Source organism: Pseudomonas sp. PDM04, assembly GCF_014851765.1.
Classification (GTDB): domain Bacteria; phylum Pseudomonadota; class Gammaproteobacteria; order Pseudomonadales; family Pseudomonadaceae; genus Aquipseudomonas.
Genome location: NZ_JACVAI010000005.1, coordinates 1 through 57,349, shown reverse-complemented (window position 1 = coordinate 57,349; position 57,349 = coordinate 1). Strand labels below are relative to the sequence as shown.

The window sequence follows — 57,349 nt, the reverse complement described above, 5'->3', positions numbered from 1 at the left end:
TGGTTGGTGGTCTGGCGCGACAGCGACAGCATCGACGCCAGTTGTTCCTGCGGCAGTTGCAGCACCCGTCGGGGCGGGTCGAGCTCACCGTAGCCGGCGGCGATCATCAGCAGACGATGGGCCAGGCGGGCCGGTGCCGGCATCAGGCTCAGCTGTTCGAGACTGATGAAAGTCAGGCGCAGTTTCTGGCTCATCAACAGCGCCAGTTGCCGCCAGTACAGCGGTTGCTCGTCGAGCAAGGCCAGCAGCGCCGACTGCGGGATGTGCAACAGGGTGCATTGGCCCAGAGCGAATGCGTCATGGGTGCGCGGCTGGCCGTCGAACAGGCAGATTTCGCCGAACCAGTGCGGCGGCTCCACCAGGCTCAACAAGGCCTCCTTGCCCTGCTCGTTCACCGTGCCGATGCGCACCGCGCCTTCGAGCACGGCGTACAGGCCACAGGGTGGGTCGCCGCGCTTGAACAGACGCTGGCCCGACGACAGGCGCCGCACCTTGGCGGCGGCCAGCAAGCTATCCTGTAAGCGTGTCGGCAGATGGCTGAACCAGTGGCCCGTCATCAGGCGCGAACGCCAAACCTGCATGTCCATCGAAACTCCTGGAGATTGTCGCCTGGCTGACAGAGCCAACACTGAACCCGGGGCATGATCGATCACCCTACAGGAGGAATAACAATGAAAAAAAGCCTCGTTGACCATCTCGGCCAATACGCTGCCTATCACCGTGACCCACGCAACATCGCCAGCCACTTCATCGGCATCCCGCTGATCGTCGTCGCGGTGGCGGTGCTGCTGGCCCGCCCGCAATGGGGCGGTGGCTGGCTTTCACCGGCGGCCCTGGTGGCCGTGGCGTCGATCTGGTTCTACCTGCGCCTGGAATTGCGCCTCGGGCTGGTGATGAGCGTGTTGATGGCGCTGTCCGTCTGGGCCGGGCATGTACTGGCGCAACAAAGCACCCTGGTGTGGCTGGCCAGTGGCATCGGGCTGTTCGTGGTGGGCTGGGCGATCCAGTTCGTCGGCCATTACTACGAGGGACGCAAACCGGCGTTTGTCGATGACGTGACCGGTTTGATTGTCGGGCCGTTGTTCGTGGTAGCGGAGCTGGCGTTTCTGCTGGGGATGCGACGTGAGTTGAAAGAGCAGATCGAGGCGCGGGTGGGTGGGGTACGGGTCAATCCGAATCGCGCTGCGGCTTAGTACGCCATCGCGAGCAGGCTCGCTCCCACACGGGATCGGGGTCGTACACAAACTCTGTGACCGACCGCGCCCTGGTGGGAGCGAGCCTGCTCGCGATGCTTTTAGCCCTTAAAGGTTGGCGACTTTCTGCCACACCTTCGGCTTGAAGAACAGGGTTTCGCCCTTGGCCAGCCCGATCAGGCTGTCGTGGTCCTTCACCACTTCGGCCTCGATCAGATCGCTCTGCCCTTCGACCTTCAAGGTCACCCGAGTGGTCGCGCCCAGCGGACGGATATCCCGCACTTCGGCCGCGTGGTGATCGTCCAGTTCGTGCCGCGACAACGACACTTCGTGCGGCCGGAACAGCACGTGATTGTCCTCGCCCAGGTGCAGGCGGTTGGAGTCACCGAGGAAGTGGTAGACGAAATCGCTGGCCGGGTTTTCGTAAACGTCACCCGGTGAGCCGATCTGCTCGATCACACCCTTGTTCATCACCACGATGCGATCGGCCACTTCCATCGCCTCTTCCTGGTCGTGGGTCACGAACACCGAGGTCAGGTTGATGTCCTCGTGCAGGCGCGCCAGCCAGCGCCGCAGCTCCTTGCGGACCTTGGCGTCGAGGGCGCCGAACGGTTCGTCGAGCAGCAGCACTTTCGGCTCCACCGCCAGGGCACGGGCCAGCGCGATACGCTGGCGCTGACCGCCGGACAGCTGCTCCGGGTACCGGTCCGACAGCCAGTCCAGTTGCACCATGTTCAGCAGCTCATGGACCTTGGTCGCGATCTGGCTTTCGTTCGGGCGCTGGTTCTTCGGCTTCATGCGCAGGCCGAACGCAACGTTGTCGAACACCGTCATGTGACGGAACAGGGCGTAGTGCTGGAACACGAAACCGACGTTGCGATCACGCACATCGTGGCCGGAGACGTCTTCGCCGTGGAACACGATATTGCCCTGATCCGGTGTTTCCAGACCGGCAATGATCCGCAGCAGCGTGGTCTTGCCGCAACCCGACGGGCCCAGCAGCGCCACCAGCTCGCCGCTGTGAATGTCCAGGCTGATGTTATCCAGCGCCTTGAACGCATTGAAATTCTTGCTGACGTTACGCACTTCGATCGACATGAATTATTCCTCCGCGGCGCTGGCGCGCAGGCGGTTAATACGGTTTTCGCTCCACTGCTTGAGCAGCAGGATGAAGAGCGCCATGATCAGCAACAGGCTCGCGACCGCGAACGCGGCCACGTGGTTGTATTCGTTGTAGAGGATCTCGACGTGCAGCGGCAAGGTGTTGGTCACCCCGCGAATGTGCCCGGAGACCACCGACACCGCACCGAACTCACCCATCGCCCGGGCGGTACACAGCACCACGCCATAGATCAGGCCCCATTTGATATTGGGGACGGTGACGTGCCAGAACATCTGCCAACCATTGGCACCCAGCAGGCGTGCGGCCTCCTCTTCCTGAGTGCCCTGTTCCTGCATCAACGGGATCAGCTCGCGCGCCACGAACGGAACGGTGACGAAAATCGTCGCCAGCACGATGCCCGGCAAGGCGAAAACGATCTGGATGTCGTGATCTTGCAACCATGGCCCGAACAGGCCCTGGGCACCGAACATCAGCACGTAGACCAGACCCGCGATCACCGGCGACACCGAGAATGGCAGGTCGATCAGCGTCACCAGAATGCTCTTGCCACGGAACGAGTACTTGCTCACGCACCACGCGGCACTGACGCCGAACACCACGTTCAACGGCACCGAAATCAACACGGCGATCACCGTGAGCTTCAGCGCCGACAGCGCGTCCGGTTCAAAGATCGCGGTGAAGAAAGCGCCCAGGCCATTCTTCAAACCCTGGGACACCACGATAAACAGCGGCAACAGCAGGAACAGGGCGAAAATCAGCCAGCCGAGGCCGATCAGGATACGCCGCGAGGTGGCACTGCCACGGCGGGCAGCGTTGGCCGAAGAGGCGGCCGCAATAGACGATTGGGACATGGTTCGCGCCTCCTTATGGGGTTTCGATGCGGCGTTGCAGCAGGTTGATCAGCAGCAACAGGACGAAGGAAACCACCAGCATCAGCACGCCGATGGCGGTCGCACCGGTGTAATCGTACTGGTCGAGCTTGACCATGATCAGCAACGGCAGGATCTCGGTTTTCATCGGCATGTTACCGGCGATGAAGATCACCGAGCCGTACTCGCCGACACCCCGGGCAAAGGCCAGGGCGAAACCGGTCAACCAGGCGGGCAGCAGCGCGGGCATCAGGATATGCCGGAACACCTGCAGCGGCCTTGCGCCCAGGCAGGCTGCCGCCTCCTCCACCTCACGGGGAATATCGGCCAGTACCGGCTGCACCGTGCGGACCACGAAAGGCAGCGTGACAAACGTCAGCGCCAGCGTGATGCCCAGCGGGGTATAGGCGATCTTGAAGCCCAGGTCCGCCGCGAACTGCCCCACCAGACCGGCTGGCGTATACAACGCGGTCAGCGCGATACCGGCGACGGCGGTGGGCAAGGCGAACGGCAGGTCGATCATCGCATCGATGATCTTGCGGCCGGGGAAGGTGTAGCGCACCAGCACCCAGGCGAGCAGCGTGCCGATGATGCCGTTGATGATCGCGGCGTACAGTGCGGTGCCGAAGCTCAGTTTCAGCGCCGCCAGGACGCGAGGCGCCGAAACGATAGCCCAGAACTGATCCCAGGTGAGTTGAGCGGCGTGAACGAACATCGCCGCCAGTGGAATGAGCACAATCAGGCTGAGGTACACCAAGGTGTAGCCCAGCGTCAGCCCGAAGCCGGGTATGACGGGGGAGATACGACGCGACATAAAAGTCCTTGGTTGGAAAGCGTCAATGTGGGAGCGAGCCTGCTCGCGAAAGCGGAGTATCAGGCGACATGCGCATTGACTGATAGTCCCTCTTCGCGAGCAGGCTCGCTCCCACAGATCGGTGCCTGGGCATCAGGCTCTTGTTCAATCAGATTATTGCGCCTGATAGATCTGGTCGAACACGCCGCCGTCATTGAAGAATTTAGGCTGTGCAGTTTTCCAGCCGCCGAAATCCTTGTCGATGGTCACCAGTTCCAGTTTCGGGAACTGTTGGACGTACTTGGCTGCCACGTCCTTGTCCCGTGGACGGTAGAAGTTCTTCGCGGCGATTTCCTGGCCGGCCGGGCTGTACAGGTGCTTGAGGTAGGCTTCGGCGATTTGCTCGTTGCCTTTTTTCTCGGCGTTCTTGTCGACGACCGCGACAGGAGGCTCGGCCAGGATCGACAACGAAGGCACGACGATTTCGAACTTGTCGGCGCCACCGTCTTCCTTCAGGGCCAGGAAGGCTTCGTTTTCCCAGGCCAGCAACACGTCGCCCTGACCGTTGTTGACGAAGGTGATGGTCGAACCGCGAGCACCGGTGTCCAGCACGGGCACGTGCTTGAACAGGGTCTCTACGTATTGCTTGGCCTTGGCCTCGTCACCGCCGTTGGCCTTGAGGCCATAGGCCCAGGCCGCGAGGAAATTCCAGCGGGCGCCGCCGGAGGTTTTCGGGTTAGGGGTGATGACCGACACATCGTTCTTGACCAGGTCGGCCCAATCCTTGATGCCTTTCGGGTTGCCTTTGCGCACCAGGAACACGATGGTCGAGGTGTACGGGGTGCTGGCATCCGGCAGGCGTTTCTGCCAGTCGGCCGGCAGGGTCTTGCCCAGCTTGGCGATTTCGTCGATGTCACCGGCCAGGGCCAGGGTCACCACGTCGGCACGCAGGCCGTCGATCACCGCACGGCCCTGTTTGCCCGAGCCACCGTGGGACTGCTGGATTTTCACGGTGTCGCCTGGATTGCTTTTCTTCCAGAAATTGACGAACTCAGCGTTGTAATCCTGATACAGCTCGCGGGTCGGGTCGTACGACACGTTGAGCAGCTCATAATCCTTGGCAACCGCGGAACCCGCAAAAAGGGCACTGGCCAGGGCGGCCAAAGCGAAATGACGAATCGACGACATGGTGAAAGCTCCTGGAATTCTAAGTGTGTTGGCTTTTTTTATGTTGGCGGGAATCGGGTTGCCGGCTGTTCAGCTCGGTTTGTTACTGGGGTTCTGCAAACGGAATTTTTCCTTGCGCTCGATCTGGACGACCTGGGCGTTGTGCACAGTGATTTCCACCGCACCGAAACGCAGGTCGCGCAGGGCGCTCTGGATCTCACGCAAAATCGTGGCTTCGTCTTGACCGTCAACGCTACGCAGGGATGCGCTCATGGTGCTGCTCCTTCGACTGTGGGGTTGCCCGGCAGTCTCCGGGACTGCTTGCGGCGTGAGTCCAATATTAGAGAGGTGCGGATATTCTTAAAAAGACTATTTAAGAATGTTTATATAACCAGAATTAAGAGGCTGGCAGGATGGGGACGCAGAGCGTCCCGAGGGACGCCCCCAGGCAGGTGCTATCGATAGGAAGGTGAGAACGATCAGGGGCGGGTGACCGGGATGGTCGGCACTCGCGTCCAGTCCAGTTCCCCGGCCGGCACCGGGCGGCCAAACCAGTAGCCCTGTCCGAGGTCACCGCCCTGTTCAAGGATGAACGCCGCCTGCTCGGCCTGCTCGATCCCCTCGGCATGCACCTGCATGCCCATGCTCTGCGCCAGGGCGATGATGACCCGCACGATGGCGCCATCGTCCTCGTCCCAGGGCAAGCCGGCGACGAAGCCCTGGTCGATCTTGAGTTTCTGCACCGGCAAGCGCTTGAGGCGCAACAACGAGGAATAGCCGGTGCCGAAATCATCGATGGCCAGCCGCACGCCGAGTTCGCGCAGGCGGTACATCTGCTCCAGCGCCACTTCAGGGTCGTCCATGACTGCGCTCTCGGTCACTTCCAGCTCCAGATACGCCGGATCCAGGCCGGTATCGTGCAGCGCCTGCGCCACTTGCTGATACAGCTCGTGGCGAGCGAACAAGCGTGACGAAACGTTCACCGCCACGAACGACAACGCCAACCCCGCCCGTTGCCACTGGCACATCTGCTCGCAGGCATGGCGCATGACCCAGGCATCGATCTCGGCGATCAACCCGGTCCGCTCGGCGATGGGAATGAACTCCGCAGGGGAAACCAGCCCCCGTTGTGGATGCTCCCAGCGCACCAGCGCCTCGACGCCCACCAGGCGACAGCTCTTGAGGTCGTGCACCGGCTGGTAGTACACCCGAAGTTCATGCTGCTCCAGCGCCCGACGCAGTTCGAACGCCGTCTCGACGCGCTGCTGCGCATGCGCGGTCAACTCTTCGGTGTAGAGGGCATAGCCGTCACGGCCGGCGCTTTTGGTCTTGAACAAGGCCGAGTCGGCGTTGCGCAGCAGTTGTTCGGCGCTCAGCGCATCGCCGGGAAACAGGCTGATGCCGATGCTCGCATTGATGAACAATTGATGCCCATCGATCGGGAACTGCTCCTTCAGGCCATCGAGGATGCGCTGGGCCAACGCAGCCGCCTGCACCAGCTGAGGACAGTTTTCCGCCAGCACGGCGAATTCGTCACCGCCAAGCCGCGCCAGGGTGATCCCCGGCCCGAACATCGCCTTCAGGCGCCTGGCCACCGCCTTGAGCAGCTTGTCCCCTATGGTGTGGCCGAGGCTGTCGTTGATCATCTTGAAGTGGTCCAGATCGATCAGCAGCAACGCGCAGCCGCGTTTGTTGATCTGCGCCGACGCCAGGGCCTGCTGGGCACGGTCGGTGAACAGCAGACGATTGGGCAGGTCGGTCAGCGGATCATGGTGAGCCAGGTACTTGAGCTCGTGCTCGGAGTCCTTGATCTTGCTGATGTCGGAGAACACGGCGACGTAGTGGCTGAGCTCGCCGTGGTCATCGCGGATCAGGCGGATGGTCTGCCACTGCGGATAGATTTCCCCGCTTTTGCGGCGGTTCCAGATTTCGCCGCTCCATTCGCCACTGCGCTGCAAGGCTTCGAACATGGTCTGGTAGAACGCCGCCGGGTGGTGGCCGGACTTGAACATCCGGGGTTCCTGCCCCAGGACCTCTTCACCCTGGTAACCGGTGATTTGCATGAACGCGCGGTTCACATGGACGATCACGCCCTTGCGGTCGGTGACCAGCACCCCTTCGCGGGTGCAGTCGAACACGGCGGCCGCCTGACGCAAACGCTCGCGGTCCGCGTGGTGCTCGCGCAATGTCGCGCCAAAGCCCAGGCAACGGAGCAATTGCGTACGGGCAAGGAATATCAACCCGGCGCTGAACAGCACCCAGACGTAGCCGTTGATCAGTTGCCAGCGCAACTGCTCATCGGAGTTATCGAAGAAACTGTTCAATAAATAGCCACTAAACTGCAGCCAGATCACTGACAGCAACAGATAAAGCAGTGCCGCACGCAATGCGACGCGATAGGTGGCAGACATTTCGTGCTGTCCCTGTCTACAAAAAGGCTCGAATTATAGGTCAAGTAACATCCAGAGACTCTTATCTGAAAGGGCGACTGGTTTTATCTGTGTGCTCAGTGATAATGCAACGGCTGTCTTTTTCTTTTTCGAGGGCCCTATAGCCTATGTGGTACCAAGGTTTTCTCGGCTTGTCGCCCTGGTCGCTGGTGGCAGTCACCCTGCTGATGACCCACGTTACGATCATTGGTGTCACGGTCTATCTGCATCGTTATTCAGCCCATCGCTCCCTCGAGCTCAATGCCGGCCTGAAACATTTCTTCCGCTTCTGGCTGTGGCTGACCACCGCGCAGAACACCCGCGAGTGGACCGCCATCCACCGCAAGCATCACGCCAAATGCGAAACCGTCGATGACCCGCACAGCCCGGTCATCAAGGGCTTGTCCACGGTGCTGCGCAAAGGTGCCGAGCTTTATCGCGCCGAGGCGGAGAACCCCGAGACCCTGCGCATCTACGGCAAGAACTGCCCCGAGGACTGGATCGAGCGCAACCTCTACAGCCGTTTCCCGCGCCTGGGCGTGGCGCTCATGGCCGTCATCGACCTGCTGCTGTTCGGCACCCTCGGCATCACGATCTGGGCCATCCAGATGATGTGGATTCCGATCTGGGCCGCCGGCGTGGTCAATGGCCTGGGCCATGCCGTTGGCTACCGCAATTTCGAATGCCGCGATGCCGCGACCAACCTGGTGCCCTGGGGCATCCTGATTGGCGGCGAAGAACTGCATAACAACCATCACACCTACCCCAACTCGGCAAAACTGTCGGTGAAAAAGTGGGAATTCGACCTGGGTTGGGCCTGGATCCAGGTGTTCTGCTTCCTGAGGCTGGCCAAGGTTCAGCGGGTGGCGCCAATTGCCCACCGGGTCGAAGGCAAGGGCATCCTGGACATGGACACCGCCATGGCCATTCTCAACAACCGCTTCCAGATCATGGCCCAGTACCGCAAGCTGGTGATCGCGCCGCTGGTCAAGCAGGAGCTGGAAAAGGTCGATCATTCGGTCCGCCACCAGTTTCACCGGGCCAAACGCCTGCTTTCGCGAGAAACCAGCCTGCTCGATGACAAACACCACCTGCGCATCCAGACCATGCTCGAGCACAGCCACGCGCTGAAGGTAATTTACGAGAAACGACTGGCCCTGCAGCAGATCTGGGTCAAGACCAGCGCAAATGGTCACGACATGCTGGCCGCGATCAAGGATTGGGTGCACGAGGCCGAAGCCAGTGGCATCCAGTCCCTGCGCGACTTTGCCGACCAGTTGAAAACCTACTCCCTGCGCCCTGGCTCAATCGCCTGACACCGTTGATCGGTGCGCCCGGTTTTGCGGGCGCACCCTTCGGAACTTCGTTGCAATTCCCCTATCTCAAAGACACTTCGCCACTACGGCGGGCCTGGCTGTGGTCGCGGCCAACACGCAGCATGCCCTTTGAGATTTGTGTCGATGGTCAACAAGAACCTGCAAGACTCACCCCTGCCCCAATGGCCCGAGGCCGCGCAGACCCTGATGGCATTGATGCATGCCCAGGGTGAAGTCGCACGCCTGAGCGAACGCGAACAGTTGTTCAGCTCCCTGCTGGTGACCGTCAACGCCGTACTGTGGGCTTTCAACTGGGAAACCCGTGAGGTGCTCTACGTCAGCCCCGCCTACGAACGGATTTTCGGCCGTTCCGCAGGCCTGCTGCTGGCCGACTACAACCAGTGGCGAGACAGCATTTACCCTGACGATCTGGAGTACGCCGAGCGCAGCCTCGCCGAGGTGCTGGACAAAGGCGCCGTCGAAGACCGCGAGTACCGCATCATCGCCGCCGACGGCCAGGTGCGCTGGCTCAGCGACAAGTGCTTCATCAACCGCCAGGCCGAACCGGGCCAGCCGGTGATCATCGTCGGTTTTGCCGAAGACATCACCGACAAGAAAAACATGGAAAGCGAGTTGCATCGCCTGGCCACCATCGACGTCCTGACCCAGAGCAGCAATCGCCGGCACTTCTTCGACTGCGCCCACCGTGAGTTCGAACTGGCACGCCAACAAGGCGGGCCGCTGGCGTTTCTGTTGCTGGACATCGATGATTTCAAGTTGATCAACGACACCTATGGCCACCCGGTCGGCGACAGGGTGCTGCAACAGATTGCCGAGACCGGGCGCGGAGCACTGCGTCGTGGCGACGTGTTTGGACGCATCGGCGGTGAGGAGTTCGCGGCGGTGTTTCCCGGCTGTGCCCCCGACATGGCCATGCAAGTGGCCGAACGCCTGCAGCGCGAAATCCAGCGGCTGAGTTTCAGCCATGAGCACCAGACATTCGGCATCACCGTCAGCCAGGGCCTGACCAACCTGACCGCTGAGGATGCAAACATCGAAAGCCTGTTTGCCCGGGCGGATGCGGCGATGTACGAAGCCAAGCGCCAGGGCAAGAACCGGATCATCTCCGGCTGACAGCTTGCCTGAGCACCACCGATCTTTTGCGCGACAAGCCATTGTGGGAGCGAGCCTGCTCGCTCCCACGGGTGAGATCCCTCATCCCGACTTCTTGCGCATCCGCGTCAACTCCGGCAAACCGATCTTGAGCAGGCGCGCCGTGCGGCTTTTCGCCAGTTCCTCGAGGCCCTCATGCTCGTTCAGGCGTGCCAGCTGCGCCGCCATGTTCATCACCAGCGCTTCGCGCGAATACACCCCGCCACCGAGCTGGTAGACCGCCGCAATCAGCTCGCGCAGCTCCAGCGGCAGGCGCCAGCGGGTGCGCAGCGCCGAACCGTAGGCGGCGCCGAACTCGACCAGCGCCTCACCGATTTCTTCCTGTTCATCCAGCACTCCGCCGGCCTGCCGCCACTCCTGCAAACAGCGCAGCAACGCCAGGTCGCCCAAACGGTGCAGCATGCCGGCGCAATAGCAGCGCTCCTGATCCAGATCCAGCAGGCGTGCCAACGTGCGGGCGTACTCGGCGGTGTGCAGCGAGAGGCCCCAGTAACGCTCGGCATAGTCCGCCAGGATCGGATCACTCAGTTGCGCGCTGCGCTTCAACGCCAGGCCGAGAATCAGGTTCATGCTCTGCCCGGTGCCGAGGCGCTGCAGCGCCTGGGGCAGGGTTTGCACGGCAGCGCCATGATGCTGGGCCGCACTGTTGGCGGCGGCGATCAGCACCGCCGTGATCTGTGGATCATTACGGATTTCATCCTCCAGCAGCGTCAGATCGAGGCCATTGGGGTTGAGGCTGCGCTTGACCGCCAATTGCACGTCGGTCATCAGCGGCGCGCCGTCGGTGAGTTCGCGTCGACGCTCAAGAAACACCGACAGCGTCATGCCCGGCGCCAGCGCCGGGACCTCGCAGAACACCTCTTCGCCGGCGTCGAGCAGCAAACCCTGCAAGCGTTGGGTCAGGCTGTCCATGTTCAGCGGCTTGGTCAGGTACGCCGTGGGCGCCAGCGGCAAGGCTTCGCGCACGCTGGCGCTGTCGCTGCGGTTGCTCATCAGGATAAACGGCAAGGGTGGATTGCGTTTGCGCTGACGCACACCGCGCAGGACATTCAAGCCATCCACGCCCGGCAGCTCCCAGTCGGCAATCACCAGGTCGTAAGCGTTCTCCGCCAGGCGCGCCAGCGCCTCCTTGCCGTCGGCACACAGGTCCAGGCGCGCATCGCAGCGCACCTTCAGCAAGACTTGCTTGAGCAGATCACGCGACCAGGGATCGGCCTCGGCAATCAGCACCCGGGGTACAGCAGGTAGATCAACAGCAGTCATGCACAAAGCTCCCTCTCAATACGTGCACCTTAGTCAATGCGGGCGATTCGAAACAGGCCAGTGTGTTTCGCAGGCAAAAAAAACCCGCCGAAGCGGGTTTTTTGTCGATCAGGTCACACATTCATCGCAGCGCTGCACTCACAGCTCGGAGAAGCACTCTTCGATGATTGCCAGGCCTTTGTCCAATTGCTCGTCCGGCGAAGTCAGCGGTACCAGCACGCGCAATACGTTGCCGTAGGTGCCGCAGGACAGCAGGATCAGGCCCTTGTCGCGCGCCTTGGCCACAACCGATGCCACGGCGGCAGCGTTTGGCTTGTGGCTGTCGCCGTTTTCGAACAGCTCGACGGCGATCATCGCACCCAGGGCACGGACTTCACCGATCACCGGGTACTTGGCCTGGATGGCCTTCAGGCCGGTGACCAGACGCTCGCCCACTGCCTTGCAGCGATCGAGCAGGTGTTCTTCTTCGAACACTTCCATCACGGCCAGGGCCGCCGCGCAAGCGATCGGGCTACCGGCATAGGTGCCGCCCAGGCCGCCTGGAGCGATGGCGTCCATGTACTCGGCCTTGCCGCAGACACCGGCCAGCGGGAAGCCGCCAGCGATGGATTTGGCGAAGGTGGTCAGGTCGGCCACGACACCCATCTGCTCCATGGCAAAGAAGGTGCCGGTACGGCCAGCACCGGTTTGCACTTCGTCAGCGATCAGCAGGATGCCGTGCTGGTCGCACAGGGCACGCAGGCGCTTCATGAACTCTTTCGGCGCGACGTAGAAACCACCTTCGCCCTGAACCGGCTCGATGATGATCGCAGCGATGTCCTTCGGCTCGGCGTCGTTCTTGAAGATGCGCTCGATGCTGGCGATCGAATCATCGATGCTCACACCATGCAGTTCGTTCGGGTACAGGGCGCGGAAGATACCGCCTGGCATCAAGCCCATGCCGGCCGAGTAAGGCACGACTTTACCGGTCAGGCCCAGGGTCATCATGGTACGGCCGTGGTAAGCGCCGGTGAACGCGATCACGCCGGCACGACCCGTGGCGGCACGGGCGATTTTCACGGCGTTTTCCACCGCTTCCGAGCCGGTGGTGACCAGCAGGGTTTTCTTGGCGAAATCACCCGGCACCTTGGCGTTGATTTTTTCGCACAGTTCCACGTACGGCTCGTAGGCCAGTACCTGGAAGCAGGTGTGGGTCAGCTTGTTCAGTTGCTCGGTCACGGCAGCGATGATTTTCGGGTGCACGTGGCCGGTGTTCAGCACGGCGATGCCGCCGGCGAAGTCGATGAACTCGCGACCTTCGACGTCGGTCACGGTGGCGTTCTTCGCCGACTCGGCGAAGATCGGGTGAATCTGGCCAACGCCACGTGGAACAGCGGCGACACGGCGGGCCATCAAATCTGCGTTAGTCTTGCTCATTACAGTCCTCATTCACCGCTCATCGGGCGGCGTGGTTCAAGGATGACGCGGCGGGGAGTCAACGGTGGCAGCATGCGATGATCGACTGCCACAGCGTTCCCGGCCGCAAAGAAATTGCCGTTTGAAGCGGCGCAAAGGGACAGCGCTCTCGTGCCCTTTGCGCTTGAAGCCATGCCTTGCCAGGACGTTTAGATGCCCAGGCAGAGGTATTTGATTTCCAGGTAATCTTCGATGCCGTACTTGGAGCCTTCGCGGCCCAGGCCCGAGGCCTTGATGCCGCCGAACGGCGCGACTTCGTTGGAGATCAGCCCGGTGTTGACGCCGACCATGCCGTATTCCAGGGCTTCAGCCACACGGAATACACGGCCCAGGTCGCGAGCGTAGAAGTACGAAGCGAGGCCGAATTCGGTGTCGTTGGACATCGCGATCACTTCCGCTTCATCTTTGAAGCGGAACAGCGGCGCCAATGGACCGAAGGTTTCTTCCTTGGCCACGGCCGCATTTTTCGGCACGTTGGTCAGGATGGTCGGCTCGAAGAAGTTGCCTTCGATGGACTTGCCGCCGGACAGCACGGTCGCGCCTTTGGACACGGCGTCGGCAATGTGCTCCTGCACCTTGGCCACGGCTTTCTCGTCGATCAGCGGACCGGTGGTGGTGCCTTCTTCCAGACCGTTGCCGATCTTCAGCTTGGCGACCGCCGCTTTCAGCTTCTCGGCGAACGCGTCGTAGACCGAGTCCTGGATGTACAGGCGGTTGGCGCAGACGCAGGTCTGGCCGTTGTTGCGGTATTTGGAAATGATTGCGCCTTCGACGGCCTTATCCAGGTCCGCGTCGTCGAACACGATGAACGGCGCGTTGCCGCCCAGTTCCAGGGACACTTTCTTGATGTCCTTGGCGCATTCGGACATCAGTTGACGACCGATCTCGGTCGAACCGGTGAACGACAACTTGCGCACGGTCGGGTTGCCGGTCAGCTCGCTGCCGATGTCGCCGGCGCTGCCCGTCACCACGCTGAACACACCGGCCGGGATGCCGGCGCGCTGGGCCAGTTCGGCCAGGGCGAAAGCGGAGAACGGGGTTTGCGAAGCAGGCTTGAGCACCATGGTGCAACCGGCGGCCAGGGCCGGGCCGGCTTTACGGGTGATCATCGCGGCCGGGAAGTTCCACGGGGTGATCGCGGCGGTCACGCCGATCGGCTGCTTGATCACGATCAGGCGCTTGTCGGGCTGGTGGCCCGGAATCACATCACCGTAGATGCGCTTGGATTCTTCGGCGAACCACTCGATGAAAGACGCGGCATAAACGATTTCGCCCTTGGCTTCAGCCAATGGCTTGCCCTGCTCGAGGGTCATCAGGCGCGCCAGGTCGTCCTGGTTCTCGATGATCAGTTCGAACCAGCGACGCAGCTTGTTCGCGCGGTCCTTGGCGGTCAGTGCACGCCAGGCCGGCAGGGCCTTGTCGGCCGCTTCGATCGCGCGGCGTGTTTCGGCAGCGCCCATTTTCGGCACGGTGCCCAGGATTTCGCCCGTTGCCGGGTTGTTGACCTTGATCGTCTGACCGCTGTCCGCGTCGACCCAAGCGCCATCAATGAAGGCTTGCTGGCGGAACAACAGGGTGTCTTTAAGCTGCATGTCGGCTTTCCTTAACAGCGCCGCGCGCGCGCGGAGCAAATTATGATTGTAGAAAGGCGCCAAAAAGGCTGCCGTCAGGGAAATCATTCACCGGGTGCAGGCACACAAAAAGCGCACGCAAAGGGTTCGTGCGGTTCAGCACCCAGACAAGAGCGTTTGAAATCTCAAACGAATCCTAGGATCAAAGGGGGTAAAGGACAATAGCCTGTTCGAAAAAAAGAACGAAAACGCCGCCTTTGCCGCTTTTTTCGGATCAGCGTAGCAAACCCGGGTTACGCTTTGAAAAAGCACCGTCGAATCAGCAGCATGGACGCCTGCCATGCATATGAGTATCATGGCGCCCGCGTTGCACCAGTAGCTCAGCTGGATAGAGTACTGCCCTCCGAAGGCAGGGGTCGTGGGTTCGAATCCCGCCTGGTGCACCATAGTCAAAACGAGAAAGCCTCAGGCCGCAAGGTCTGGGGCTTTTTTGTGGGCGCCATACCGTATCGTCGTCATTGTGGGCACGAGACCTGTCGGCGCTTGCCAACGATTACTTGGGCCGCCGGATGCCGGGTGGCTGCGTTGTGCACCACCCTCGCCGACAAGGCGGTCTCGCTCCACCCCACATGAGCCGGTACCCATTCCTGACGGCCGATGCCTACGCGTCAGCGACGCGGTTTTGTTGTCTGGCGAAAATGGCGGCCATTGCCGGGTCGTCCAGATGATCCAGGGCTCGCTCGACCAGCAGGTGCACACCGTCGGCCATACGGTTGATGGCCAGGGCTATTGAGCGGCGCGAGCTGTCCACCTCGTCGGCGAGGTCGGCGGCGAGCGCGCGGATCGACAGCAGGTCTTCCGAGGCGTTGGCGAGCAGGGTTTCGGTGTTGATGTGGGGGCTCACGGTGAAGAGCGAACCTTGGCTTTCAGGTTGCTCCGGTTCGGAGATGGGTGGGTCGGGGACTGTCTTGGACATTTGACTAACTCCAGAAGTGGAGCCGTTCACGCGTCGCTGCTAAACGATGGTGGCGGCTGTGCGCGGGTTAGCAGACCGGGGAGTTAGCAAACCGGCGCGCCCGAGGGCGCCCCACGCACAGCCGCCATTGAAGTACAGGTGCGTCACCTGACTGAAGAGGATGCCATGCACTTCACTAACCGCTGCGAGCTGCTAAACCCGATCACTGACAACCAGTGATGCGAATCAAACTACCGACCGGTCCCAAAGCGCACAAGCCGGCGGATTCTGGCGTGGCCGTAGGCAACGACGCAAGCCTTTGTAGCTTGCAGGAAGTAACGCCCTGCCCGGTTAAACATCCCCCCACTACCATTGGCCGGAACGCCATTTCTGTAGGAGCGAGCCTGCTAGCGATGCAGGTCCGGGCAGCGCGGGCAGTCAGGTCCGGAACACGCTCAGCCCGCCCTTGAGCGCCCGGGCCGTGCTGCCCAGTGCGGTGGCCGAATCATGGATTTCGGCAATTCCCTGGTGGGTATGTTCGAAGGTTTCATGCATGCCGCCCAGACGGCCGGCGATGTCGGTGACCGCGTGCTGGATTTCTTCACTGCTGGTCAGCGCACGATCCATCGTATCGCTGACCCGGCCCATCTGCTGCACCAACCCATCGATGACACCCAGGGTGCTGTCGGAGGTCACGGCCAGGGTGCGCGACTGTTCGGCGGTACTGCCCATGCGTTCGGCGATCTGGCGAATACCGCTGGTGACGCTGTTGATTACCTGGTTGGCATCGCCCAGCACTCCCTGGGTTTGTGCGGCCAGCTTGCGCACTTCGTCAGCGACCACCGCAAAACCGCGCCCGGCTTCACCGGCACGCGCGGCTTCGATGGCGGCGTTGAGGGCCAGCAGGTTGGTCTGGTCGGAAATCCCGGCAACCATCTGCAACACCTGGCCAATCTGTTCGGCCTCGCGGCTCAGGTGTTGCAGGTCGCCCGCCAGCTCGATACTGGCCGAGGTGCTCTGGTGCACGTCGCCGATCAGCCGCTGCAACTCCTGATGGGTTCGGCTCAACTCGCCGACCGCGGATTGCAGGTCGCCGCGCACGGTGTCGGCCAGGCTCGAGGAATCCTCGGCAGCCTGACGAATCGATTGGCCGTGCTGATTGATATCGGCCAACTGCCCGCCCGCCTGCTGGATGCGCTGGGTAATCTCGTCGGAGAGCTGCAGGAATATTTCCGCCAGCCGCTGATTGCTGTCGGCCATGCCGGAAGCGCTGCCCAGGGTCTGGCGCAGGTCCTGAAGCAAGCTCGACAGGTGCGTGCCCATCTGCCCCATTTCATCGCCATTGAGGACGGTGACGGTCGTGGACAAATCCCGCCGCTCGGCGATGTGGTTCAACTGGCCGGTGAGGTGATGAATCCCACGCACCAGCATGCGCGCGGCCAGCCAGGACAGCAGCAGCCCGACCATGAAGGTCGCAGCGCCGATCAACAACAAGCGGTGGAGGCTGGCCTGGATGGCCTGTGCAAGGGCGTCGAGCGTGACGTCGACACCGACGACAAAGGGCTGCCCGGTGGCGCTGCGCAGCGGCAGGAAAATGGAGCGGAAACTGCCATAGCTGTCGGTGTATTCATCGAATTGCGCCTGACCGCTTCGGGCCGCCTCGACCACTGCGGGGCTGGCGTCGACATAGTGCTCCAGGTGTTTGGAGTAGGTGCCACTGGCGATGTCCTTGGCGCTGGCACTGTCGGCCAGGTAGAACACTTGCCCCTGGCCATCGACCATCAGGCCGTAGGCGTACTTGAGATCGACCTGCGCCGCGTACTCGCCAAGATTCTGTACCTGCGCCTCGTACTCTCCCGCTTTCAGGCCGCTGACCTGGCGTGTGCGTTCAAGATAGTCCTCACCGAGCAGGCGCGGCACCGCGTACGCGACGGTCCGCAGGCGGTTATCGATCTGCTGACGAATATCTTCGGATTTGGAGTACTGGGCGTAACTGATGAAGGACGCAATACTGATCAAGTTGACAACCGTCAGTGCCAACAACAGCTTGGTTTGCAGGCGCAGATTACGCAGGAACATGGCGGAGAATCCAATGAATGCCCGGCAATCCAAGCTGGGCGAGTATCATTTTTATCGGACCTGACATCGAAAACATTAGTGGCAGTTCGCCTGCACTTACACTTTCGATAACCGGCGTTCGATATTCCAACCTCTCCAAGTTCTGCGAGATACAACCCGGTGTAAAAAGGAATTTGACAGTTTCGCCAGCGCCCCAAGCTCCGGAATCCTGGGGCACCGGGCGAATCCGCGCCTGATCTACAGATGAGCTTATCGCTGGCCGCTCCATTGACCGGCATTGTTACAACGACGACCCTGGATAAAACCCGGCTGCCAATAACTGCCACAGGACGAAATGTTAATTATATTGTTCGGTTAACCGGAAAAACTTCCATCCTTATAAAACCGCCGAAGTGGTTTATTTCATTCAGTGGTCCAGTCAAACTCGTCGTAATCATCCTCGTCGTCCTGGAAATCCTCTTCTTCAACGACGTGGTCGTCGAGGGCTTCTTCGGCCTGCTTCGCCAGCAGAAACTCCTTACGACTCTCGGTAATGGCTCGTCGCAGTTCCTCGCCCTTGTCCGGGCAATTGAGCATTTGCGCGATGCGATCGATTTTTTTTGCCACGGCATCCTCCAACGCATCGGCTATGCGTCGATAGTGCGCGTTTTCGTCGGACGATGCCAAATGACTGGCACTTCATGCCTCAGTTTTCCTTCAGTTGCTTGAGCCGCGCAGTGAGATCTTGCTGGGGAAAGCGTTTGTGCAACGCCGCCATCAAGTCATCTGCCGCCTTGACCTGGCCGGCCTTGCGCAGGCGCAGCACTTCACGCAATTGCTCATCCAGGGTTTTCACCGGGACGGCGGCGCGCTTGCTGACTGTTGCTTCGTCGGCCCTTTCGGCGCTGATCGACTCGCTCGGCGCAGGGGCGGCGAAATCGGCCATCGGTGCAGCCGGGGCCGGCGCGGACAATGAGCGCGCGACTGACGCTGGCGCCTGCATGGACTCCTTTTTGGTGATCGGTGCGGACGCTTTGGGGGCGAAGTCGCCAGCGGATTCCCGCTCCGGCGCGGGTTGCACCAGCGCCAGCATCAGGGCGACGCCGACCAGGCTGGCGAAAGCGACCTGCCATCGGGGTCTCTGGCAAGCCCGGACCCAGCGTTGCCACAGGTTCGGTTTTGGCGCGGGGACTTCACGGTGCGCGGCCGCGAGGATGAACGCATCCAGATGGGCCGGCGGTTCGCCTGGCGCCTGTTCACGGTAATGCTCAAGCACTTGTTCTTCGGGTGCAGGACGGGCGTCAGTCATGTCAGTACCTCCTCGGCCAGCAGCCGACGCAGTTTTTGCTGGGCGTAACGCAAGCGGCTCTTGACCGTTTCCAGCGGTGTTTCGGTGAGGGTGGCGATCTGCGGCAAGTCGAGTTCGCCGTGGGCACGCAGCAGGAACACTTCGCGCTGGTCGGTGGGCAAGGTGTGCAAAGCGGTTGCGAGGCGCTGATGGTCGCGGCTCAGGTTCAGCAACTGTTCGGGGTTGGGCGCTTCGTCGCCCACGGCGTGGAGCTGTTCGTCATAGCTGTCGTGCAAAGGGTTGTGGATTCCGTGTTTGCGCCACTGATCGATCAGGCGATTGCGGGCGATCTGGTAGAGCCAGGTCCGAAAATTCGCCCGACCTTGTGGCTGGCTGGTGCTGCGGATCAGACTCAGCCAGGTGTCCTGGTAAACCTCTTCGGCCAGTTCGGTTTTGCCGCTGAGGCCAAGCAGAAACCGATAGAGGCCTTGCCGGTGGCGAGCGTACAAAATCTCGAACGCCGGCCCGTCGCCGGCACGATACCGGGCCAGCAGGGCTTCGTCGCTCAGCGCCGACATGTCAGTTGTCATTGCTTGCAACCGGATCACTGTTGGACGCGGTCGTGGGGGTGCGCAGACTTTGCGCTAACTCCACCAACTGCACGAACTCGGCGCGCAAACCGAATCGATCCTCACCCCGGGCACCACGCGCCAGGGCCTCGGTGTCCTTCAGGCTGAACCCGCCGGTGTAACGCCCGTCCTTGAGTTGCTGGGAAAACGCCGCCACCGCCGCCGCGAATCGCAGGTCGTCGCTGGCCTTGCCTGATGCAGCGCCTGCAATCGGCCGCTCGATCAAGCGACTGTCGCCACCCTCCGGCAACTGATAACGCACCCGCAGCATCGCCATTTCCCCCTGACGGTCGGATATCACGACGTCCGGCTTGCCGTAGCGCAACGGCTCCAGCCAACCCTTCTCGCCCCTGGGCACAATTTCGTACAACGCCGTCACCGTATGCCCTGCGCCGATTTCACCGGCATCGACTTTGTCATTGGTAAAGTCCTCACGTTTCAGGGCGCGGTTTTCATAACCCAGCAAGCGGTATTCGCTGACCTGCGCCGGGTTGAACTCCACTTGCAGCTTGACGTTTTTCGCCACCACCGTGAGCGTCGAACCCAATTGATCCACCAGCACCTTGCGCGCTTCACGCAGGTTGTCGATGTAGGCGTAGTTGCCATCGCCGGCATCGGCCAGTTGTTCCATCAGCTGTTCATTGTAGTTATCCACACCAAAACCCAGGGTGGTCAGGGAAACGCCGGTCTTGCGCTTATCCACAGCCATTTGCCTGAGGCTGTCGAAGTCGCTGACGCCGACGTTGAAGTCCCCGTCGGTGGCCAGCAGCACACGGTTGATGCCCTTGGGAATATAAGCCTGTTGCGCCTGTTGATAAGCCAGCTCGATGCCCGAGGCCCCGGCGGTGGAACCTCCCGCCGTCAATTGATCGATGGCGGTGCGAATTTTCGCTTTTTCCCGTCCGGAAGTTGGCTCCAGGACCACCCGCGAATCCCCGGCGTAGACCACCAGTGACACTCGATCCTGCTCGCGCAGTTGATCGACCAGCAGTTTCAGCGTGCTCTTGACCAGCGGCAGGCCTTCGCGGCGGTCCATCGAACCGGACACGTCCACCAGAAACACCAGGTTCGCCGGGGCCAGTTCAGCCACCGCGCGGTCCGAGGCCTTGATGCCGATGCGCAGCAGGCGGGTGTGCGGGTTCCACGGCGACGGGGCCAGCTCGGTGGTCACGCCAAACGGCGAGCCATCGGCCGGCAACGCATAGTCGTAGGGGAAGTAATTGACCATTTCCTCCAGACGTACCGCGCCCTCGGGTGGCAAACGGCCCTGGTTGAGCAAGCGGCGCACGTTGGCGTAGGCGCCGGTGTCGACGTCGGCGCCGAAGGTGGAAACCGGTGCCTCGGCCACGCTGTGAATCGGGTTGTCCGCCAGCGCCTGATACTGCTCGCGCGGCTCGTCTCGATAGCCCGATGGCGCTGACTCCGCAGCGAATCCGGCCATCGGCGCCGCACGCACGCTGCGCTTGCTCAGCGCCGCATCGGCCATGATCGCTTCCTGCATCACGGGCGCAGGCGCCACTGCAGCGGACACGACGGTCTTGTCAGGCGTGGACGAAACACCACAACCGGCGACGGCCAGCAACCACCCGGCGGCGAAACCCTGGGCGACCGGGCGGAGGAAATACGAAGGGAGGGACATGGGGGCTGACCTCAGGAGGAAATTGATCCATTCATCCTCTGAGACGCGCCGCCGAACCGGTTCGGGTTAAACCCGCTGAAAAAATTTCAGCGGTGATAACGCCGCACCACGCTGCTGTTTCTCAGGACGTGGCCTTTGATTTTTTCCAGCAGTTGCGCGCGGGTCAGGCCAGCCGGCAAAGCGTCGGGGGCCAGATCCAGGGCGTAGAGCTGGACGATGTAGTGATGGGAGCTGTCGCCCACTGGCGGGCATGGCCCGATGTAGCCGACGGTGCCCTTGCTGTTGGTGCCCGCCGCACCTTCGAAGGTGGATTTGGTGCCCGCGCCGGGCGGGATCTGCCGGGTGCTGGCCTTGATGCCGTAGTGAATCCAGTGATCGACGCCCTGACCTTTCGCGCCGTCTGGGTCGTGCATGACCACGGCGTAGCTCAGGGTGCCCGAGGGGCCGGCACTCCAGCTCAGGGCCGGCGACTGGTTCTTGCCGCCGCAGCCACTGGCATCGCTGGCCGCCACCGAAGTGAACAGCCGGTTGTCGGTCACGCCAGGCATGCTGACGGTGAAGCGTTCTGCGGCCTGTGCCGGAAACTGCACGCAAAGGGTAACGGCAAAAGCCGCCAGCCAAGGGTTCAGAGAGGTCAATCGAGTCATACCGGAGCACCTTGTGCGGGTGGGGCCGTGGTCGGCGTGCAAACTATAGCCGGACCGCTCGTGCGGTGGCAGCCGGATTTGGCTGAACCTCGGAATAAAGCCCGAACTCTTAAGTGAAACGCCTGCCTGGAGAACGATCATGGCACTGCACCGTGTTGCCCGTTTCGCGGATATCCCCGAGCACCGAGGCCTGGAAGTGCGCGCTGGCGACAACAAGATCCTCCTGTTGCGGGTGGGCGATCAACTGCGCGCCTATCAGGGCGAGTGCCCGCATGCCGGCGCGCCGCTGGCCGAGGGCGCGCTGTGTCACGGCCGCCTGATTTGCCCGTGGCACAAGGCCGCGTTTCGGATCGAAGACGGTGCCTTGTGCGAACCGCCCTCGCTGGACAGCCTCAAGCGCTACCCCCTGGAAATGCGCGGCGACGAAGTCTGGGTCGATGAGCAGCCGCTGCCCGATCCGCACACCCCACCGGCCGACGATCCCCGCACTTTCTTGATTATCGGCGCCGGTGCGGAGGGCACGGCGGCGGCAGCGGCGTTGCGGGAAAAAGGCTTCGGCGGTCGCGTGGTGTTGATCGACCGCGAAGCGCAGGCCGGCTACGACCGCACCGTCCTGAGCAAATTCGTGATCGCCGGCCAAATGCCCCCCGAGGAAATACCCGCTCTGCGCGAAGACAGTTTTTATCGCGAGCAACGTATCGAGCGCTTGAATGGGCACGTCGCGAGCCTGGATGCGCAGCACCGCAGCGTGCGCCTGACGGATGGCCAGACCCTGACCTACGACGCCGCGTTAATCGCCACGGGCGGCACCCCCAAACCACTCGACCTGCCCGGCGCCGAGCTGCCGCAGGTGTTTGTGTTGCGTTCGAAAGACCAGGCACGGGCGATTCTGGACGCCACCCGCCCCGGCCAGCGGGCGGTGATCATCGGCGACAGTTTCATTGCCCTGGAATCCGCTGCGGCCCTGCGCGAACACGGGCTCGACGTGACAGTACTGGCCCGCCATGCAGTGCCCTTCGCCAAACAGTTCGGCGAAACCGTTGGCAAGGCGATCCTTGCGCGCCATGTCGCCCACGGTGTGGTGTTTCATACCGACAGTGAAGCCGCGCAGATCGAGGGCAACGACAGGGTTGAGGCGATAACGCTGAAAAACGGCCAGCGTCTGCCAGCGGACCTGGTATTGGTCGGTATCGGCGTCAGCCCCGCAACCGAGCCGTTTGCCGGACTGCCCATGGAACAGGACCTGTCACTGCGAGTCGACAGCGGCATGCAAGTGAGCGAAGGGCTGTGGGCGGTGGGCGACATCGCCACCTTTCCCCTCAACGGCCAACTGCAACGAATCGAGCACTGGCGCCTGGCGCAACAACAGGCGCGAATCGCCGCGGCCAACATGCTGGGGGGCGACGAGCATTATCTGGATGTGCCGTACTTCTGGACCTGGCACTTCGGCAAGAACTACGACTACCTCGGACACGCCGACGCCTGGGACGAGGTCGAGTTCAAGGGCGATCCTTACCATCCGCCGTTCATTGGCCTGTTCGGCAGGAACGGCGTGGTCGCCGCCGCCATCGCCTGCGATGAAGAGCGGGCGATGGCGATGCTGGCCGAACGGATGAAACAGCCGCTGCCGGTCGATGAGGCCTGGCGGCTGATCCGTGACGTCTAGCCGTTACTCGGCGACTTCGACGCCACCCAGTTTGCTCATGACGAAGCCGACAAACTGCTCGACGGTCATCTTCTGGCCGTTGAACTCCACTTCATTGTTGGCGTAGTGCAGCTTGCTGACGATGTTGGTGCCGTCCAGGGTGGCGAACTGCGTGCCCACCGCCATGGCGCCGAACATGTCGGCGGTGGCCTTGGCCTGGTCAACGATGAGCTTGGCGTCGGTCTGCCCGTCGAGCTGCCCCTGGACGCTGAACACGTCGACCAGCATCGGTTTGGACACCTGGATATTGACGTCCAGCAAGGCGATCAACTGCTTGATCAACTGGTCTGGCGGCAGGTCCATGGATTTCGGCTTGGTCAGGTCGAGCACCAGGTTGGCGCGGCTTTCCCCGTTGGCGGTGGTGAACGCAAACTTCTCCAGCGCCACCTGCGGACCGGCCGCCAGGAGTTTTTCCAGGTCGGCCTTGACCTGGGTCTCTTCGGCGGGCGTCAGCACCAGCTCGGGCGCGGGCTCACCGGCGGCGGCCGCTTCGGCAGCGGCTTTTTCGTAGGGTTGCAGTTTGGTCTGATACACCTGCATCAACGACAGGGTTGCCGGGATGTCGAGGTTCTTCAGGCTCATGGCCAACTGGGCGGAACCCACTTTCTTGCCGTTCAGCGACACTTCGCCCATCTTGTAATCGGCGCGCCCGGCCGCGTTGGTGCCCGACTCTTCGGTCTGGTTCTTCATTTCGAATTTCTTGATGCCCAACACCGACTGTTGCGCGCCGAACGTGGTCTGGCTGTCGGTCAGCTCCAGCGTGTTCTCGCCGACGTAGAAACCGTACGTGCTTTTCACCAGGTTGCTGGCCACTGTCAGCCCGCTGAGCACGATTTTGACCGGGGCCTGGGTTTCGTCGACGGTGGTCAGCGTGAAGTTGTCCATGTAGCCGTTGGCTTTGACTTTCTGCGCCTGGGCGCTGGCCGACACCTCAAGGTTCAGGCCGGAGAATTTCAGGTTGGACTTGTCGTCCAGGGCCACGTCCAGCGGCAACAACTCAAACGTGCCATTGGTGGCGTTGTCGTAACCGATGTTGACCACGCCGGTGAGCGGCGACTTGTCCTTGGCGGCGGCGAACCACTTCTCGGTGATGGGGGTCTTTTCCAGCGCGTAGTGACTGGTGGCCATGACCGGCAGCCATTTCAGCGAGACCAGTCGCGAAAACGGCAACGGGCCGTGTTCGATGTTGTCGACGAACAGCAATTCGACCGGCGCCTCGCCGAACACTTCGCCCTCGCCCTTGAGGCGGTAGTGCGCGGTGCTGCTGAACAGGTGGCGCTCCAGCGACACCAGTTCCAGCGAGGCCGTCCCGTTGGAACCCACCAGCGCGGCTTTCAGTTCCTTGTTGGCATCGGCGATCGAGCTGTTCAGAACCCCTTCGAGCCGGGTGCCGGTGTACCAGGCACCGCCCGCGCTGATGACGCCAATGGCCACAACAATTCCCAGAAGCACGCCTGCTGATTTATTCATGAATGATCCGTCAATGTCCGTGTTTGAGGTGTGGTCGTCTTCCCTGAACCCTTGACGGGTGATGAACACGACTGCGATGAAAGTGCGAAGCAGGTTAGCATCAGGCGCACCGGCTGGCCCAATGTTTAAAGGTTAAAGAGTGTCTTTCGGGCGTGGGGGTGGCTGGAGCGTTGTGGCAGTTGTTGAATCGCCATCGCGGGCAGGCTCGCTCCCACAGCCTGAATTGCATTCCCCTGTGGGGGGAGCCTGCTCGAGATAGCGATATCACGTCAGGAATACTGGACTTCCATCTCATCGAGCTGGTGATCGAAACTTTTCAGCCGCGCCGTCCACGTGTACACCAGCACTTCGAAATCCCGATTGATCACCGCCCCACCCGTCACATCCGCGCGCGGGTCGCAGAAGTCCAGCTGATAGCGTTCGCGGGCCATGGCCGAGGCGACGTCCGAGAGCTCGCGGGCATTGTTCAGCCAGTGCCGTCCGTCTTCGGACACCTGTTGGTCCAGGGCGAGGCACTGCTTTTTCAGGGTTTCGAGGCTTTTTTCCAGAGGGGTGCCGGTGAGTTCGCCCATGACTTCCTGGAACGTGCGCCCCGGTTGCCAATAGCTGCCCCAGAAATACCGGTCGAACACCGTTTCCACCCGACGCAAGGCGACCTTGGTGTCCCAGATCAGCACCAGGGTCTTGCCTTGTTCGAGGTGTCTTTTCTTGATGCGCTGGCCCTGGAGCGAAGACCAGGCCACGACCACGATGGCCATGACCGCGATCAGCGCGGCTGCGCTGTCGAGAAACACCATCGCCTTGTCGAGCTGATGCGCCAGCATGACGCCGTAGAAATAGGTGGCTGACAGCAGAACCAATGCCGCAATAGCGCACCAGAAGCCGGGAGCATAAGGGTTTTTCATTATTAGAGTCCCCATGACCAACGCGAGCCTTGACTGATGAGATCGACGCGCGACCTCATCAAGTCAAAGCATAGCAACGGCCTCAGGGTTTGCTGGCGTTCGAGCCTTGCGTTCGTCCGCTTTCCCAACCGCCGCCGAGGGCCAGGAACAAATCGATCTGGCTCAACGCAACCTGGGTGTTGGCGGCGGCCAGTTGCGCCGTGACGTCGGTGTAGGTGCGGGTCGCCTGCAGGTCGGCCAGGAACGACTCGCGCCCGGCCTGGAAGAACCGGTGAGTCTGGTCGGCGGCCAGCTTCGCCGATTGCTCGGCGTCCGCCAGGGCCTCGCGACGTTGCAGCAACGCTGCGTACTGCGCCAGGCTGGTCTGGGTCTCACGGATGGCGTTGAGCACCACGCCATCAAAGTGCGCCAGGCTTGCCTGGGTCACGGCTTCGGCTTCTCGGATTCGTGCCCGGGCGCCGTTGGTCGGCACGCTCCAGCTCAGCGACGGGCCAAAGCCCCAACGATTGGTGGAAGGCTCGCCGAGGTTTTCCAGGATACCGACAGTGCCGATGGTCGCGCCGATGCGGATGTCCGGGTACAGCTCACCAGTGGCGACGCCGATACCGGCGGTCGCGGCGGCCAGTCGACGCTCGGCCTGGCGGATATCGGGGCGGCGCTTGAGCAGCGAGGCGCCATCGCCCACCGGCACCAACTGCGCGATTTTCGGCAGCTGCGCGCAATTGGCGGTGCCGGCCGGCAATTGATCGACCGGCCGGGCCAGCAACATCGACAGGCGGAACAGCCCGGCCTGACGCGAAGCCTCGTAGCGGGGCATCTCGGCACGCAGGGACTTGAATTGGGTCTGCGAACGGGTGACCTGGGTTTCGTCACCACGACCGGCATCGCGCAGGCGCTGGATCAGCGTGGTGCTTTGCGATTGCAGGTCGAGGGAATGCTGGGCAATTTCCCGCTCTTCGTTGGCCGCACACACCTGGGTGTAGGCCCGCACCACATCGGCCACCAAGGTGATGCGGGCGGTATCGGCAGCGGCCTGCGTCGCGTCGGCATTGGCCTTGGCGGCCTCGATCCCGCGCTTGAGCGTGCCGAACAGATCGAATTGGTAGGACGCGCTGATGCCGATATCACCGATGTTGGCCACCGGCACTTTCTCGGGCAACAGGAACGCTTCGCCGGACTCCTGCAAACGCTGGGCGCCCATTTTTATGCCGCCGCTCCAGCCACCGGCGGCCTCGGCTTCGTCAACCTGCGCTCGCGCCCGCAGCAGGCTGGCAGCCGCCACACGCAGGTCGGTGTTGGAGGCCAACGCCTGCTGGACCAATTGATTGAGCCGTGGGTCCCGATACAGACGCCACCAATCGGCTGGCACCGGTGCCGAGACCACCGGCTTGCCGTTCACGGCCAACTCGCCCTGAAAATCTTCGCGCTGAACAGCCGCATCTTGCGGGACCTGATAATCCGGCCCGACCATCTGGCACGCCGACAGCAGCAAGCCCAATCCGGCGACCGCCAACCCCGAGGCCCTGCTCATTTGCCCGGCTCCTGCGGCTGGTCGTCGATAATCGACACGGTCGCCGTCCGCCCGGCAATCATGCGGAAGTCCGCCGGCACATCGTCGAAGGCAATCCGCACCGGAATCCGCTGGGCCAGCCGTACCCAGCTGAACGCCGGGTTGACGTTGGGCAGCAGGTTGCTGCCACTGCTGCGGTCGCGGTCCTCGATGCCGGCGACGATGCTTTCCACATGCCCGCGCAGGCGGGCGCGGTCGCCGATCACGCGGATATCCACCGACTGACCGACATGGATGCCGTCGAGTTTGGTTTCTTCGAAATAGCCGTCGATGTGAAACGAATTGCTGTCCACCACCGACAACACCGGTCGCCCGGCCGTGACGAACTCCTGAACGCGCGGGGCGCGGTCGTTGACGTAGCCGTCCACCGGGCTGCGCACGGTCGAACGGTCGAGGTTGAGCTGGGCGCTGTCGACCGCCACCTGCGCTTCCATCAGCGCCACTTCGGCACGGGCCACTCGCGACTGGCTTTCTTCCAGTTGCTCGCCCGGCACCAGGTTGCCCAGGCCACGGTTGCGCTTGGCTTCACGCTGGGCCTGCGCCAGGGTTTCCTGACGGTCGGCGACCGCCGCCTTGGCCTGGCGCAAGGCCAGTTTGAAACGGTCCTGGTCGATGCTGAACAGCACCTGGCCACGCTTGACCAACTGGTTGTCGCGCACTTCCACTTGCTGGATCAACCCGGATACGTCCGGCGCGATCTGCACGATGTCGGCGCGGATGTGCCCGTCACGGGTCCAGGGCGCGAACATGTAGTACATGACCATGCGCCAGACCACCACGACCGCGAAGCTCACGATCAACAGCGTCAGGACCACACGGCCAAGGGTCAAAAAAGGTTTTTTCATGTCATCAGGTATCGACTGAGTGAGTCCACCGCGCCAAGCAGCAAGGCGTAGAGAGCCACGTTGAACAATGCCCGGTGCCAGACCAGGCGGTAAAAATGCAGGCGCGTCAGCAGGCCGTGCACCAGCAGGTAAATCACATAGGTAATGCCCATCAGCACCAGCAGCGTGGGCAGGAATACCCCGCTGATATCCAGATCACCGATCATAAAGGCGCTCCATCGATGCCATGGGGAAGCGGTTCTTCGACTTCGCCGCTGCCGACGAATTCGACACCGGGCAACAGGGCCAGGCGCAAGCCGCTGAGGGCGTGCAGCAGTTGAAAACGGGCGTCTTCATCGCATTCCTGATTGAGGGCGCGACGCGTGCGGTCCATCGACATCAACAAGGCGCTGGGCGCCGGCAGGCGCTCGCCAGCCTTGAGGCAGGCCTTGAAGTACTCGCCGACCTCGGCCACCACCTGATGCAGCAGCACCTGCGGGTAGCCAAGCACCCGCGGGGTGTAGGCCAGCAGGTCGAGCAGGTTCAGCGCAACGCGCACTTCACGCAGGGCGATGCCGGTGTCCTGTCCGGTAATAGCCAGGCGCGGCAGGTGCTGCATCAGACGGTCGAGCACCTGCACGCCCAGTTGCCGGTGTTCGGCCAGTGTCGCCGGCTCGGTCAGGCTGACGATGTCGCGCCAGCTGAAACGGGTCAGGCGCTTGGCCGCCAGCTCTGCGCCAAACGGTCGGGCGATCAGGGTCCAGACAAAGGCGAAGAGCAAACCGACCGGCCCGGCCAGGTTGGAGTTGACGAAGCTGAGGAAGTCCGCGTCGTAAGCGCCCTGAATGCTGATGAACGACGACGTGTTGACCAGGGTCAGCAGCATGCCCAGGTAGAACTGCGGCTTGACCGTCAGGGTGCCGATGCAAATGAACGGCACGGAAAACGCCAGCACCAGCATCGGGAAATCATGCAGGTTGGGCAGCACCAGAAACAGGTAGAGACTGGCGAACAGCACCGACATCGCGGTCCAGAAAAAGAACCGGTAGATTTGCGGCGCCGGGTCGTCCATCGAGGCGAAGAAGCTGCAGGCCACCGCGGCCAGAATCACCGCAGCACCGCCGTCGGTCCAGCCGAGCAGAATCCACAGGAGCGAGGCGACGATGATCGCGGTGACGGTGGACGCCGCCGAGTAGAGCATCAGCCCACGATCCAGAAACGGTGACAGCCGCCCCAGGCGCCAGTGCCGATACACCGCGTGCCAGCTGTCCTGGCTCTCGCACTGGATGGCGTATTGCAGGCTGCGGCAGTCTTGCCACAGGTCTATCCATTCGCCGAGTCGATACAGGGCGTTGGAGAACAGCAGTTGCTTGCGATCGTCCAGTGCTTCGGCGGACGGCTGCAGCGCCTCGAGCTGATCCTTCAGCGCTTGCCAGCGCCCGAGGTCGGCGTCCTTGTGCTCGAGCCATTGCGTGGTGGCCGCCAGCAGCGGCGCGAATCGGTCCACCAGTTCCGGCGTGCGCCGTTCGAGGGCGTAGAGTGCGTCGTCGAGGGCATCGATCACCGGCAGCAGGTGAATCATCCGTCCGCGCAGTTCCTTGGTGTTGCGCACGGTTTGCGGACGAGCGCCCTCGTGAGGCAACTGGCCGATCATCAGTTCCAGGGTGTTGAAGGTGGCCACCATCGATGAGCGCAACGCACCGATTTCTTCGGGCTGCACATTGCGGCTGAGGAAGCGCAGGCTGTAGGTCGAGGCATCGGCGAACCATTTGCTCACCGAATCGTTGAACACCGGCGCCAGCCGCCGGGGCCAGAACATCGCGCCAACCACCGCCGCCACGGCGATGCCGAGGAAGATCTCTTCGGTGCGCGCCTCGGCCACGTCCCACACCGCCAACGGGTTGTCCACCACGGGCAGGGCGATCAACGGCAAGGTGTAGCCGGCCAGCATCAGCGCATAGTTGTTGGCGGTGCGCAGGTGCATGGACAGGAACAGCAGGATCCCGGTCCACAGCGCAATGACCAGCACCAGCACATAGGGGCTCTGCACGAACATCGGCACGAACAGCACCGCTGCGGCGGCGCCGAGCAATGTACCGACCGCGCGGTACAGCGCCTTGGAACTGGTCGGGCCGACGAAGGGGCTGGAAACGATGTAGACCGTGGCCATCGCCCAATACGGGCGCGGCATCTGCATGAGCAGGGCGATGTACAACGCGATCATCGAGGCGGCGAACGTGCGCACACCGTAGAACCAGTCCCGTGCCGGGGGAACGCCGGTAAAGAATCCGCTCAAGGGTTCACCACCGCGGGAGCGTTGGCCGCTTCGAAAGCTCTCAGTACCCGCAAGGCCGCTTCCAGATCACTGGTGGCGATGCCTTCCAGCACTTCGTGACGCAAGCGCACCAGCTCGATTTCAACCGCCTGCACCAGCTCGCGACCGGTGTCGGTCAGGCTCAGGCATTTGGCCCGGCGGTCCTGCGCATCGGCGGTGCGACACACGTAGCCGGCGTGACACAACTGGTCGAGCAGACGCACCAGCGACGGGCTTTCCATCCCGGCGGCCTGCGCCACCGTCACCTGCCGCACACCCTCGCCCAGCCGCCCGATCATCAACAACGGGACGGCGCAGGCTTCGGAGATGCCATAGTTGACCAGTGTGGTCTGGCAGATTTTGCGCCAATGCCGCGCGGCCACCACCATGGAGCTGCTGATATTCATCTGGAGAGCGTCGAGGTTTTTTGGCACAGGAAAAACACACTGTTAGTTTGCTAACTATCAATATGACATTGGCCGGGAATCTCGGTCAAGTTTTGAAACAATTCTCCGACCAGCACCCTACAGCCCCCGCCCCTTCCTCAGCAGCACATTCAACTGATCCACCACCTCCGCCCAATCCGCATCATCCAGGATTTCATCGCGCAAAAACGCCGCCTGGCTCTGGCTCCAGAAAAAGGCGTCGGCCAGGTGTAGCTCGGGCTTCAACGGCGAATGGGTGGCGATGAATTGATCGATGCTGACGGGGTCGCTGGGCAGGCCCAGTTGCTTGAACAGGGACGGTAGGCTGTGGGTGGGGGATTGCATGGTGTGTTCCTTAGTGGGTGGTTGAAATATCGCGGGAAGGCTCGCTCCCACAGGTACGCGGTGAGCGCTGTGGGAGCGAGCCTGCCCGCGATCGGATAACACTCAGTGACTCAACTCCCGCACCTCGGCATGCGGCACCATTTTCAGGTACTCCGGCATGCTCATGTGCAGCAGGTTGTTGTGGTTGCCGGCCTCCAGGTAGATGTCTTTCTGCCGGGTCAGCATCGGGTCGATGACCATGTCCAGGCCGTAGGATTCGCCCAGTGCCGGCACAGCGCCCCGTTCACAGTCTTCGAACAGATGCGCCAGGTTGCTTTCCCGGGTGATCTGCCATTCGCCACTGCTGCGCACTTTGGACAGGTCCAGATGACGACTGGCCGGCAGCACGGCCATCAGGTAATGACCATGGTGGTCGTCGAGGACCACCGACTTGGCCACCCGCTCGGCAGGAATGCCCGCGACCCGCGCCGTTTCAAGGCTGCTGGCCGAGTGAGGGTGGGCAACGATGTCAAATTCGCAGCGAGCCTTTTCCAGGCTGCTCTGCACGGTTCTTGCCATGCGCATGATGCACCTCGGTGTCCGCAGCGACGCTGGCAGACGGTGGATAAAAGCGTTGCTCGTCATTCAAAAGTCTAGGCGCGATGCCGGCATCGCGCGGGAAATCCGCTCACTGGAGCGGCGTCGGCTGATCAAATTTCGAGCAACCCATGGCTCGACTAGACTGTATTTAGCGCAGGGCGCTGAAGATGACGCGCATCGACTGCATCGGCGGCTCCCTCGCCCATCTCATCGCAAGCAAGCACGCTCCCGCAGGGAGGGTCACGTGAACACTCGTTGCTGTGCCATGGCATTGTTGCTGGCCTTGAGCGGATCGGCGCTGGCGGCGGACACCCTCGTGCTCGCGCCCAACCCGGTCGGGATCTGGTTGATCGTCTTCGGCATTGCGTTTCTGATCGCCGAAGCGGCGCTGCCCAACTACGGGGTCATCGGCCTGGGCGGCATCGTGATGTTCGTCATCGGCGCGGTGATCCTGACCCGTACCGAGCTGCCTGAACCCTTGATGATCGGCCTGGGATTGCTCAGTGCGCTGCTGCTAGTTGCCCTGCTGATCCACGCCCTGAAAACCCGACCGCGTCACACCGTCAGTGGCGATGCCGGGCTCGTGGGCAGCGTGACGCCGGTGACGTCGCTGCAACCCGGCAATGCCTGCAACGGCTGGGTGCATCTGCAAGGTGAACAGTGGCAAATACTCAGCGCCACGCCACTGCAACCCGGACAGCGGGTTCGCGTGGTGGCGCGCCAGGGGTTATTGCTGCAAGTGGCCGCGGCTGACGCGGCGCCCGGTGGAGAATGATCATGGGCCTGCAACTGGGGTTTGCCGCGCTGCTGCTGTTGCTGATTGCGCTGGCGGGATCGACCTTTCGCATCCTGCGCGAATACGAGCGCGGGGTGGTGTTCCAGCTCGGGCGTTTCTGGCAGGTCAAAGGTCCCGGGCTGATCCTGTTGATTCCGGTGGTGCAGCAAATGGTCCGCGTCGACCTGCGCACCGTCGTGCTCGATGTACCGCCGCAGGACGTGATCACCCGCGACAACGTGTCGGTGAAGGTCAACGCGGTGCTGTACTTCCGCGTGCTCGACCCGCAGAAAGCGATCATCCAGGTCGAGGACTTCCTTGCGGCCACCAGCCAACTGGCGCAGACAACGCTGCGCGCGGTCCTGGGCAAGCACGAACTCGATGAGCTGCTGGCCGAACGCGAACGCTTGAACATCGATATCCAACAGGTGCTCGATGCCCAGACCGATGCCTGGGGCATCAAGGTCGCCAACGTCGAGATCAAGCACGTGGACCTCAACGAATCGATGGTCCGCGCCATCGCCAAACAGGCCGAGGCCGAACGGGAGCGCCGGGCCAAGGTGATCCACGCCGAGGGAGAATTGCAGGCCTCGGAAAAACTCATGCAGGCCGCCGAAATGCTCGGCCGCCAGCCCGGCGCGATGCAGTTGCGGTACATGCAGACTCTGAGTTCGATTGCCGGGGACAAGAGTTCGACCATTGTCTTCCCGTTGCCGATCGAATTGCTCAAGGGCATGGCGGACCTGTCATCGAAACCCTAGGCGTCGAGGGAAGGCTCATTCCCCCGACGTCCACCCTTGTTCCGCCGATGAATTACCAGTCGTAGCTCAGGCTCGAGACCACCGTGCGGCCATCGCCGTAGTAGCAATCCCACTCGCTTACGCAACTGGCGACGTATTCCTTGTCGGCGAGGTTTTTCACGTTCAGTGCGAGCTTCACGCCCTTGAGGCGGAAGGCCGACATGCCCAGGTCATACGTCAGGCTCGCGTCGTACACGGTGTAGGACGGAATCTGGAAGGCACCTTCGTAGTCGTCGCCATAGTTGCTGCGGGCATAACGCGCGCCCACCCCGGCGCCGATCCCGGCCAGCGGCGTGTCGCCCCGCACGAAGTAATTGACCCACAAGGCGGCGGTCAGCGGTGGATTGCCCGCCGGGTGGCGGCCTTTACGACCGTCGTTGTCCTTGGTGTACTTGATGTCGTTGCGCGACGCCGAAGCGATCACGTCCCAGGATTCGCTCAACTCTGCCTTGGCCTCGAACTCGATGCCCTTGGAGCGAATGGCACCGCTCTGGTTGTTGAAGCCAGGGTTGCCCAGGTCAGTGGTCAGGATGTTTTCCTGCTCCAGTTCATACGCGGAAATCTGCACAAAACTGTTCTGCCCCGGCGGCTGATACTTCACGCCGGCCTCGTACTGCTTGCCGGTGGAGGGATCGAACGCACTGCCCTGCACGTTGGTGCCTGTGAGTGGCAGGAACGACTCCGAATAGCTGACAAAAGGCGCCACCCCATTATCGAACAGATAGACGATCCCGGCACGGCCGGTGAATTTCTCGTCCTTGCTGCTGGTATGAGCGTCGGTGAGTGGCTGCTTGTTATCGGTTTTCGCCCAATCGTAACGACCGCCCAGCACGAAGACCCATTGATCGAGCTTGATCTGGTCCTGCGCGTACAAGCCGGTCTGGGTGATCGTGTTGTCCCAACGATAGTTATTGCCGAAATTCAGCGATTGGCCATAGACCGGCGTGAACAGGTCGATGATCGGTGGGTTGAAGTCGTACAGGCCGTCGAATTTCGAATTGAAGTGGTAGTAATCCACACCGACGATGGCCGTATGACTGAGCGGGCCGGTGTCGAATTCGGCCTGGGCGATGTTATCCACACCGAAGACCTTGTTGTCCTGTTGCCAGTCCACGCCGTAGCGGGTCTGGTAACGCTGGTCGTTCTGCCCGGTGATCGGGTTGGTGACAAAGCGGTAGCCATGCAGGGGCGCGGTGTAGTGGTCGTTGACCCGCGCATAACGTGCGTTCTGCTTCAGGGTCCAGACGTCATTCAGGCGATGGGAAAATTCGTAGCCGAAGGCGTACTGCTCGCGGTGGTAGTCATTGACACCCGGTTCACCGAGGAACAGGTCGCGGTCGATCTTGCCATTGGGGTTATCGAACAGCGTGCCGACGGCCGGAAGGCCTTGGGCTTCGGGCACCCCCTCGTCCTTCTGGTACTGGGCGAACAGGGTCAGGCTGGTGTCTTCACTGGGACGCCAGGTGAAACTCGGGGCAATGAACTGGCGCTTGTCTTTGACATAGTCGATTTCATCCTGGCTGTCGTTGGCCAACGCGGTCAGGCGGTAAAGGAACTTGCCTTCATCGTCGAGCGGGCCACCGAGGTCGATGGCGGCGCTCTTGTGATCGTAGCTGCCGGCCTCGAACTTGACCTGATGCAAGGCTTCTTCGGTCGGACGCTTGCTGACCAGATTGACGATCCCACCCGGCTGGTTCTGCCCGTACAGCACCGACGCCGGGCCCTTGAGCACTTCGATGCGCTCCAGCGAGTACGGCTCGATCTGTAGCGCGCCCCCGGTGCTGCCGCCGCCATAGGGCAGGTGCAAACCATCGAGGTACAGCGGCGTGGGCGAGAACCCGCGCGAGGTCGGCTCGTCGAAAATCTTCACCCGGTCGGAGAATCCGCCACCGGTGATGCCCGGCGTGTAGCGCAGGGCTTCGGTCACGCTTTGTGCGTTGCGCGAGCTGATTTCGGCGGCGGTGACGACGTTGATGGTCTGCGGGATTTCCACCAGCGCCGCATCGGTCTTGGTCCCGGTGGCACTGCGCTTGGCGACGATGCCGTCGACCGGGCCCCAGGCGTTTTCCCGGGCTTCGGGCGCACTGACGCGCGTCGCCCCCAATTGCAGCGGACCGCTTTGTGCGACCGGCTGCAACGACCATCCGCCCTGGGCATAGACGGCCTGCAATCCACTGCCCGCCAACACCCGTTCAAGCCCCTGGTTCACGTCGAAACGACCCTGGAGCCCGGCACTGCGCTTGCCTTCGGTGAGCTGCGCATCCACCGACAACAGAATGCCCGCCTCGCTGGCAAAACGATTCAGAACCTGATCGAGGTTGCCGGCGGCAATGCTGTACTGCCGCGCCTGACTCACGCTGGCCTCGTCGGCCAACGCCAGGTTCGGCAACAGCGGCGTGGTGGCCAGCAAGGTGGCGAATACACCACGGCGCAGGACGCCATTGAGCGGGAAAATCTTCTGTGTCGGACGATGTGGCATTCTGGAACTCCCCATGAGAATGCTTCTTGATTTGCTTTCAAGAGCTATCCCGAACGGGGCATGAAAACCGACAAGCGCTGCTGAAATTTTTTATAAGTTCAGACGCGGCGCTTCACCGTCACCCAGTAACGGGTCACGGACTCCACCTTCACCGGCAACGTGCGTTCGAGTGCAGCGAGCACTGCCTGGGTGTCGTCGAGGGGAAATACGCCGGTCAGCAACAGTTGCGAAGCCGCCTCATCGCAACGAATCCAACCTGGTCGATAACGCGCCAGCTCGGCAAGGAAGCGCCCCAGCGGCTGACGCTCGGCCACCAGTCGACCCTGGCTCCAACTGCTGGCGTTGACGTTCGCCGGTTGCATCGACCCCGCACCGCCCGCGTTGAACCACAGGCTGTGGCCGGCTTCCATGAGCACCGAGGCGCCCTGTCGGGGGCTGATCCGCAGCTGTCCTTCATAGAGTTCGACACGTGCGCCGTCATCCATTTCACGCACGGAAAACCGCGTGCCCAGCGCCTGGACATCGCCACTGGCGGTTTCCACGATCAACGGCCGGACCGGGTCGTGCCCGCTGGTGAGCAGCACCTCGCCCCTGATCAGTTTGATCCGGCGCTCCTGCGCGGTAAATCGCAGGTCGACCGCACTGTCGCTGTTGAGGTCCAGCCGCGTGCCATCGCTCAAGGTCATGTGGCGAATTTCACCGGTGGCGGTGCGATGCTCGGCGAAGGTGGCGCGCCAGGACACCTGGCTTTGCATTAGGTAACCACTGCCGCCCGCGACCAGCAACAAACCCAGCATCTTCAGCGCGGCGCGACGCTGTGGTTCGGGACTGTCCCGCAACACCGCCCGTGCGCACTCGGACGGCACCGAGCCGAAGGTCTGCTGCAGTTGCTGCAATCGCTGCCAGGCGCGTTGATGCTCTGGATGGGCCTGCTGCCACAACGCGAATGCCTGACGCTTCCCGGCGTCCAGATCACCGCCCCAGTGCAGCATCAGCCATTCGCTGGCCTGCTCGACGATTGCCGGATCGATGGGCGCATCGTGGGCGCGACTCATGATTCGTAGACCAGTTGATAACAGGCCAGGATCGCGCGCGTCATGTACTTCTGCACCGAGCTGACCGTCACTCCGAGCCGTTCGGCGATTTGCGCATAGCTCAAGCCTTCGAACTGCGAGAGCAAAAAGGCTTGGCGCACGTTGTCCGGCATGCGATCGAGCATCGCATCGATTTGCGTCAGGGTTTCAAGGATCAGCGCCCGGGTTTCCAGGGAGGGCGACTCCGGTTCCGCCAGGTGCGAGATGCTCTCCAGGTAGGCACGCTCGATGCGCAGGCGGCGCCACTGGTCGATCACCAGGTTGCGGGCGATCTGCGTCAGGTAGCTGCGGCTTTCCAGCGGACCGGGCATGCGCCCCGAAACCAGCAGGCGCACAAAGGTGTCCTGGGCCACGTCCGCCGCGTGCTCCCGGTCGCCCAGGCGCTTGCGCAGCCAGCCTTGCAGCCAGCCATGGTTCTCGCGGTAAAGACGATGAAGGGAGTCGTTGGCGCCAGTTGCTGCGTCCATGGGAGGTCTACGTGCGTGATTGATAGCAATTATCATTACACTTTACGCAGCTGCTGGCAAAACGATTCACAGCGATGGCGTTACCCGGCGATCAATTGCTCTCAGCGTTGCGCCGCCAACGGGTACACCGACTCCCATCCACCGCCCAGCGCCTTATACAGCCCGATCATCGCCAGCGACACCCCGGTCGAACTCTCGACCCATTGCTGCTGGGTCGCGAGCAAATCGGCCTGCACGGTGAGGACGTTGACGAAATCCACCACCCCTTCGACGTACTGCTGTTTCGCGGTTTGCAGGGCGATCTGGTTCTGGCGCACCGCTTCGGCGAGGCTGTCGCGGCGCAATTGGCTGGCGTTGTACGCCGTCAGTTGATCGTCGATTTCATGCCAGGCCTGCAGCACGGTTTGCTGGTAAGCAATCGCGGCCTCCTGCTGCTGGGCCTCGCGCAGATCGAGAACGCCGCGCAGGCGGCCGCCGTCGAACAACGGCAAGCTCAGTTGCGGGCCGATGCTGAAGGCCCGCGATCCCCAGGAGCCGAAATCGCTCAGTTGCATCGCTTGTGAGCCGATATTGCCCGACAGGGTAATGCGCGGATAGAAATCGCCCTTGGCCACGCCGATGTTCGCCGTGGTGGCATGCAGTCGAGCTTCGGCCTGGCGAATGTCCGGCCGGCGCTCAGCCAATTGCGACGGCAAGCCGATGGCGACCTGGCGCGGGGTCTGCGGGATCGGCGCATCAGCCGACAACTCGGCCTGCAGTGCCTGCGGCGGCTCGCCCATCAACAGGCTCAGGGCGTTGATCAATTGCGCCTGGCGCTGCTCCAGCGCCGGCAGGCGCGACTCGATGGCCGCCACCTGCGCGGCGGCTTCAGCGACGTCCAGGTCGGTGGCAACACCCTCCGCCAGGCGCAACCGTGACAGCTTCAGGCTGTGGCGCGCAACGTCGAGGTTCTGCTCGGTGACGGCCCGGGTGCTTTGCACGCCACGCAGCTGAATGTAGTCCTGGGCTGTTTCGGCCTGCACCGACAACAACACGCCGCGCTGGTCGTTTTCCGCGATCTCCAGCGTCGCGTCGGCGGCTTCGGTTTCCCGGCGCACGCGGCCCCAGAAGTCCAGTTCCCAAGAGGCCGAGAAGCCTGCGTCCCACAGGTTGAAGGCCGAGTTGCCCTGGTGCCCTGACGGGTCGCTCAGGCCTTCGCCGCTGTTGCGTTTGCGGCCGTAACCGGCCGTGGCGGCGGTGTTGGGGTAGCGCTCGGCCGTGATCACCTGGCGCACCGCACGGCTTTGCTGCAAGCGGCTGCTGGCACGTTTGAGGTCGAGGTTGTCGGTCAAAGCGCGCTGCATCAGGGCTGACAGTTTCGCGTCCCGGAACACCTCCCACCAGCGTTCGTCCATGGTCTGGGCGACGGCCTGGCTCTCGGCGGTGCTTGGCGGTTTTGACCACTCGGCGATCTGTTGCGGGTGCGGCTTCTGGAAGTCCGGGCCGACGGTGCAGGCGGTCAGGCTCATGACGAGCAAGGCACTCAAGGCGAGTGGGGGCCGACGCCATCGCGAGCAGGCAACAGAGGTCTTCATTGCTGAGCCACCTCTCGCTGGCCGGTATCGGCAGTATCGATACTGGCCTCCACCGACATGCCCACCCGCAGCCGATCCGCCAGGGGTTGACCCGGCTCGAGCACGATCTTCACCGGAATGCGCTGCACCACCTTGGTGAAGTTGCCGGTGGCGTTGTCCGGCTTGATCGAGGCGAAGGTCACCCCGGTGGCCGGTGCGATGCTCTCGACACGCCCGGTCAGCGCTTCACCGCCCAGGCTGTCCACGCGCACCTGCACGTCCTGCCCCGGTTGCACGTCGGTCAGTTGGGTTTCCTGAAAGTTGGCGACCACATACGCCTGGGCCAGCGGCACCACCGCCAGCAGCTTGCTGCCCGGCGTGACGTACGCGCCGACGCGCACCGCCCGCTCGCCGACCATGCCGTCCTGCGGCGCGACGATGCGGGTGTAGGACAGCTCGAAGCTGGCGATTTCCAGCGCCGCTTGCGCGCGCTTCAGGCCGCCGTCCGCCGCATCGCGCTGGGCCGTGAGAATCTCCACTTGCTTGCGTTCCGCCGCCAGCACGGCGGTCGCATTCGCCAGCCTGGCGGTGGCCTGTTCGATTCGCGTACGGGCTTGCTGAGCATTCTGTACCGTGCCCGCGCCCACGCCGGCCAGGTGGTCGTAGCGTTTCAATTCGTGCTCGGCGAACGCCATTTCCGCCTTGGCCGCGACCACCGAGGCTTGAGCCTGGGCGATCACCGACACCTGCCGCTCCAGGGTCGCCCGGGTGTTCTGCAACTGCGCCCGCGCCACCAGTGTTTCGGCGTCGGCCGCCTGGGCGGCGGCACGCAGGTCCCGGTCATCGATCAGTGCCAGTAATTGCCCGGCTTTGACCTGCTGGTTGTCCTCGACGTACACCTCCTTGATGAACCCGGCGACGCGCGGCACCACCAGGGTGTAATCGGCGGAGACAAAGGCATCGTTGGTGGTCTGCTGGGTGCGTTTGCCAAACAGCCCCGGCGCCAGCCAGTAGATCAGTACGCCAACCGCCACCGCGGCGGCGACCGCGATGGCCACTTTTTGCTTCGATTGAGTCGTCATAAAAACCTTCAGTTTCAAGAGAGCATTCAAGTCGGCGCGCGCGGTGGATACATCCGCGTCGGCAGCCAGAAAATCAGCAGGATCAGCACCAGGGCGACACCGGCCATGCACAGGTAGAGGTCCGAGGCGGTCAGCACCACGGCCTGCTCGTGCAGCCGATGGGCAAGGCCCGCGCTGTCGCCGTCGGCCAGCGGCGAATTGCCGAGGCGGTCCACCAACATGGTCGAATGAAAGTGCAGTCGCGAGGTGGTCAGCACCTCGATCACCCCGGTGGCGATCACCGACGCCAGGCCCTTTACGGTGTTGAACCAGGCCGAGGCGAACGGTCCCTGCATCGGCGTGATGCTGCCGGTGGAGAGCATCAAAAGAGGCAGCACCGCCATCGGTTGCCCGAAAATCTGCAGCAGTTGCAGCCCATAGAAATCGTCGCGAATCCACACCGACGTCAGCTGCGAACCGCCCAGACACGACAGCGCCAGCATGCTCAGGCCGATCCCCAGCACCCAGCGACAATCCACCCAACGCAGGTTGCACAGCGCCGCCACCAGCGGCAGCGCCACCAACTGCGGCAATGCTGCGATCAACATGATCGGCGCGGTCTGCACCGGGCGATAACCCTGGACCTGCGCCAGGTAGCTGGACGGCAGAATGATCACCGACGTCAGGATCACCAGCACCCCGGCCAGCGTCAGCAAGGCGAACGACAGGTTGCGGATGCCGAGCATCTGTATCTTGAAAAACGGAATCGGTTGCGACCACTCATTGATCAGGAACAGCACCAGCAACAGCAACCCGCCGCCGAGCAGAGCGCTGATCAGGCTCGATTCGAACCAGTCCAGCCGATTGCCCTGCAAAACGCCGATCACCAGCATGCAGATCGCCGGAAACCCCAGCAGCACGCCGCGCCAGTTGAACTGCTTGAAGCGCTCCAGGCGCACCGGATCCTGGGGCAAGCCGTAGGCCACCGCGACCATGGCGATCAGGCAGGGCGCGACGATCTGCCAGAACGTCCATTGCCACCCGACATGCTCGGTCCACAGGCCGGCCAGCGGCGTCCCGAGCCCGGGGCCGAACGTCGCCGTCAGGGCATAACCGGCCAGGCCATACAGCTTGACGTTGGCCGGCAGGAAACGCAGCGCCACGGTCATCAGCATCGGCGGCAACGCGCCGCCTGCCAGGCCTTGCAGGATGCGCATCAGCAGCAGGCATTCGTAGTTCGGGGCGAAGGGGCTGAGCACGCCGAGCAGCGTGAAGAGGCCGATGGCCCAGAGGGTGAAGCGGCGCAACGAAAACGTCACCGCACACCAGGGCGCAAACGCCATCGCAGCCACCGAGGTCGCGGTGTAACTGGCGACCAGCCAGGTGCCTTCGTCGTAGCCGATGGCCAGGGCGCCGCGTATGTCGGCGAGGGCGACCTTGGTCACCATCTCGTTGAGGCCTGACACCAGCACCGCCAGCAGCACGCCCACCAGGCCAATGATGATCCGAGGGCCAAATGGCGTGGCCACGGCGGCTGGCGCAGGCATAGGCGCGGCCAGGGACCCCGAGGCCGTCAGGGAGGTCATCGGTTCAAACTCCGGAAAAATAGGCGGGCAGTTTACGAACGCCAATCGCTGACGAAAACTGACTTATTGGCAATTTATAAGTGCGTCAGGCGCAATCATGGAATGACGTTACGCGCGCTGCCGGGCAGGCGGTCGCAGGCAAACGGTGAGGAAAAAACTAACATCGGCGGGTCAGGCGCAACACCATCCATAGGTATTAATGGCCATACTCCCCCTCAGGGCTGGGCAGCCTGCCAGGTTTCCCCGCAGCAGGCCTTCACCGTTTCACGCAGCCAGCGGTGCACCGGATCATTGTCGAATCGCGGATGCCAGGCTTGTGTCAGCACCAGGGTGGGCAGCGGCAGCGGCAAGGTGAAAGAACGCAGTTTCAGGCCGAGACGGCGTACGCTCGACAGCGTTTCCCTGGGCACCGGCAAAATCAGGTCGGAATCCGGCAGGGCAAACATCGCCGCATGGAAACTCGGCGCAATCACCGCCACCCGGCGTTCCAGCCCCAAGGCATTGAGCGCGGTATCGATCGGCCCACGAGCGATGCCCCGCCGAGACACACTGACGTGGGAAAAACCGGAAAACCGCTCGGCCGTGATCTCTTCGTCCAGCAACGGGTGGTCTTCGCGCACCAGCCCGACGAATTGCGTGGTGAACAGATTTTGCACCTTCACTTCCGGCATCAGCGGACGGTTGTTGCTGACGCTAAGGTCGATGCGCCCCTCGCGCAATGCCTCATCGTCGCTATCGCCTTCGGGAACGAAGCGCAGCTCGCAATGCGGTGCCTGGCGCTCCAGAGTGTCGAACAGCTTGCCGCCGTAGACGCCGACGAAGAAGTCGTTGGCCCGAATGCTGAAACGTCGCCGCAGACTTCCCAGCTCCAGTACCCGCGCCGAGTGAAACAGCTGTGCGGCTTGTTCGACCAGTTCACGCACCTGTTCGCGCAACTCCAGGGCCTTGGGCGTCGGCACCAGTCCACGCCCGGCCCGGACCAGAATCGGATCGCCAATGGCCTCGCGAATGCGCGTCAGCGTCCGGCTCATCGCCGCCGGGCTGAGGTGCATCCGCCGCGCGGCTCCCACCACGCTGCCCTCATCGAGCAGGGCGTCGAGGGCGACCAGAAGGTTCATGTCCGGGAGCTGCATGCTGAGCACTCGTGGCTGATGGGGCGTGACTCAGACGCAATGCTAGCAAACTTGACTGGAGCGATGCAGTGGCAGATCCGTCCCCTTCGCGGGCAAGCCCGCTCCCACCGATGATGTACCGCTCAAAAAACCACTGTGGAAGCGAGCCTGCTCGCGAAGAGTCCAGCCCGTATGCCATACATTACCGCTGCATCCCCCAGCGCTTGACCGTCACCCGCTCCAGGGTGTCGAACACCAGGTTCTCCACCAACAAGCCGATCAGAATCACCACCGCCAGCCCGGCGAACACCTTGTCGGTATAAAGCTCGTTGCGGTTCTGGAAGATGTACCAGCCCAACCCACCCTTGCCGCTGGTGGCGCCAAACACCAGCTCCGCCGCAATCAAGGTGCGCCAGGCAAACGCCCAGCCGATCTTCAGCCCGGCAAGGATCGACGGCAACGCCGCCGGAATCAGGATGAACAGCACAAAGCGCATGCCCTTGAGGCCGTAGTTGCGCCCGGCCATGCGCAAGGTTTCCGAGACCCCGAGAAACCCGGCGTAGGTATTGAGCGCCAAGGCCCACAGAACGGAATGCACCAGCACGAAAATCAGGCTGTTCTGCCCCAGCCCGAACCACAGCAGCGCCAGCGGCAACAGGGCAATCGCCGGCAACGGGTTGAACATCGACGTCAGCGTGCTCAGCAGGTCGCGGCCCAATTGGGTCGACACCGCCAGCGTGGTCAGGGCGAACGCAAGGACGATCCCGATCAGGTAACCCTTGACCAGCACCACCAGGGAAATCCACACCTTGCCCAGCAACTCGCCACTGACCAACCCGGCATACAGCGCCTGAGCGGTCTGCACGAAGCTGGGCAACAGCAGGTCATTGTTCTGATAACGGGCGATGGCTTCCCACACCAGCGCGAGCACAATCAGGATCAGGCCCTTGCGGATCCAGCCCTGTTGCCACAGGCGTTGGCCAAACGGCAGTTCACGCTCCAGCGACACATTGGTCAGCACCGGCAGGACGGTTTCGAATTCTTCACGCGGGGATGATAAATGGCTCATCGGGCCCTCCTCTCAACTGGCTCAATAAGCGATGCGGATATCGGCGAAATCCAGCTCACGCTCGGTTTCCGGTGACTGGCCCTCATCGAACAACAAGCGATGAATCCGTCGCGCCGATTCCTGAAACGCCACGCCGCCCAGGCTGTGCAAATCGTATTGATGGCTGTGGACCTCAGCCCGTACCCGCCCCGGATGCGGCGACAGCAGCAGGATGCGATTGCCCACCACCAGCGCCTCTTCGATGGAGTGCGTGACAAACAGCAACGTGAAGCGCACTTCTTCCCAGAGCAGCAGCAGTTCTTCCTGCATCTTGCGCCGGGTCAGCGCATCGAGGGCGGCGAAAGGCTCGTCCATGAGCAGGATTTTCGGTTGCATCGCCAACGCCCGGGCGATGGCCACGCGCGCCTTCATGCCGCCCGAAAGGGTGTGGGGATAGGCATCGGCAAACGCCGTCAGCCCGACCTTTTCCAGGTAGTGCAGCGCCCGCTCTTCGGCTTCTTTTCGCTTGAGGGTTTTCGACGCCAGCAACGGGAACATCACGTTCTGCTTGACGGTCTTCCAGGGGGGCAGTTGGTCGAACTCCTGGAACACCACGATCCGGTCCGGCCCCGGGGCCTCGACCCGCTGGCCTTGCAGGCGGATCTCGCCCTCGACGGGCTGGATGAATCCGGCGGCGGCCTTGAGCAAGGTCGACTTGCCGCAGCCGGAGGGACCCAGCAGGACAAAGCGGTCCGCCGGATCGATCTCGAAACTGACCTGATGGGTCGCCCGAACCACCCGCTGGGGCGTGCGGTATTCGAGGCTGACGTTATCCACCGACAACAGTGCCTGGGCGGTGGCGTTCGGTTTGCTGACCGTGTGGCCTGGCAATGGGGCGTTCATGTCGATCAGCTCCCTTGTAGCGGTTTGGCGTCCTGGAAGAAGTAATCCTTCCACGAGTCCGGTTTGTTTTTGATCGCGCCGACGCGGTAGAGGAATTCGGCGAGCGGGTAGGTATTTTTCGGCGTGACACTGAACTCGAACTGCGGGTTGTCGATGATTTTCAGCAGCGCGGCGCGGTCGATTTTCGCCTTGGTCACGCGGATGTACGTGTCGGCGGCAGCGCCTTTGTCGTTCTGGGCAAATTGCGCGGCTTCGGTCAGTGCCTCGACGAACGCCTTGTAGGTTTTCGGGTTCTCATTGCGGAATTTCTCCGTGGCGAACAGCACCGTCGGCGAGTTCGGGCCGAGCAGGTCATAGGTGTTCAGCACCACGTGCACGTCCGGGTTGGCCAGTGCCTGGTCCTGGAAGGGCGGATTGGAGAAATGCCCGGTCAACTCGGTGCCGCCGGCAATCAGCGCTGCCGTGGCATCGGGATGGGGTACGGCGAGGGTGTATTTGTCCAGGCGATTGAATTCCTTGTCGCCCCATTGTTTGGCCGCCGCGTATTGCAGGAAGCGCGACTGCACCGATACGCCCACCGCCGGCACGGCAATGCGGTCCTTCTCGGTGAAATCGGCGATGGTCTTGACCTTGGGATTGTTGCTCACCAGGTAGTAAGGGAAGTTGCCAAGTGAAGCGACAGCCTTGACGTTCTGCTTGCCGTGGGTGCGATCCCAGATGGTCAGGAGCGGCCCGACACCGGCGCCGGCGATGTCGATCGACCCCGAGAGCAACGCATCGTTGACCGCCGCCCCGCCGGAGAGCTGTGTCCAGTCGACCTTGATGTCGATGCCTTCCTGCTTGCCGTACTTCTCGATCAGGTTCTGATCGCGCACCACGTTGAGCAGCAGATAAACGATGCCGAACTGCTCGGCGATGCGGATTTCACCTTCGGCGTGGGCCACGGGCGGCGCCACCAGGCTGCCAGCGATCAGGCTCAAACCCAGGCCGATAGCCGCAGCCAGCGGCGCGAATGGAAGACGTTTGGACATGGTCGTACTCCAAGAAATCAGTAAGGCGCATCGCCCTGGATGGTGGTGCGATACAGCTTGCGGCGCAGGTGGCTCGGGCATCCGGTGGCCAGGTGGATCAACGAGCGGTTGTCCCAGAACACCAGGTCGTGGGGCTGCCATTGATGGCGGTAGATGTTTTGCGGCAACACGCTGTGGGCATAGAGTTCATCGAGCAATTGCTTGCTCTCGTCGTCCGGCAGACCGACGATCCGCGTAGTAAACCCCTCACTGACAAACAGCGCCTTGCGGCCGTTTTCCGGGTGTGTGCGTACGACCGGATGAATGACTTCGGCCACCTGGGCCAGTTGTTCCGGCGTCAGGGTCGGGCGCCAATTGCCTTCGAACTTGGTCTCGCTGTAGCGTGCCGTGTAGGAATGTGCCGCCGAACGCCCTTCGACGGCCTTGCGCAGCGCTTCAGGCAGGTCGTCCCAGGCTTTGTGCATGTCGGCGAACAGGGTATCGCCGCCTTCGGACGGCAGCTCCTGGGCATGCAGCATCGAGCCCAGGCTGGGCAGTTCCTTGTAGGAAAGGTCGGAATGCCAGAACTTGCCGGCGTCGCCAAGGCCGATGGACTGGCCGTTTTCGATGATGTTGGAGACGATCAGGATTTCCGGGTGCCCGGCCAGCAGGAATTGCTTGAGCACATGGATCTGCAACACGCCAAAACGGCGGCTGAAGTCGATCTGTTGTTCGGGAGTAATGCGCTGGTCGCGGAACACCACGACATGATGATCCAGGTGCGCGCGATGGATACGGGCGAAATCCTGGTCATTGATCGGCCGGGACAGGTCGAGGCCGATGATTTCGGCACCGACGACGCCGTCGAATGGGCGGATCTCGAAGGTTTGCGGTGCGATGTTTCGGGTTGCAGAGACGACAGACATAAAATCACTCCCACGCACGGCACGCTCAGGGCGCGCACGTCGATCAGAAACTCACGGATGTCCCGTGTTGGTTCGTGTCGTGCGGCGCGCCGATTGGTCGGCAGGTACGCAGGTGGTTGACTTTATAGGTATAAGAACGTGAATTTAAATACCGTTAGCGAATAATCATATGGCTTATTTCGCCTATGCTGCTGACAGGATGACGCTGCTCAACAGTTGAGGGACGCTCGATGTTCTACGTGCAACGCAATACAGACGGCCAATTGACGCGCGTGGAGGCCGAGGCGTACGCAGGGTCCACTGAGACCCTGCCGGCCGATCACCCTGACCTGCAGGAATGGTTCGCCAGCGAAGTCATGGCCACCAGCCACAAACAATTGCAGCAGATCAAACAGCTCAAGCAGTTGAAACAGAGTGACCTGGACATGATCCGGGTACTCGACGACCTGATTCAGGTACTGACCGATAAAGGCGTGATCCGCGTCACCGACCTGCCGGCCGCCGCCCAGGCCAAGCTCATGGACCGCTCCCAGGCGCGGGAAGCGCTGGGTGGGTTGAGTCACCTGGTGGATGACGACGATGAGGTCGGCTTGATTTAAAGCGTTATTGCCAGGGCCTGGGCTCACCCACCAACTGCCCCTGCACGCCAAAGATATCCATCTCGCGAATCACCGCCAGCTCCCCTTCGGTCTCGACCCGCTCGGCAATCAGCGGCAGGTCGATGCTGTGCGCCGCCCGCTGTATCGCCTCGATGAACAGACGCTTGTCGCTCTCCCGATCAATGGCGCGGATATACACGCCATCGATCTTCAGGTACGCCAGGCCCAGCCGCGCCAGGTTGCCGATCATGCTGAAACGGCCGCCAAAGTGTTGCAGCCCCAGCGAGAAACCGATCTCGCGCAGGCGTCGCATCAGGTCTTCCAGCTTCGCCTGCTCAGGCAGTTGTTCCTCGCCGATTTCCAGGACCAGCCGTGAGCCAAGGTTGGAGTGTGCGCGCAGAATATCCAGGACCTTGCCCAATGCCTGGGGATGGGTCAGCGTCGCCGAAGACAGGTTCAACGCCAGGGAGGCCTGATGGGCAGGCATTTGCTCGATCACCTGCTCCAGCATCAGGCGATCCAGGCGCGCGGCCCAGCCGAAACGCTCGAGCCACGGCAGGAAGCGGCCCGCAGGAATGGCCTGGCCCTGTTCGTCGATCAGTCGCGACAGCACCTTGTAATGCAGCACCAGCGCGGTGTCCTGGCTGGCGACCACCGGTTGGAAATACAGCTCGAACCGCCGCTGGTTCAGCGCCTGATCGAGCAAGCGGTGCCAGGCATGATGGTCATCGCCAAGGGTGGAGGGCGCGCTGTGATCCAGGCAGACCCACCGCGAATCGCCCTGGCCTTCGGCCTGGGCGAGTGCCTGATCGGCCAGGCCAAGCACCGCTTGCGGTGAGTCGCCAAACTTGAACGGCGCCAGACCGATGTACGCCACCGCCGCCACGTCGGTGGCACCCGTCGCATGCAGGCTGGTCAGGGCCAGGTCCAGGTGTTGCGCCAGTTGCAGCGCTTCGGCGTGCACCAGACCTGGCGCCAGCACGGCAAATTCCCCCCCACGGACCCGCGTCACCATATTCAGCGTCTCCGGGTACCTGGCACACTCGCGCAAGAGTTGCTGGCCGACAGCCTTGAGCAACTCGTCGGTGTGCTGGCCACCCAGGCGCTGGTTCAGCCCGGCCAGATCCTTGACCCGCAACAGCAGCAGGTAACCCGAACTCGCCAGCTCCGGGTTGCTCACTCGGGCATTCAGTTGCATCTCGAAATAGCGCCGGTTGGCCAACCCGGTCAACGCATCCTGATAGGACTCGTCGCGCAATTTTTCGCTGCGCTCGGCCTGCTCCTGAAACAACGCCTTGAGCTTCTCGACCATCTGGTTCATGGCCTGGACCACACGACGCAATTCCGGGGTGCGCGGCAGGTCGGGCAGGCTGAGGAATTCCCGACGGGCAATGGCGTGGGATTGCTGGACCATGTAGTCCAGCGGTTTCAGTTGCCGGCGCAGCAGCAAGGCACCCAGCGCCGCACTGACCGCGCCGCAGAGCAGCAGCCAGCCGAGGCTGCCCAGCGCGCTTTGCCACAGCTTGGCGATGGCGAACATCGGATGGCTGACCACCTCGACCCGCGCCGCCTGCTCCCAGCCACGACTGACGATCGCGTCGCCGCCTGCCGGTTCGAGGCCGATCAGCTTCACGAACCAGTCCGGCACATTGCTCACCGCCGGGCTGCCGCTGCGCTCCACCAGCGTCTGGTCATTCGACAGGTCGACAACGCGGATGCTCGCGTAATAGCCGCTGTCGAAAATCGAGCTGACCAATAGCTCGACCATCGCCGGATCGTCGATGTTCGGGGTCAACGACAGCGCCAGTGCCGTCGCCGCGTCCTGTGCATGGGAGCGCAACTGGTTGACGTACTGGGTGCGTGAACTTTCCAGGCTGACCATGAAGCTGCCGGTAAAGGCGACCACCAGGAACAGACAGATTGCGATCAACAGCTGTTTGAACAAAGACATCTGAGCGCGTGCTCCTAATTAGTCGGCTCGACCGGAAAACCTTCGGCCTGCATTTTCTTCAGAACATCCTGCCAGCGGGACAAGCGTTTGGTGTCGCTGACTCTCGTATTGCCCTTGGCACCCGGCAACCACACCCCCTCGGCATTGAAAGCGTAGACGGGCAGCAGGTCCGTTCGTTGGCTGGCAGGTTTGATGGCGTCGATCAGGCTGTCGAGCACCAACGGCACGGCATCGGGGCTGGCGTAGTACGTCAGCACCATGTGCGCGCGGTTCAGGGTCAAGGCCTTGACGTAGGTGATGCGCAGCTTGTCGCTGGGAACGCCGAGGTGGCGCAGGCTGAAATATTTTGCGATGGCATAGTCTTCACAATCCCCGGCGCCCTTCCACAAGGCCTCGATCGGCGTTTCCCAGTAATCGACCGTGTGCCACAGGTCGATGTCCTCTTCGTAACGCATCTGCCGGTTGAAGAACAGGTTGACCACCTTGAGCTTATCCTGCTCGCTGACCTGCTTCTGGGTGGCCAACAGCTGCTGCCAGGCGTCAATTCGTTGCTGACCCGCGCCCAAAGGTCCGTACAATGCCTGCGCCTTGCGGCTGATCAGGGAAAAATCCCAGTCGGCATGCAAGCCACCCGACAGGAAACCGGCCAGCAGCAACGCGCCGCATAGCCAGCGTAATGTCCGGGGGGTCGCGAAACATACCGCCAATGCGAGGCATCCATGTAGGCAGGTGGAATCGATTGATGGTGAAGGTTAGCCGGTTAAAAGACAATGGCACGATGAGATCGCCAAGAGCGCGCTAAGCTTCTTGTACACGTTGTTTAACTTGCACGTTTGACAACCTGCGGGGCAGTCACTAGTGTCAGTTTGGATCCAATTTCTCAGTCATCAGGGTGCGTTGTAGTGACACAAAAACCCAACCCTCTCAACAGCATCAGGGTCAACGGGCCGATTCCCGCCTACGTGGCCCGTTCCGTCATCGAGAAAACCTTGCGCGCTGCCATCCTCGACGGTCGTATCCCGTGTGGCACAGCACTTCGCCAGCAGGACCTGGCTGATCTGTTCGGCGTCAGCCGCATGCCGGTGCGAGAAGCGCTGCGCCAGCTGGAAGCCCAAGGGCTGCTCAATGTCATCGCCCACAAAGGCGCGGTTGTCGCGCCACTGGTTCAAGGGGATGCAGCCGAAACCTATGCGCTGCGTATCCTGCTGGAGTCCGAAGCCCTGCGCCTGTCGATTCCGCTGCTGACTACCGAGGACTTCGAGCAGGCGGCCCACTATATCGACGAGCTGGAAACAGAGCACAACTACACCGAGATCGGCCGGCTCAACCGCCTGTTTCACATGACGCTCTACAGCAAGGCGCCCAATCATCGATTATTGAAACTAATCGAAGAAGGCCTGAACGAAGAAGAACGCTTCCTGCGTTTCAACCTGGAAGCCATGGGCCTGGGCAAACTGTCCCAGGACGATCACCGGGCGTTGCTGCACGCGGCACATGACCGAGATATCGAGCGCACGGTCAAGTTGCTCGGACACCACCTCAATCGCGGCGTCGATGTCATCACCCGCTACCTCGAAAATCCAACGACGCAAAGTAGAAAAGCCTAGAAACAAATCGTACGACAGACTGTTCGAGCAGGTATCGCCTGCCCGCAGGTGCCTGTTGCGATGGCACTCGCCCTTATTTTCCCTTGAGTTCAATCCCTGCGCTGACGGTAGGACACGTCGGCGATAGCGGCTGCCTTGATTTACGCTCACTCTTGGACTGCCAACCAAATACAAAGGGGCGAAGCGACGCGTGAGCGGCGCCGTCCCCCCCATCAAGAACCTACGGAAGGAGTCTTGTCACGGGAAAAGGAAGCCTTGGCATCCCGGCCATCTTCCCCCCTCAAAAACCTGACCAAATATCGTCCTTAGAAAGTTGCTCGAGTGAGGCATTCACTCTTTATTTCAATTTCGACTTATATAAGCCGGAAGGAGCAACTACGCCCGAATAAAACTTATTCACCAAGTTTTAGTGCAACTTTTCGCGCCCCAAAAAGTTGAACTTAAAAATAATAAGAAACTACTTGCCCGACACTAATCCGTGTATTAGTTTTTCTCCGCCACCCATCAGTATTGGTTGCAATGCGCCCAGTCAGTGCCCTGCACGCCACTGACACCGTAAGGCGTTTGCTGTTCTCGTTCGCCAGCCAAAAACTTGCAGCAACTGTTACTTAGTGATTCCACTTCATTCAAAACATTGACGAATAGGCTCGCCATGAAATCGATTAAAGAACGTCTTGCTCAGAAAAAGACAGAGTTGAGTTCGCACCCTATCTTCTCTGAAATACATTCTCTTTCGGTACTTCAACGTTTCATGGAGTCCCATGTTTTTGCCGTATGGGACTTCATGTCTCTGACCAAACGCCTGCAACAGGAACTGACCTGCGTTCAGTTGCCCTGGCTGCCACCGAAGGATCCACACGCTGCGCGGCTGATCAACGAGATAGTGCTCGGCGAAGAGTCCGATGATCGGCCGGCCCAAGGCCATTACAGTCATTTCGAGTTGTACCTCGACGCCATGCGTGAAGTGGGCGCCAGCACGGCCGCCATCGAGCGTTTCGTGGCACTGCAACAGGAGGGCGTGAGCTACGACGTGGCGTTACGAAGCGTGGACATCGAGCCGGCTGCAGCACAATTCGTGCGCCACACGTTGCACACAGCCCTGCACGCGCCAGGCCACAGCGTAGCGGCGGCATTCCTGCACGGTCGCGAGAGCGTCATCCCGCAGATGTTCCAGCGCATTCTTGACGACTGGGGCATCGGCATCGACCAGGCGCCAACCTTTCGCTATTACCTGGAGCGGCATATCGAGGTCGACTCCGAAGACCACGGCCCGGCAGCGGAAAAACTCCTGGCGCGGCTGGTCGATGGCGACCCGCAACGGGAAGAAGACGTGTATGCCAGCGCCCTTGCCGCCGTGGAAAGCCGCATTGCCCTGTGGGACGGCCTGCGCCTGAGCATGGGCGAACCGATGGCGGAGGTGAACGCATGAACGCCGCCGACTATCAATCCTTCGCCGATGCCTGGGAAAGCCGCGCAACCATCCGTACCCGCCCGCGTCGCATGCTGGAGAACGACGACAAACTGATCTACCCGCTCAGCCGTCAGCCATTGGTGCTCAGTGAGACCTTTGTGCGCGAATGCCCGGAGCAACGGGATTTCGCACTGGTGCAGACGCTCTACAAGTTCATCAACGATGTGGTGATTTTCGAAACCGAGATCGTCGACAAAACCGCCCGCAGCATCGCCAAGAATCGCTTTGCCGTTCCGTTCCCGTTTGCCTGTCGCTACGACGCCATGACCGTGGTGGTCGACGAGGATTACCACGCCTTGGTGGCGATGGACTTCTTGCAGCAGACCATCGCCTTGACGGGCATCACTCCCATCGAACTGCCCAATGAAATCGAGCTGAGCCGGGCGATTCCGGCGGCGATCGCGCTGGCGCCGGAGCCTCTGCGCGCGGCCGTGGAGCTGATCTGCGTGGCCATCGCCGAGAACACCGTGACCGGTGATGTCGCAGCGTTCGCCAAGGACGACAGCGTCAAGCAATCGATCAAGGGACTGATGGCCGATCACTTGCTCGACGAGGGCCGACACTCCGGCTTCTGGGCCCGCTTGGTGCGCATTTACTGGCACACCGCGAGTGAGGAAGACCGGCAGTGCATCGCACGGATCCTGCCGGTGTTCATCGGCCATTACCTGACCAACGACATCCAGAAATCCTTCGACTTCCGCCTGATCGACGCCTTGCGGATCAGCGAGACCGCGCGTCAGGCGCTCAAGCACGAAGTCTCCGGCCTGGCCTTCCCGATCAACCGCCATCACCCGCTGGTCGCCAACATCGTGCGCTTTTTCCACAACAGTTCATTGCTCGATGCGCCGTGCGTTCAAGCCGCCTTGAGCGACTACCTGGTTTAACGAGGAGCACATCATGAGACGTCTCGACATTTTGCTCATTGGCCGCAGCCTGGCGTTGACCGAGGTAGCGCTGGAGCTCGAACAACACGGCCATTCACTGACATGTCTGAAGGACCCCGGCCTGCGACCGGCAGGCAATTTCGATCTGCTGATCGACGACGCCAGCCTGGCGCTTGAACTGCCGGGCCTTACACCGCGCCTGACACTACGCCTGGGACTCGGAGTGGTAGGCGCCTCCGGGCTTCCGCCCCTGGACCTGCTTTGCCTGCTGGGCTCAACGCAGCTGACGCGCCTGCCGGTGGCCGACGAGCCCTCCGGCAACGGCCAGGCACTGCGCCGGCGAGCCATGGCGCAAATAGTGGACCATGTCGCATTGCTGGTCAGTCGCTTCTCCCGGGATGCAGACTATTTTTTGCGCGCCGAACCGGCGGACCCGGTGCATTTCGAGCACGTGCAAAGCCTGTTGTTTCTGGAGCGCCTCGCCTACGTCCATCGGCTCAACGCAACCGCCGACGAGCGCTTGCAGCAACTCGCACAGATCCCGATGATCGAGCGTCTGGAGCAGCGGTTGATCCAGTCCGCCAGCAGGCCGGCACTCTGCATCGCCGGCACATCCCTGAGCTATGGCGAATTGCATGCGCGCAGCCGCGCCATTGCCCAGCGACTGCAGCCATTGCTCGAGGCGCACGACCAGCCCTGGGTGGTCGGCATCTGCCTGTCCAAATGCAGCGCATTGTACGCAGGGATCCTGGCGATTCTCGGCTGCGGCGCGGTGTACCTGCCGTTGGAGCCGAGCCATCCCGTGCAGCGTCAGCAGTACATTCTGTCGGACGCCGGCGCCGTGCTGTTGTTGCATGACGGTCAGCACCCGCTCGCAGACCGGATGCCCAACCTGGACATCTGCGCGCTCGACCTCGAACACGTGGACCTCGACCAGCCGCTGATGTGTCGCCGCCCCGCTCTCGAGGCGCCGTGCATGGCGCTCTACACCTCGGGCACTACCGGCCAGCCCAAGGGCGTGCTGCTCAGTCAGGCGAATCTGGCGCACTTCACGGCGTGGTACGCCGACTATGTGCAACTGACCGAACACAGCTGCGCGTTGCAGTTCTCGTCGCTGAGTTTCGACTCTTCGCTGATCGACATCTTCCCGACCCTGCTGCAAGGCGCCAGGCTGGTCGTGCCCAGCGACGACCAGCGGCGTGACCCTCTGCAACTGGTGGAGCTGATCCGTCATCAACAGCTCAGCCATGGGTTTTTGCCTCCGGCCCTGCTAAGCATTCTGCCCCTGGAGCAACTGCAGTGCCTGGCACACGTGATGACCGGTGGTGATGTCTGCGAGCCCTGGGTCATCGAACAGCTCACCCGGCAGGGCAACCTCTACAACCTCTACGGTCCGACCGAAGCCACGGTACTGATCACCGCCCGACGACTGCGCGCTGGCGACAGCAATCGCTCGCTCGGTGCGCCGATCGCCAATAGCCAGGTGCTGATTCTCGACGAGGACCTGCAACCAGTGGCCGAACAGACCGTTGGTGAGCTGTACATCGTCGGGCCGGGCGTATGCCTGGGATACCTCAACAATACGCAGCAGACCGCCGAACGCTACCTGCAACTGGACCTGCCGGGCGGGCAGACCCTGCGCGCCTATCGCACTGGTGACATGGCGAAGTGGACGGACGCCGGCATCGAGTTGTGCGGGCGCCGGGACAATCAGGTGAAAATTCGCGGATTCCGGGTCGAGCCCGAAGAGATCGAACGCTGCCTGCGCGACAGCCAACTGTACCGCCAGGTCGCGGTGGTCATCGACAGTCAGCGGCGGATCCTGGCGTTCCTCGCCCAGCCTCAGGAAACCCGGCCCGGGGCTGCCCGCGACGCGTTGAAAAACCATGCCAGCCAGCGACTGCCGGACTACATGCAGCCCTGCGCCTGGACCGAGCTGACCGGCATGCCGTTCGCCAGCAACGGCAAGGTTGACCGCAAGGCACTGCTGGAAATACCGGTGAGCCTCAGCGATAACCCGTCGCTGCGCTTGCCGGCCAGCGCGGATGAAGCCGTGCTGCTGGAGATTTGGGCCGAATTGCTGGAGCTTCCCGCCCGTGACATCTCCACCGACGAAAGCTTCTTCAATCTGGGCGGCCACTCGATCCTCCTGTCACGCATGCTGTTGAAGCTGCGGGAAACCTTCGGCCGCAGCATTTCGATCAACCGCTTCATCGAACTGCCGACCATCGCAAAACTGGCAACGCTGGTGCGCGGCTCCGGCACCGAAGAGGTATTGAGCGAACAGGCGCTTGGCGACGCCTTTCGCGATCTCTCAGTGCAGCCGTTGCCAGACAGCCGCATGGGCGATGTGCACAAGGTGATCGTGACCGGTGCCAACAGTTTTGTCGGCGTGCACATCGTCCAAGCCCTGCTGGCCTGGGGCGCAAGTGAAGTGGCTTGTCTGGTGCGCGAAGGCGGCGGACGGACGGCATCGGAGCGTTTCACTCAGGCCTTGCGGGAAAACCGCCTGGAGCACCTTGACCTGAGTCGGGTGCGGGTCTACCCGGCAGATATCACACGGCCCTCTCTGGGACTTGAGCCGCGCGTTTACGAGCGGCTGGATCGCGAGTTCGGTGCCCTGGTGCACAACGCGGCGAACGTCAATCACGTGCTGGATTACAGCTCGCTGGTGCGGGATAACGTCGAGCCGATCTTCGAGTGCCTGCGCCTGTGCGAAGGGCGCAGTAAAAAGATCTTCAATTTTGTCTCGACACTGTCGGCCTCCAGCAGCCTTTCCGCCGATGGCCGGGTACTCGAAATGCCTGCCGCGCAAACCCCGCCGATTTACATCAAGAACGGTTACAACCTGTCGAAATGGGTCGGCGAGCGGATCCTCGAGCGCGCACGCGAGCGCGGCGTTCTGGTCAATGTCTATCGTCCCGGCAATATCAGCTTCAACAGCCTCACCGGCGTTTGCCAACCGCATAAAAATCGCTTGATGCTGATGCTCAAGGGCTCGATCCAGCTAGGTCAGGTGCCGGAGTTCGCCTTGAATTTCGACCTGATGCCCGTGGATTTTCTCGCCCGTTTCATCGCCTTTCATGCCAGCCGCTATTGCGCGGAAAAAGCGGTGTTCAACCTGCATAACCCCGAACCGCTGAGTTGGGACGATTACGTCGCGTCGTTTCGCGAAGCCGGCCGGGAATTCTCCATGGTCAGCGTCGCCGACTGGCAGCAGCAATTGGGCCGGGTCGACAGCGATAACGCGTTGTTCGGCGTGCTCGGCTTCTACCTGAACGGCTTCGAAGAGGATATCGGCGACATCTCCATGATCGGCCACGACAACGCCCAGGCCGGTGTGCGGCTGATGGGCACTCATTACCCGGAAAAATCCCCAGCGCTGCTGCGCCGTGGCTGCGACTACCTCAAAGAAATCAATTTCATCTGATTCATCCAAGCGGAGCGAAACCATGAAAACCCTGCAACCCGATACCCTGATCCAGAACCCTCAAGGCTGCCACGTCGTGTCGTCAATGGAGATCCCGGCAAACGCTGCCTCAGTCTGGGCGCTGGTCGGTAACTTTGCCGGCTTCGATCAATTCATCCCGGCGCTATCGCACATTGAGATGACTGGCGAAGGCATTTCGTGCCTGCGCAAGAAGTTCTTCAAGGATGGCAACCTGGTCGTCGAACAGCTCAACTCGCGGGATGACCAGGAGCATTACATGACCTGGACCACGATCTACAACACCTTGGGCGTGGCCAGGCTGTGGGCGGCGATGACGGTTGAAACGCTGGAGGGAGAACAGTCCCGGGCGACCTGGACCATCATCGCCGAGCCGGAGCAGGGCGGCGCCGAGGCTCTACCGGGGTTCCAGGCCTTCGTACAGGGGTTTGCCGATGATGCGATGAACAATGTGTTGAAACGGTTTGCGTAGCCCGTGACTTCGGCGGCACTTCATACCGCCATTTTTTCAGACCCGTAAAAGACAAAACCCCTGTTTGCGTTAGCAAACAGGGGTTTTGGAATTCAATCTTGACGATGACCTACTCTCACATGGGGAAACCCCACACTACCATCGGCGATGCATCGTTTCACTGCTGAGTTCGGGATGGGATCAGGTGGTTCCAATGCTCTATGGTCGTCAAGAAATTCTGTGACCGGTCCGTTACGAAGCAACGTGCCAGCGAAATTGAATGACTTCTACTAAAAACAAAACCCCTACCTGCATACGCAGATAGGGGTTTCGGAATTTAATCTTGACGATGACCTACTCTCACATGGGGAAACCCCACACTACCATCGGCGATGCATCGTTTCACTGCTGAGTTCGGG

Annotated in this window: 51 protein-coding genes, 1 tRNA gene and 1 rRNA gene (1 of these 53 cut by a window edge); 13 read left to right on the top strand and 40 right to left on the bottom strand. The window is 62.0% G+C overall.

What is annotated here, in order from left to right; genetic code table 11:
* On the bottom strand, positions 1 to 587 hold the 5' portion of the coding sequence (locus IB249_RS19900) for a Crp/Fnr family transcriptional regulator (protein ID WP_192307426.1). It extends 100 nt beyond the left edge of the window; 587 of the gene's 687 nt are visible here — the first part of the coding sequence; the start codon lies at positions 585 to 587; its stop codon lies beyond the left edge, outside the window.
* A gap of 84 nt (positions 588 to 671) precedes the next feature.
* Between IB249_RS19900 and IB249_RS19895 the strand changes: the two genes are divergently transcribed.
* Positions 672 to 1,193 carry a DUF962 domain-containing protein gene (locus IB249_RS19895; protein ID WP_192307425.1) on the top strand — a complete coding sequence of 174 codons (522 nt, stop codon included), beginning with the start codon at positions 672 to 674 and terminating at the stop codon, positions 1,191 to 1,193.
* Positions 1,194 to 1,301: 108 nt separating this feature from the next.
* Here IB249_RS19895 and IB249_RS19890 read toward each other — a convergent pair whose 3' ends face one another.
* From IB249_RS19890 to dibA, 6 genes are all read right to left on the bottom strand, one after another.
* Positions 1,302 to 2,291 carry a sulfate/molybdate ABC transporter ATP-binding protein gene (locus IB249_RS19890; protein ID WP_192307424.1) on the bottom strand — a complete coding sequence of 330 codons (990 nt, stop codon included), beginning with the start codon at positions 2,289 to 2,291 and terminating at the stop codon, positions 1,302 to 1,304.
* 3 nt (positions 2,292 to 2,294) lie between these two features.
* Positions 2,295 to 3,167: a sulfate ABC transporter permease subunit CysW gene (gene cysW / locus IB249_RS19885; protein WP_192307423.1), complete on the bottom strand. Its 873-nt coding sequence runs from the start codon at positions 3,165 to 3,167 to the stop codon at positions 2,295 to 2,297.
* A 13-nt stretch (positions 3,168 to 3,180) separates the two neighbouring features.
* A complete protein-coding gene (cysT, locus tag IB249_RS19880) occupies positions 3,181 to 3,999 on the bottom strand; it encodes a sulfate ABC transporter permease subunit CysT (RefSeq protein ID WP_192307422.1) in 819 nt (272 codons plus the stop codon).
* 153 nt (positions 4,000 to 4,152) lie between these two features.
* The gene (locus IB249_RS19875; protein ID WP_192307421.1) at positions 4,153 to 5,166 is read right to left on the bottom strand and encodes a sulfate ABC transporter substrate-binding protein; all 1,014 of its coding nucleotides are present in this window, start codon (positions 5,164 to 5,166) and stop codon (positions 4,153 to 4,155) included.
* Positions 5,167 to 5,235: 69 nt separating this feature from the next.
* The gene (gene oscA, locus IB249_RS19870; RefSeq protein ID WP_007945260.1) at positions 5,236 to 5,418 is read right to left on the bottom strand and encodes a sulfur starvation response protein OscA; all 183 of its coding nucleotides are present in this window, start codon (positions 5,416 to 5,418) and stop codon (positions 5,236 to 5,238) included.
* 206 nt (positions 5,419 to 5,624) lie between these two features.
* On the bottom strand, positions 5,625 to 7,556 hold the full coding sequence (gene dibA, locus IB249_RS19865) for a phosphodiesterase DibA (protein WP_192307420.1): 1,932 nt from the start codon (positions 7,554 to 7,556) through the stop codon (positions 5,625 to 5,627).
* A 146-nt stretch (positions 7,557 to 7,702) separates the two neighbouring features.
* Between dibA and desA the strand changes: the two genes are divergently transcribed.
* Positions 7,703 to 8,890, top strand: coding sequence for a delta-9 fatty acid desaturase DesA (desA, locus tag IB249_RS19860; protein ID WP_192307419.1), 1,188 nt, complete (start codon positions 7,703 to 7,705; stop codon positions 8,888 to 8,890).
* A gap of 144 nt (positions 8,891 to 9,034) precedes the next feature.
* Positions 9,035 to 10,024, top strand: coding sequence for a GGDEF domain-containing protein (locus IB249_RS19855; protein ID WP_192307418.1), 990 nt, complete (start codon positions 9,035 to 9,037; stop codon positions 10,022 to 10,024).
* A gap of 81 nt (positions 10,025 to 10,105) precedes the next feature.
* On the opposite strand, the gene IB249_RS19850 is transcribed toward IB249_RS19855, so the two are convergent.
* From IB249_RS19850 to gabD, 3 genes are all read right to left on the bottom strand, one after another.
* Positions 10,106 to 11,326, bottom strand: a complete 1,221-nt coding sequence (locus IB249_RS19850; protein ID WP_192307417.1) for a response regulator — start codon at positions 11,324 to 11,326, stop codon at positions 10,106 to 10,108.
* 138 nt (positions 11,327 to 11,464) lie between these two features.
* The gene (gene gabT / locus IB249_RS19845) at positions 11,465 to 12,742 is read right to left on the bottom strand and encodes a 4-aminobutyrate--2-oxoglutarate transaminase (protein WP_192307416.1); all 1,278 of its coding nucleotides are present in this window, start codon (positions 12,740 to 12,742) and stop codon (positions 11,465 to 11,467) included.
* Positions 12,743 to 12,930: 188 nt separating this feature from the next.
* Complete coding sequence (gabD, locus tag IB249_RS19840; protein WP_192307415.1) at positions 12,931 to 14,373, bottom strand: NADP-dependent succinate-semialdehyde dehydrogenase; 1,443 nt, start codon at positions 14,371 to 14,373, stop codon at positions 12,931 to 12,933.
* Between the two features lie 348 nt (positions 14,374 to 14,721).
* On the opposite strand from gabD, the gene IB249_RS19835 reads away from it, so the two are divergent.
* A tRNA-Arg gene (locus tag IB249_RS19835) sits at positions 14,722 to 14,798 on the top strand.
* Positions 14,799 to 15,013: 215 nt separating this feature from the next.
* On the opposite strand, the gene IB249_RS19830 is transcribed toward IB249_RS19835, so the two are convergent.
* The 7 genes from IB249_RS19830 to IB249_RS19800 form a co-directional block, all read right to left on the bottom strand.
* Positions 15,014 to 15,328: a DUF6124 family protein gene (locus IB249_RS19830; RefSeq protein ID WP_192307414.1), complete on the bottom strand. Its 315-nt coding sequence runs from the start codon at positions 15,326 to 15,328 to the stop codon at positions 15,014 to 15,016.
* Between the two features lie 417 nt (positions 15,329 to 15,745).
* On the bottom strand, positions 15,746 to 17,386 hold the full coding sequence (locus tag IB249_RS19825) for a methyl-accepting chemotaxis protein (RefSeq protein WP_192307413.1): 1,641 nt from the start codon (positions 17,384 to 17,386) through the stop codon (positions 15,746 to 15,748).
* 402 nt (positions 17,387 to 17,788) lie between these two features.
* Positions 17,789 to 18,052, bottom strand: a complete 264-nt coding sequence (locus tag IB249_RS19820; RefSeq protein WP_225607123.1) for a hypothetical protein — start codon at positions 18,050 to 18,052, stop codon at positions 17,789 to 17,791.
* Positions 18,053 to 18,071: 19 nt separating this feature from the next.
* Positions 18,072 to 18,674 carry a hypothetical protein gene (locus tag IB249_RS19815; protein WP_192307411.1) on the bottom strand — a complete coding sequence of 201 codons (603 nt, stop codon included), beginning with the start codon at positions 18,672 to 18,674 and terminating at the stop codon, positions 18,072 to 18,074.
* Complete coding sequence (locus tag IB249_RS19810) at positions 18,671 to 19,231, bottom strand: RNA polymerase sigma factor (protein WP_192307842.1); 561 nt, start codon at positions 19,229 to 19,231, stop codon at positions 18,671 to 18,673. The genes IB249_RS19815 and IB249_RS19810 overlap by 4 nt, the downstream gene beginning before the upstream one ends.
* Position 19,232: 1 nt before the next feature.
* On the bottom strand, positions 19,233 to 20,921 hold the full coding sequence (locus IB249_RS19805) for a vWA domain-containing protein (RefSeq protein ID WP_192307410.1): 1,689 nt from the start codon (positions 20,919 to 20,921) through the stop codon (positions 19,233 to 19,235).
* Positions 20,922 to 21,007: 86 nt separating this feature from the next.
* Positions 21,008 to 21,568: a YbhB/YbcL family Raf kinase inhibitor-like protein gene (locus IB249_RS19800; protein ID WP_192307409.1), complete on the bottom strand. Its 561-nt coding sequence runs from the start codon at positions 21,566 to 21,568 to the stop codon at positions 21,008 to 21,010.
* 139 nt (positions 21,569 to 21,707) lie between these two features.
* On the opposite strand from IB249_RS19800, the gene IB249_RS19795 reads away from it, so the two are divergent.
* A complete protein-coding gene (locus IB249_RS19795; protein ID WP_192307408.1) occupies positions 21,708 to 23,234 on the top strand; it encodes an apoptosis inducing factor family protein in 1,527 nt (508 codons plus the stop codon).
* Between the two features lie 3 nt (positions 23,235 to 23,237).
* Here the strand turns inward: IB249_RS19795 and IB249_RS19790 are convergent, their stop codons facing one another.
* The 9 genes from IB249_RS19790 to IB249_RS19750 all read right to left on the bottom strand — a co-directional run bounded on the left by IB249_RS19790 (position 23,238) and on the right by IB249_RS19750 (position 31,690).
* Positions 23,238 to 24,743, bottom strand: a complete 1,506-nt coding sequence (locus tag IB249_RS19790; protein ID WP_192307407.1) for a YdgA family protein — start codon at positions 24,741 to 24,743, stop codon at positions 23,238 to 23,240.
* A gap of 269 nt (positions 24,744 to 25,012) precedes the next feature.
* Positions 25,013 to 25,648: an NADH:ubiquinone oxidoreductase subunit N gene (locus tag IB249_RS19785; protein ID WP_192307406.1), complete on the bottom strand. Its 636-nt coding sequence runs from the start codon at positions 25,646 to 25,648 to the stop codon at positions 25,013 to 25,015.
* A gap of 82 nt (positions 25,649 to 25,730) precedes the next feature.
* Positions 25,731 to 27,179, bottom strand: a complete 1,449-nt coding sequence (locus IB249_RS19780; protein ID WP_192307405.1) for an efflux transporter outer membrane subunit — start codon at positions 27,177 to 27,179, stop codon at positions 25,731 to 25,733.
* Positions 27,176 to 28,063 (bottom strand): HlyD family secretion protein, encoded by an 888-nt coding sequence (locus tag IB249_RS19775; RefSeq protein WP_192307404.1) that lies wholly within the window; start codon positions 28,061 to 28,063, stop codon positions 27,176 to 27,178. Before IB249_RS19775 ends, IB249_RS19780 begins: the two co-directional genes overlap by 4 nt.
* A complete protein-coding gene (locus tag IB249_RS19770; RefSeq protein WP_008034684.1) occupies positions 28,060 to 28,269 on the bottom strand; it encodes a DUF1656 domain-containing protein in 210 nt (69 codons plus the stop codon). The genes IB249_RS19775 and IB249_RS19770 overlap by 4 nt, the downstream gene beginning before the upstream one ends.
* Positions 28,266 to 30,338: an FUSC family protein gene (locus tag IB249_RS19765; protein WP_192307403.1), complete on the bottom strand. Its 2,073-nt coding sequence runs from the start codon at positions 30,336 to 30,338 to the stop codon at positions 28,266 to 28,268. Before IB249_RS19765 ends, IB249_RS19770 begins: the two co-directional genes overlap by 4 nt.
* Positions 30,335 to 30,763 carry a MarR family winged helix-turn-helix transcriptional regulator gene (locus tag IB249_RS19760; protein WP_192307402.1) on the bottom strand — a complete coding sequence of 143 codons (429 nt, stop codon included), beginning with the start codon at positions 30,761 to 30,763 and terminating at the stop codon, positions 30,335 to 30,337. The genes IB249_RS19765 and IB249_RS19760 overlap by 4 nt, the downstream gene beginning before the upstream one ends.
* A gap of 117 nt (positions 30,764 to 30,880) precedes the next feature.
* Positions 30,881 to 31,126 (bottom strand): DUF2789 domain-containing protein, encoded by a 246-nt coding sequence (locus tag IB249_RS19755; protein WP_192307401.1) that lies wholly within the window; start codon positions 31,124 to 31,126, stop codon positions 30,881 to 30,883.
* A gap of 102 nt (positions 31,127 to 31,228) precedes the next feature.
* Positions 31,229 to 31,690 (bottom strand): aminoacyl-tRNA deacylase, encoded by a 462-nt coding sequence (locus IB249_RS19750; protein ID WP_192307400.1) that lies wholly within the window; start codon positions 31,688 to 31,690, stop codon positions 31,229 to 31,231.
* A 259-nt stretch (positions 31,691 to 31,949) separates the two neighbouring features.
* Here IB249_RS19750 and IB249_RS19745 point away from each other — a divergent pair, with 259 nt between their 5' ends.
* Positions 31,950 to 32,480, top strand: a complete 531-nt coding sequence (locus IB249_RS19745) for an NfeD family protein (protein WP_192307399.1) — start codon at positions 31,950 to 31,952, stop codon at positions 32,478 to 32,480.
* Between the two features lie 2 nt (positions 32,481 to 32,482).
* Positions 32,483 to 33,241: a slipin family protein gene (locus IB249_RS19740; protein WP_207195643.1), complete on the top strand. Its 759-nt coding sequence runs from the start codon at positions 32,483 to 32,485 to the stop codon at positions 33,239 to 33,241.
* 52 nt (positions 33,242 to 33,293) lie between these two features.
* Here the strand turns inward: IB249_RS19740 and IB249_RS19735 are convergent, their stop codons facing one another.
* From IB249_RS19735 to IB249_RS19685, 11 genes are all read right to left on the bottom strand, one after another.
* Complete coding sequence (locus IB249_RS19735) at positions 33,294 to 35,759, bottom strand: TonB-dependent siderophore receptor (protein ID WP_192307398.1); 2,466 nt, start codon at positions 35,757 to 35,759, stop codon at positions 33,294 to 33,296.
* A 98-nt stretch (positions 35,760 to 35,857) separates the two neighbouring features.
* Positions 35,858 to 36,814 (bottom strand): FecR domain-containing protein, encoded by a 957-nt coding sequence (locus IB249_RS19730; protein WP_192307397.1) that lies wholly within the window; start codon positions 36,812 to 36,814, stop codon positions 35,858 to 35,860.
* Positions 36,811 to 37,320 (bottom strand): sigma-70 family RNA polymerase sigma factor, encoded by a 510-nt coding sequence (locus IB249_RS19725; RefSeq protein WP_192307396.1) that lies wholly within the window; start codon positions 37,318 to 37,320, stop codon positions 36,811 to 36,813. The genes IB249_RS19730 and IB249_RS19725 overlap by 4 nt, the downstream gene beginning before the upstream one ends.
* A gap of 101 nt (positions 37,321 to 37,421) precedes the next feature.
* Positions 37,422 to 38,894: an efflux transporter outer membrane subunit gene (locus IB249_RS19720; RefSeq protein WP_192307395.1), complete on the bottom strand. Its 1,473-nt coding sequence runs from the start codon at positions 38,892 to 38,894 to the stop codon at positions 37,422 to 37,424.
* Complete coding sequence (locus IB249_RS19715; protein WP_192307394.1) at positions 38,891 to 39,955, bottom strand: HlyD family secretion protein; 1,065 nt, start codon at positions 39,953 to 39,955, stop codon at positions 38,891 to 38,893. The genes IB249_RS19720 and IB249_RS19715 overlap by 4 nt, the downstream gene beginning before the upstream one ends.
* 26 nt (positions 39,956 to 39,981) lie before the next feature.
* On the bottom strand, positions 39,982 to 41,520 hold the full coding sequence (locus IB249_RS19710; RefSeq protein ID WP_192307393.1) for an MFS transporter: 1,539 nt from the start codon (positions 41,518 to 41,520) through the stop codon (positions 39,982 to 39,984).
* A 215-nt stretch (positions 41,521 to 41,735) separates the two neighbouring features.
* On the bottom strand, positions 41,736 to 42,653 hold the full coding sequence (locus IB249_RS19705) for a LysR family transcriptional regulator (protein ID WP_192307392.1): 918 nt from the start codon (positions 42,651 to 42,653) through the stop codon (positions 41,736 to 41,738).
* A 181-nt stretch (positions 42,654 to 42,834) separates the two neighbouring features.
* Positions 42,835 to 43,701, bottom strand: coding sequence for an ABC transporter permease (locus IB249_RS19700; RefSeq protein WP_192307391.1), 867 nt, complete (start codon positions 43,699 to 43,701; stop codon positions 42,835 to 42,837).
* 21 nt (positions 43,702 to 43,722) lie between these two features.
* Entirely contained in the window at positions 43,723 to 44,583 is an 861-nt protein-coding gene (locus tag IB249_RS19695; RefSeq protein ID WP_192307390.1) for an ABC transporter ATP-binding protein, read from the bottom strand.
* 5 nt (positions 44,584 to 44,588) lie between these two features.
* Complete coding sequence (locus IB249_RS19690) at positions 44,589 to 45,614, bottom strand: ABC transporter substrate-binding protein (RefSeq protein WP_192307389.1); 1,026 nt, start codon at positions 45,612 to 45,614, stop codon at positions 44,589 to 44,591.
* A gap of 17 nt (positions 45,615 to 45,631) precedes the next feature.
* Complete coding sequence (locus tag IB249_RS19685; protein ID WP_192307388.1) at positions 45,632 to 46,519, bottom strand: TauD/TfdA dioxygenase family protein; 888 nt, start codon at positions 46,517 to 46,519, stop codon at positions 45,632 to 45,634.
* A 230-nt stretch (positions 46,520 to 46,749) separates the two neighbouring features.
* On the opposite strand from IB249_RS19685, the gene IB249_RS19680 reads away from it, so the two are divergent.
* Positions 46,750 to 47,118, top strand: a complete 369-nt coding sequence (locus IB249_RS19680; protein ID WP_192307387.1) for a tryptophan synthase subunit beta — start codon at positions 46,750 to 46,752, stop codon at positions 47,116 to 47,118.
* A 4-nt stretch (positions 47,119 to 47,122) separates the two neighbouring features.
* Here the strand turns inward: IB249_RS19680 and lapD are convergent, their stop codons facing one another.
* A complete protein-coding gene (gene lapD / locus IB249_RS19675) occupies positions 47,123 to 49,069 on the bottom strand; it encodes a cyclic di-GMP receptor LapD (protein ID WP_192307386.1) in 1,947 nt (648 codons plus the stop codon).
* A gap of 14 nt (positions 49,070 to 49,083) precedes the next feature.
* Positions 49,084 to 49,776, bottom strand: a complete 693-nt coding sequence (gene lapG / locus IB249_RS19670; RefSeq protein ID WP_192307385.1) for a cysteine protease LapG — start codon at positions 49,774 to 49,776, stop codon at positions 49,084 to 49,086.
* Between the two features lie 195 nt (positions 49,777 to 49,971).
* On the opposite strand from lapG, the gene IB249_RS19665 reads away from it, so the two are divergent.
* The 5 genes from IB249_RS19665 to IB249_RS19645 all read left to right on the top strand — a co-directional run bounded on the left by IB249_RS19665 (position 49,972) and on the right by IB249_RS19645 (position 56,951).
* Positions 49,972 to 50,676 carry a GntR family transcriptional regulator gene (locus tag IB249_RS19665; RefSeq protein WP_192307384.1) on the top strand — a complete coding sequence of 235 codons (705 nt, stop codon included), beginning with the start codon at positions 49,972 to 49,974 and terminating at the stop codon, positions 50,674 to 50,676.
* 652 nt (positions 50,677 to 51,328) lie between these two features.
* Positions 51,329 to 52,105: a DUF3050 domain-containing protein gene (locus tag IB249_RS19660; protein ID WP_192307383.1), complete on the top strand. Its 777-nt coding sequence runs from the start codon at positions 51,329 to 51,331 to the stop codon at positions 52,103 to 52,105.
* Entirely contained in the window at positions 52,102 to 53,031 is a 930-nt protein-coding gene (locus IB249_RS19655) for a diiron oxygenase (RefSeq protein WP_192307382.1), read from the top strand. The genes IB249_RS19660 and IB249_RS19655 overlap by 4 nt, the downstream gene beginning before the upstream one ends.
* Positions 53,032 to 53,044: 13 nt before the next feature.
* A complete protein-coding gene (locus IB249_RS19650; protein WP_192307381.1) occupies positions 53,045 to 56,461 on the top strand; it encodes an amino acid adenylation domain-containing protein in 3,417 nt (1,138 codons plus the stop codon).
* Positions 56,462 to 56,483: 22 nt separating this feature from the next.
* Entirely contained in the window at positions 56,484 to 56,951 is a 468-nt protein-coding gene (locus IB249_RS19645) for an SRPBCC family protein (RefSeq protein WP_192307380.1), read from the top strand.
* Between the two features lie 96 nt (positions 56,952 to 57,047).
* Here IB249_RS19645 and rrf read toward each other — a convergent pair.
* Positions 57,048 to 57,163: ribosomal RNA gene (rrf, locus tag IB249_RS19640) — 5S ribosomal RNA — on the bottom strand.
* Between the last annotated feature and the right edge of the window lie 186 nt (positions 57,164 to 57,349).

Bases quoted from the DNA above. Each gene is read 5' to 3' on its own strand.
- IB249_RS19785 (WP_192307406.1), bottom strand. From the start codon at position 25,648: ATGAAAAACCCTTATGCTCCCGGCTTCTGGTGCGCTATTGCGGCATTG.
- IB249_RS19655 (WP_192307382.1), top strand. From the start codon at position 52,102: ATGAACGCCGCCGACTATCAATCCTTCGCCGATGCCTGGGAAAGCCGC.
- IB249_RS19685 (WP_192307388.1), bottom strand. From the start codon at position 46,519: ATGTCTGTCGTCTCTGCAACCCGAAACATCGCACCGCAAACCTTCGAG.
- lapD (WP_192307386.1), bottom strand. From the start codon at position 49,069: ATGTCTTTGTTCAAACAGCTGTTGATCGCAATCTGTCTGTTCCTGGTG.
- IB249_RS19790 (WP_192307407.1), bottom strand. From the start codon at position 24,743: ATGAATAAATCAGCAGGCGTGCTTCTGGGAATTGTTGTGGCCATTGGC.
- IB249_RS19805 (WP_192307410.1), bottom strand. From the start codon at position 20,921: ATGTCCCTCCCTTCGTATTTCCTCCGCCCGGTCGCCCAGGGTTTCGCC.
- desA (WP_192307419.1), top strand. From the start codon at position 7,703: ATGTGGTACCAAGGTTTTCTCGGCTTGTCGCCCTGGTCGCTGGTGGCA.
- IB249_RS19650 (WP_192307381.1), top strand. From the start codon at position 53,045: ATGAGACGTCTCGACATTTTGCTCATTGGCCGCAGCCTGGCGTTGACC.
- IB249_RS19660 (WP_192307383.1), top strand. From the start codon at position 51,329: ATGAAATCGATTAAAGAACGTCTTGCTCAGAAAAAGACAGAGTTGAGT.
- IB249_RS19800 (WP_192307409.1), bottom strand. From the start codon at position 21,568: ATGACTCGATTGACCTCTCTGAACCCTTGGCTGGCGGCTTTTGCCGTT.
- IB249_RS19815 (WP_192307411.1), bottom strand. From the start codon at position 18,674: ATGACTGACGCCCGTCCTGCACCCGAAGAACAAGTGCTTGAGCATTAC.
- IB249_RS19775 (WP_192307404.1), bottom strand. From the start codon at position 28,063: ATGAAAAAACCTTTTTTGACCCTTGGCCGTGTGGTCCTGACGCTGTTG.
- gabT (WP_192307416.1), bottom strand. From the start codon at position 12,742: ATGAGCAAGACTAACGCAGATTTGATGGCCCGCCGTGTCGCCGCTGTT.
- IB249_RS19850 (WP_192307417.1), bottom strand. From the start codon at position 11,326: ATGACTGCTGTTGATCTACCTGCTGTACCCCGGGTGCTGATTGCCGAG.
- IB249_RS19740 (WP_207195643.1), top strand. From the start codon at position 32,483: ATGGGCCTGCAACTGGGGTTTGCCGCGCTGCTGCTGTTGCTGATTGCG.
- IB249_RS19690 (WP_192307389.1), bottom strand. From the start codon at position 45,614: ATGTCCAAACGTCTTCCATTCGCGCCGCTGGCTGCGGCTATCGGCCTG.
- IB249_RS19730 (WP_192307397.1), bottom strand. From the start codon at position 36,814: ATGAGTCGCGCCCACGATGCGCCCATCGATCCGGCAATCGTCGAGCAG.
- IB249_RS19750 (WP_192307400.1), bottom strand. From the start codon at position 31,690: ATGCGCATGGCAAGAACCGTGCAGAGCAGCCTGGAAAAGGCTCGCTGC.
- IB249_RS19795 (WP_192307408.1), top strand. From the start codon at position 21,708: ATGGCACTGCACCGTGTTGCCCGTTTCGCGGATATCCCCGAGCACCGA.
- IB249_RS19810 (WP_192307842.1), bottom strand. From the start codon at position 19,231: ATGTCGGCGCTGAGCGACGAAGCCCTGCTGGCCCGGTATCGTGCCGGC.
- IB249_RS19825 (WP_192307413.1), bottom strand. From the start codon at position 17,386: ATGTTCCTGCGTAATCTGCGCCTGCAAACCAAGCTGTTGTTGGCACTG.
- IB249_RS19705 (WP_192307392.1), bottom strand. From the start codon at position 42,653: ATGCAGCTCCCGGACATGAACCTTCTGGTCGCCCTCGACGCCCTGCTC.
- IB249_RS19710 (WP_192307393.1), bottom strand. From the start codon at position 41,520: ATGACCTCCCTGACGGCCTCGGGGTCCCTGGCCGCGCCTATGCCTGCG.
- IB249_RS19780 (WP_192307405.1), bottom strand. From the start codon at position 27,179: ATGAGCAGGGCCTCGGGGTTGGCGGTCGCCGGATTGGGCTTGCTGCTG.
- IB249_RS19715 (WP_192307394.1), bottom strand. From the start codon at position 39,955: ATGACGACTCAATCGAAGCAAAAAGTGGCCATCGCGGTCGCCGCCGCG.
- IB249_RS19875 (WP_192307421.1), bottom strand. From the start codon at position 5,166: ATGTCGTCGATTCGTCATTTCGCTTTGGCCGCCCTGGCCAGTGCCCTT.
- cysW (WP_192307423.1), bottom strand. From the start codon at position 3,167: ATGTCCCAATCGTCTATTGCGGCCGCCTCTTCGGCCAACGCTGCCCGC.
- IB249_RS19855 (WP_192307418.1), top strand. From the start codon at position 9,035: ATGGTCAACAAGAACCTGCAAGACTCACCCCTGCCCCAATGGCCCGAG.
- cysT (WP_192307422.1), bottom strand. From the start codon at position 3,999: ATGTCGCGTCGTATCTCCCCCGTCATACCCGGCTTCGGGCTGACGCTG.
- oscA (WP_007945260.1), bottom strand. From the start codon at position 5,418: ATGAGCGCATCCCTGCGTAGCGTTGACGGTCAAGACGAAGCCACGATT.
- IB249_RS19700 (WP_192307391.1), bottom strand. From the start codon at position 43,701: ATGAGCCATTTATCATCCCCGCGTGAAGAATTCGAAACCGTCCTGCCG.
- IB249_RS19645 (WP_192307380.1), top strand. From the start codon at position 56,484: ATGAAAACCCTGCAACCCGATACCCTGATCCAGAACCCTCAAGGCTGC.
- IB249_RS19755 (WP_192307401.1), bottom strand. From the start codon at position 31,126: ATGCAATCCCCCACCCACAGCCTACCGTCCCTGTTCAAGCAACTGGGC.
- gabD (WP_192307415.1), bottom strand. From the start codon at position 14,373: ATGCAGCTTAAAGACACCCTGTTGTTCCGCCAGCAAGCCTTCATTGAT.
- IB249_RS19680 (WP_192307387.1), top strand. From the start codon at position 46,750: ATGTTCTACGTGCAACGCAATACAGACGGCCAATTGACGCGCGTGGAG.
- IB249_RS19770 (WP_008034684.1), bottom strand. From the start codon at position 28,269: ATGATCGGTGATCTGGATATCAGCGGGGTATTCCTGCCCACGCTGCTG.
- IB249_RS19890 (WP_192307424.1), bottom strand. From the start codon at position 2,291: ATGTCGATCGAAGTGCGTAACGTCAGCAAGAATTTCAATGCGTTCAAG.
- IB249_RS19720 (WP_192307395.1), bottom strand. From the start codon at position 38,894: ATGAAGACCTCTGTTGCCTGCTCGCGATGGCGTCGGCCCCCACTCGCC.
- IB249_RS19760 (WP_192307402.1), bottom strand. From the start codon at position 30,763: ATGAATATCAGCAGCTCCATGGTGGTGGCCGCGCGGCATTGGCGCAAA.
- dibA (WP_192307420.1), bottom strand. From the start codon at position 7,556: ATGTCTGCCACCTATCGCGTCGCATTGCGTGCGGCACTGCTTTATCTG.
- IB249_RS19735 (WP_192307398.1), bottom strand. From the start codon at position 35,759: ATGCCACATCGTCCGACACAGAAGATTTTCCCGCTCAATGGCGTCCTG.
- IB249_RS19830 (WP_192307414.1), bottom strand. From the start codon at position 15,328: ATGTCCAAGACAGTCCCCGACCCACCCATCTCCGAACCGGAGCAACCT.
- IB249_RS19895 (WP_192307425.1), top strand. From the start codon at position 672: ATGAAAAAAAGCCTCGTTGACCATCTCGGCCAATACGCTGCCTATCAC.
- IB249_RS19725 (WP_192307396.1), bottom strand. From the start codon at position 37,320: ATGGACGCAGCAACTGGCGCCAACGACTCCCTTCATCGTCTTTACCGC.
- IB249_RS19695 (WP_192307390.1), bottom strand. From the start codon at position 44,583: ATGAACGCCCCATTGCCAGGCCACACGGTCAGCAAACCGAACGCCACC.